The organism is Thermohalobaculum xanthum (assembly GCF_016623495.1).
In the GTDB taxonomy this organism is placed as follows: Bacteria; Pseudomonadota; Alphaproteobacteria; order Rhodobacterales; family Rhodobacteraceae; genus Thermohalobaculum; species Thermohalobaculum xanthum.
In genome coordinates, this window is record NZ_JAEHHL010000009.1 from 163,400 (window position 1) to 215,379 (window position 51,980).

Below are 51,980 nucleotides of genomic sequence, written 5' to 3' on the forward strand. Positions count from 1 at the left end.
TGCGCTGCTTGAGGTCGGGCCCGTTGACCCCGGCGGCCGTCACCTTGACCAGCACCTGGCCCGGCCCCGGCTCGGGTACGGGGCGGCGGGCGAGGCGCATCACCTCGGGCCCCCCGGGCTCGGCGAATTCAATCACGGCCATCTCGCTCATCACGGTCCTCCTTCCGGCTTTGTGCCAAAGGTTTAACGGCGCCGTTCCGGGTCGGCAATCGCCGGGTCGGCTGGCGCGCGCGCACGGGCCCTCGCGCATCCGCATTTGTTGCGGTGCGCAATGCGCTGCGATAGACGACGGGTTCACGCACCGTGCCCAGAGGGGGACGCACAATGACCGACAGCACCGACGCCAAGCTGCACGCCACCGCGCTGCCGGCCTATCTGCGCGAGCGCCACGCCTTCTGGCACGCGACCCGCTTTTCCGAGAACCGCGCCTGGTACCAGCGGCTCGCGCATACCGGCCAACACCCGCGCGCCATGGTGATCAGCTGCTGCGACAGCCGGGTGGATTCGGTGCAGATGTTCGGCGCCGAGCCCGGCGACCTTTTCGTGCTGCGCAACGTCGCGAGCCTGGTGCCGCCGCACAGCCCCGATCTGAGCTTCCACGGCACCTCGGCGGCGGTGGAATACGCCGTCTCGGTGCTCAAGGTCGCGCATCTGGTTGTGGTGGGGCACTCGAACTGCGGCGGCATCAGCGCCTGCCACGACATGTGCGCGGGCAGCGCGCCCCAACTGACCGACGGGTCGAGCTATATCGGCCGCTGGATCGACATCCTGCGGCCCGGTTTCGAGCGCGTCTCGGCCCGGATCAAGGAGCCCAAGGCCCGCGTCGCCGCGCTGGAGAAGGAAGGCGTGATCGTCTCGATCCGCAATCTCATCAGCTTCCCCTTCGTGGCCGAGGCGATGCGCGAGGGCGAGCTGACGCTGCATGGCTGCTGGATCGACATCGGCAGCGGCGAGCTTCACGTGCTCGACCACGCGACCGGCGAGTTCGTCTGACGCGGCGGGGCTGCCCGCGCACATTCCCTTGACATCGTTGCCGCGTGACGCTTCTTCACCGCGGACGATGGACGGAGGGACCGGATCGATATGGGCGACATACTTGCGCTTGCAGGAAGCAACCTCGTCTCGCCGATGGTGCTCTCGTTCGCGCTGGGCTTTGCCGCGGCGCTGGCGCGATCCGATCTGAGCTTCCCCGAGGCCGCGGCCAAGGCGCTGTCGCTCTATCTACTGTTCGCGATCGGTTTCAAGGGCGGGGCGAGCGTCGCCGATCACGGGCTCGACGCCACGCTGGTGCTGGCGATCGCGGCGGGTGCGGCGCTCTCGGCGGTCATTCCGCTGATTGCCTTCGCGCTCCTGCAGGCGATCTCGGGGCTCGACCGCGTGAACGCGGCGGCGGTCGCGGCGCATTACGGCTCGATCTCGATCGTGACTTTCGTCGCTGCGACCTCGGCGCTGACGACCGCGGGGGAGGGCTTCGAGGGCTATCTCGTCGCCGTCGCCGCGGTGATGGAAACGCCCGCCATCCTGGTCGCGCTCTGGCTCGCGCGCGCGGGCCGGGCCGGGGCGGCCGAGCCGGCCGGCGGAACCGAGCCCGGGCTCTGGCGCGAGATCGCGCTCAACGGCTCGATCGTGCTTCTCACCGGCGCGTTCCTGATCGGCTTGGCTACGGGCCCCTCGGGGCTGGCGGAGATCTCGAGCTTCATCATCGACCCGTTCAAGGGCGTGCTGTGCCTGTTCCTGCTGGACATGGGGCTGGTCGCCGGGCGCGGCATGCGCACGGGCGCGCGCCACCTCGCGGCGCCGGTGATCGGATTCGGGCTGTGCATGCCGCTGATCGGGGCCGCGCTGGGGCTGGCGGCGGGGACGGCGATCGGGCTTTCGACCGGCGGCATCGCGCTGATGGCGACGCTCGCGGCCTCGGCCTCCTACATCGCGGTGCCCGCGGCGATGCGCGTGGCGCTGCCCGAGGCAAACCCTTCGATCTACCTGACGCTCTCGCTCGGTGTGACTTTCCCGTTCAACCTGACCGTCGGCATCCCGCTCTACAGCGCCGCCGCCGCGCTCGTTTCCGGAGGCTGATGGCATGGAGCTGCATCCCAAGAAACGCCTCGAGGTGATCGTGGAGGCCCCGGCGCTTGCGCGCATCCTGCGCTTTCTCGACGAACGCGGGGTGAAGGGCTACACGATCCTGCCCGCCATCGCCGGTAGCGGCGCCTCGGGGCGCATCTGGTCGCGCGAGGGGCAGGTGGGCGATGCCGGCCGCATGGTCGCGATCGTCGCCATCATGGACGAGGCCCGGCTCGAACAGCTGTTCGACGACCTTTATGGCATCGTCTCACGCCAGATCGGCATCGTCTCGATCAGCGATTGCATGGTGGTGCGCAAGGACGCGTTCTAGCCGCCGCCTTCGTGGCGTTCGCCCGTAGAGATGCGCCGCAAGCGCCTCGGCGACGATCTGGGCCGGGCTCAGCCCGGTCAGCGCCGCCTCGAGCGCGAGCCGCGCGCCGAGCCCGGGCGGCAGCCCTTGCGGCAAGGCGGTGGAATCGCTGGTCATTGGATCGTCCTCCCCACCGGCATGAGGCGGGGAGGATGGTTAAGGAAGCCTTGCTCGGGGCAGGGCCGGCGGCCTCAGCCCTTCTTCAGGCAGCGACGGCCGACGAGCTCGGCGATCTGCACCGCGTTGAGGGCCGCACCCTTGCGCAGGTTGTCGGACACGCACCAGAAGCTCAGCCCGTTCTCGACCGTCGGATCGGTGCGCAGCCGCGAGATGTAGGTCGCGAACTCGCCCACGCATTCGACGGGCGTGACGTAGCCGCCGGGCTCGCGCTTGTCGACCAGCATGAGGCCGGGCGCCTCGCGCAGGATCTCGCGGGCCTCGTCCTCGTCCAACGGCTCCTCGAACTCGACGTTCACCGACTCGGAATGGCCGACGAAGACCGGCACGCGCACGCAGGTGGCGTGGACCCGGATCTTGGGGTCGATGATCTTCTTGGTCTCGACCACCATCTTCCATTCCTCCTTGGTCGAGCCGTCTTCCATGAAGACGTCGATATGGGGAATGACATTGAAGGCGATCTGCTTGGTGAACTTCGCGGGCTCGACCTCCTGGCCCGGGACGTAGAGGCCCTTGGTCTGGGTCCACAGCTCGTCCATCGCGTCCTTGCCCGCGCCGGAAACCGACTGGTAGGTCGACACCACCACGCGCTTGATCCGCGCCCGGTCGTGCAGGGGTTTGAGCGCCACCACCATCTGCGCGGTCGAGCAGTTGGGGTTCGCGATGATGTTGCGGTTCTTGAACATCTCGACCGAGTCCGGGTTGCACTCGGGCACGATCAGCGGGATGTCGGGCTCGTAGCGGTAGAGCGACGAGTTGTCGATCACCACGGCGCCGGCGCGCGCGGCCTTGGGCGCGTATTCCTTGGTCGGGCCCGAGCCGATCGCGAACAGCGCGATGTCGGTGCCGCCGAAGTCGAAGGTGTCGAGATCCTTGGTTTTCAGGGTCTTGTCGCCATAGCTCACTTCGGTGCCCAGCGATTTACGCGAGGCAAGCGCGACGACCTCGTCCGCCGGGAATTCCCGCTCGGCGAGGATGTTGAGCATTTCGCGGCCCACATTGCCCGTGGCGCCCGCGACGGCAACCCGATAACCCATCTCTCCGTTCCCTGTTAGACTGTCCCGCCAGCCGGGACCGGCGGGGTTTAGCGGAATGGGCCCCGCTTGGAAAGGGTCCAGAATGCCGCCGCGGGAGGGCAGCGATGCCGGAACTGCTGACCATCGGCTACGAGGGCGCCACCCAGGCCGAGGTGATCGCGAAACTCAAGTCCGCGCGGGTGGAGCTGCTGGTCGATGTCCGCGCCGTCGCCGCCTCGCGCCGGGCGGGCTTTTCCAAGACCATCCTCGCCGCGTCGCTGGCCGCCGAGGGGATCGACTACATCCACCTGCACGGCCTCGGCACGCCCAAGGCCGGGCGCGAGGCCGCACGCAAGGGCCGGATCGCCGAGATGCACCGGATCTTCGGCGCCCATCTCGAGACGCCCGAGGCGCAACTCGACATGGCGAAGGCCGAGGAGCTGGTCACCGCGCGGCGAGCGGCGCTCCTGTGCTTCGAGGCGGATGCCGCCGGCTGCCACCGCCGCGTGATCGCCGAGCGGCTGGCCCAGAGCGTCGGCGCGGTTGCGGTCGATCTCTGACCAAGGGTGGGCGTGTCAGGGCGCCAGCGCCTCGCCGGGGCGGCTGCGGTCCATGGTGCGCGCGATCAGCGCAACGGGCAGCAGGCCCACCACCACGATCGCCAGCGCTGCGGGGCCGGCTTGGTCGAGCTGCTCGAGCGACGCCGCGCCGTAGACCGTGGTCGCCAGCGTCTCGAAGTTGAAGGGGCGCAGGATCAGCGTCGCCGGCAACTCCTTCACGCCGTCGACGAAGATCAGGAGCGCCGCCGTCAGCACCGAGCCGCGGATCAGCGGCAGGTGCACCCGCTGCAACGTGCCGCCGCGGCTTTCGCCCAGGGTGCGGGCCGCGAGCTCCATCGAGGGCGTCACCCGGCCGAAGGCGGAATCGATGGCGCCATGGGCGATTGCGGCGAAGCGGACCACATAGGCGAACACCACCGCCGCGGCCGAGCCGGTCAGGATCAGCCCGGGATCGACGCCCAGCCGGGCCTCGATGAAGTCCGCCACCATGTTGTCGAGCGCGGCGAAGGGGATCAGCACGCCGACCGCAAGAACCGCCCCGGGCGCGGCGTAGCCCAGCGCCGTCGCCTGCGCCAGCCAGCGCGGCGCCGATCGGCGCGAGGCCCGGGCGCCATAGACCAGGAACACCCCGATCAGGCAGGAAACCGCCGCCGCCACCCCGGCCAGCACCGCCGTGTGCACCAGTGCGCGCCAGAAGGCGGGGCTCAGCCACTGGCCGAGCTGGTCGAGCGCATGCCAGGCCACGATCGCGGCCGGCAGCACGAAGCCTGCCATCACCGGCGCGAGGCACAGGCCAAAGGCGACCCAGCGCAGCACCGGCCCGGGGTCGGCGCGCCGGATCGGCCGGTAGCGGCGCGAGGTGTGGAAGAACTTGCGCCCGCGGCGCGAGATCTTCTCGATCGCCAGCAGCGCCAGCACGAAGACCAGCATCACGCAGGCGATCTGCGCCGCGCCCCCGGCGTTGAAGGTGTCGAGCCAGATCGAGAAGATGCCCCGCGTCAGGGTCGGCACCCCGAAATAGTCGACCGCGCCGAAATCGTTGAGTGTCTCCATCGCCACGATCGCGGTGCCGACGGCCACCGCCGGGCGGGCCAGCGGGAGGCCCACGCGGAAGAACACGCCCCAGGGCCCGCATCCGAGCGACCGGCCGACCTCGAGGACGCAGACCGACTGTTCGCGAAACGCCGCGCGCGTCAGCAGGTAGACGTAAGGATAGAGCGTGATCGTCAGGACAAAGGCCGCCGAGCCCAGCGAGCGGATCTCGGGAAACCAGTAGTCGCGCGCCGAGCTCCAGCCGAAGATCGCCCGCAGCCCGGTCTGCACCGGCCCGGCATATTCGAGCATGTCGACAAGCGCATAGGCGCCGATATAGGCCGGCATCGCCAGCGGCGCGAGCAGCGCCCATTCCAAGAGCCGGCGGCCGGGAAACTCGGTCATCACCACCAGCCATGCCGCGCCGGTGCCAACACAGGCCGCGCCGAGGCCGACCAGGCCCATCAGGATCAGCGTGTTCCACAGGTAGACCGGCACTGCGTTCTTCAGAAGATGCGGCCAGATGTTCTCGGTCGGGAACAGCGCGATCCAGCCGACGGCGGCGATCGGCATGAGCAGCAGCGCCGCGATCACGAGGCTGCCGACGGTCCAGCCATCCCGCCAGATCGGCCGCGCCTTCGCCTGCGTCTCGCTCGCCGTGCCGTTCATCCACCCGCCCTTCGCCGCGGATCGCAGTATCCGACCGCTTTGGTCAGATGCCGGCGCGGAATTACGACAGCGCCCCGCCGATGTCCAGCACGGCATCGCCATTGCGTCCGGTTGGCGAAGTGGTTACGCCCGCCGGATGGATCAGAGCATGTCCGCCGTCTTCCTGCTTTCGACCGCCGATCTGGCGGCGGTCTGCGTGTTTCTCGCGGTGGCGCTGGGCATGCGGTTCCTGATCGAGCATGCGCCGGCCTCGCACCCGTCGACCACGCAGCTGATGGCCAGGTACCGGCGGGCCTGGATGCACGAAATCCCGAAGCGCGAGCACCGGATCGTGGACGCGACGCTGATCTCGTCGTTGCGCAACGGGGCCGCGTTCTTCGCGTCGGGCTCGATGCTGGCGATTGGCGGCCTCTTCGCCGCGCTGGGCCAGGCCGAGCGGATCAAGTCGGTGGCGACCGACCTGGCCGAGGGGATCGACGACCGCACCGTGATCTGGGAAGTGAAGCTCCTGTTCCTGCTGGTCATCGTCGTCGGCGCCTTCCTGCGTTTCGTCTGGGCGCACCGCCTGTTCGGCTATTGCGCCGTGCTGATCGGCGCGATCCCGACCGAGGGCACCGAGGCCGAGACGCGCCTTGCCGCCGCGCGGGCGGCCGCGCTCAATGTCAGTGCGGCGCGCAGCTTCAACCGGGGCCTGCGCGGGACCTATTTCTCGCTGGCGGCGCTATCGTGGTTCATCGGCCCCGTTGCGCTGGGCGTGGCTTCCGTGCTGACCGCCGCGATCCTCTACCGGCGCGAGTTCATGTCGGAGTCGCGCGCAGCGCTGATGGCCAGCCCCGAGGACTGAGGGCACCGCGCCACCGGCGGCTCCGTTGACCATGCAGGGGCCGGGCGCTAGGAAGGCGCTCGATCAGCGCCCGTGCCTTCAGGAAAGTTCCCGACATGCCCGAGATTGCGAAGCCGCGATCCTTCCAGGAGATCCTCATGCGCCTCGCGGCCTACTGGGGCCGCCAGGGCTGCGCCATCCTGCAGCCCTATGATCTCGAGGTGGGCGCGGGCACCTTCCACCCCGCGACCACGCTTCGCGCGCTGGGTCCGCGGGCCTGGGCGGCGGCCTATGTTCAGCCGTCGCGCCGCCCCACCGATGGTCGCTATGGCGAGAACCCCAACCGGCTGCAGCACTATTACCAGTACCAGGTGCTGATCAAACCCTCGCCGCCGAACCTCCAGGACCTCTATCTCGGCAGCCTCGAGGCCATCGGCATCGACATGGGGCTGCATGACATCCGCTTCGTCGAGGACGACTGGGAGAGCCCGACGCTGGGCGCCTGGGGCCTGGGCTGGGAGGTCTGGTGCGACGGCATGGAGGTGAGCCAGTTCACCTATTTCCAGCAGGTCGGCGGGCATGATTGCAAGCCGGTCTCGGGCGAGCTGACCTACGGGCTCGAGCGCCTGGCGATGTATGTCCTGGGCATCGACCACGTGATGGACATGCCGTTCAACGACCCCGACGCGCCGATACCGTTGACCTATGGCGACGTGTTCCGCCAGACCGAGGAGGAATACAGCCGCCACAACTTCGACGCGGCCGAGGTGGCGATGCTGTTCCGCCATTTCGAGGACGCCGAGGCGGAATGCGCGCGCCTGCTCGACCCCGAGCTCAACCCGGCGGCCGATCCCAAGACCGGCAAGCGCATCGTCATGGCGCATCCCGCCTACGACCAGTGCATCAAGGCGAGCCACCTGTTCAACCTGCTCGACGCGCGCGGCGTGATCTCGCCGACCGAGCGGCAGGCCTATATCGGGCGCGTGCGCGCGCTGGCCAAGATGTGCGCCGACGCCTTCGTGCAAACCGAGGCCGGGGCGGGCGAGGCGGCCTGATGCGCATGTCGGGGCGATGGCTGGCGGGCGGGCTGGTGGTCTTCGCGGCGGCGTTCGCGGTCGCGCTCTACTACGCGCAGAACTATGCCTTCTACGACGAGATCGAGGCCGAGGCCGTCGAGATCGCGGGCACCAGCTACCCGGTGAGCGAGTTTCGCGGCATCGACGCTTCGACCTCGCCGCTCAAGCTGCGCGCCTGCTTCCGGATGGCGGCCGAGCCCGACGCCCCGGTCGCGCCCGCGCCCGTCCCGCTGGTCGCCCCCGGCTGGTTCGACTGCTTCGACGCCGAGGCCCTGGCCCGCGCCCTCGCCGCCGGCGAGGCCACGGCCTACATGGCGGCGGCCGAAGAGTTCGACGGCGCAGATCGCGTCGTCGCCCGCTTTGCCGACGGCCGCGCATACATGTGGCGGCAGCTGAACGAGAAATTCGCGGAGTGACGGTAATGGCCAAGACCCTGCTGGAACTTGCCGGGGCGGATCTGCGGCCCGCCCGCCTGTCTGAAGGCGTGCTGGTGCTGATCGACATCCAGAACGAATATTTCGACGGTCCCCTGCAGCTTGCCGGCGTCGAGGCCGCGGCGGAACGCGCGGCGGGCTTGCTGACCCGCGCCCGCGCGGCGGGTGCCCCCGTCGTCCATGTCCGTCACAGGGGCCGGGCGGGCGGCGCCTTCGACCCCAACGCCCCGCGCGGCCAGATCCATGATGCCGTTGCCCCCCTGCCGGGCGAGGCCGTGATCGACAAGGGGCTGCCGAACTCCTTTGCCGGCACCACGCTGGCCGATGTGCTGGCGGCGCATCCCGGCAAGCCGCTCATCGTCGCGGGCTTCATGACGCATATGTGCGTCTCGGCCACGGTGCGAGCGGCGCTCGATCTGGGGCGGTTCTCGACGGTGGCGATGGATGCGACCGGCACGCGCGACCTGCCCGATCCCATGGGCGGTGTGGTCGAGGCCGCCACCGTCCACCGCGCCGCGCTCGCGGCGCTGGCCGATCGTTTCGCCGTGGTCTGCGCGGCCGGCGACATCCCCGACTGAGCCCGCGCGATGCCGAGGAACGCCCGACGGAGTGCCGGCCGATGAGAAAGCAGATCTCCTTCCCCGATTTCTGCGCCTTCACGCGGGGTGTGATCGCCTTCTTCGCCGGGCAGAAGCCGCCCCGTCGCTGCGGGCCAGCGCCGCTGGCCTTCATCATCCTGCTGCTGGTATCTGCCTTCCCCGTTGACCTTGCGAATGCCTTCGTCATCCAGTTCTTCGTCTCGCTCTAGGATCCTGTCCCGATGGCCGATCTCCTGCTCGAACTCTTTTCCGAGGAAATCCCGGCGCGCATGCAGGCGCGCGCGGCCGAGGACCTGAAGAAGCTCGTGACCGACTGGATGGTCGAGAACGGCCTGACCTATGAGGCGGCCGCCGGCTTTGCCACGCCCCGCCGGCTGACGCTGTCGCTGACCGGCCTGCCCGAGGTCACGCCCGACACGGTCGAGGAGCGCAAGGGCCCGCGCACCGACGCGCCCGAGAAGGCGGTCGAGGGCTTCCTGCGGTCGACAGGGCTCACGCTCGACCAGCTCGAGCGCCGCGCCGACAAGAAGGGCGAGGTGTTCTTTGCCGTGATCCGCCGCCCCGGCCGGCCCGCCGCCGAGGTGATCGCCGAGGCGGTCGAGCACGCGGTGCGCAACTTCCCCTGGCCCAAGTCGATGCGCTGGGGCGCCGGCGCGCTGCGCTGGGTGCGCCCGCTGCACCGCATCCTGTGCGTGGTGTCGGACGAGGGGGGGACGAGCCTGGTCCCGGTCGAGATCGACGGGATCCGCGCCTCGGACGAGACCGAGGGCCACCGCTTCATGGCCCGCGGGCCCTTCCGCGTCGCGCATTTCGACGACTACGTGGCCAAGCTTTCGGCGCATCGCGTGGTGCTCGACCCCGAGGAGCGCGCCCATCGCATCTGGCACGACGCCACGCAGATGGCTTTCGCCGTCGGCATGGAGGTGGTCGAGGACAAGGGCCTGCTGGCCGAGGTTGCGGGGCTGGTCGAATGGCCCGTCGTGCTGATGGGCGAGATCGGCGCCGAGTTCCTCGACCTGCCGCCCGAGGTGCTCCAGACCTCGATGAAGGAGCACCAGAAGTTCTTCTCGGTGCGCAACCCCAAGACCGGCCGGATCGAGCGCTTTGTCACGGTCGCCAACATCGAGGCGCCCGACGGCGGCGAGGCGATCCTGAAAGGCAACCGCCGCGTGCTGGCGGCGCGCCTGTCGGACGCCAAGTTCTTCTGGGAGAACGACCTGCGGCGGGTGAAGGACAAGGGCATCGACGGCATCGCCGCGATGGCCGGGCCGCTCGCCTCGGTTGTCTTCCACCAGAAGCTCGGCACCCAGGCCGAGCGGGTCGCCCGCATCGCCGAGTTGGCGCGCGACATCGCCCCGGCAGTGGGCGCCGACCCCGATCTGGCCGAGCAGGCGGCACGGGTCGCCAAGGCCGACCTCGCCTCGGAAATGGTCTACGAGTTCCCCGAGCTTCAGGGCGTGATGGGCGGCTACTACGCCCGCGCCGCCGGCCTGCCGGACGCGGTCGCGAATGCCGCCGCGGCGCATTACCGCCCGCTCGGCCCCTCGGACGAGGTGCCGTCCGAGCCCGTCTCGATCGCCGTGGCGCTGGCCGACAAGATCGACATGCTGACCGGGTTCTGGGCGATCGACGAGAAGCCCACCGGCAGCAAGGATCCCTTCGCGCTGCGGCGCGCGGCGCTCGGCGTGATCCGCACCATCCTCGAGAACGGCCCGCGCGTGCATCTGAGCAACGCGATCGCGCGCGCGCAATGGGCGCTGAACGGCGGCGACAAGCCGGCGCACGAGCGGTTCGACCTGCAGCGCGCCGACCTGCTCGCCTTCCTCGCCGACCGCCTCAAGGTGGCGCTGCGCGACCAGGGCGTGCGGCACGACGTGATCCAGGCCTGCTTCGACCTCGGCGGGCAGGACGACCTCGTTCTCTTGGTCAACCGGGTGCGGGCGCTGCAGGATTTCCTTGCCACCGATGATGGCGCGAACCTGCTGACCGCCTGCAACCGCGCCTCGAACATCGTGCGCATCGAGGAGGAGAAGGACGGCGTCGAATACTCGATGCCGCCCGACCCGATGTTCGCCGAGGGTGCCGAGGAGGCCGCGCTGTTCGCGGCGCTCGACCAGGCCGAGCCCGCCATCGCCGAGGCGCTCAAGGCCGAGGACTTCACCGCCGCCATGGCGGCGATGGCCGGGCTGCGCCGCCCCGTCGACGACTTCTTCGACAAGGTCACGGTGAACGCGCCCAACCAGATCCTGCGCCGCAACCGGCTCTGCCTGCTCAACCGCATCCGCCACGCCATGCGCCAGGTCGCGGTCTGGGAGGCGATAGAGGGCTGATCCGTCCGCGCCAAATCCTTTTGCCGCAGGTGCAACGCGTCACTTGTGCGGCTGCGAAGGCGCGCTGTATGACGGACGCATGAAGGATCATGCGGCCGGGATCGGATGGATCGGGCTCGGCGCGGGAGCGCCCGCGCCAGCGGCGGCGCGCTTCGGGCAGAAGGCCGCGCTGCTGGCCGAGGCCGCGGGGCTTGGCCTGCCGGTCCCGCCTGGCTTCGTCCTTGCGCCCGACGTGCTTGCCGACCCTGCCGCGACGCGCGCGGCGCTCGATATCGGCCTCGCCCGGCTCGAGGCCGAGACCGGCTATTGCCTCGGCTGCGCCGAGAACCCGCTCCTGCTTGCCGTGCGCCCCTCGGTGGAGGGCGGCGGCGGCGGCGTGATCCCTGCCATCCTCGACATCGGCGTGACCGAGGCCGCGCTGCCCGCCATCGCCGCGCGGCGCGGCGAGCGGGTGGCGCGCGACCTGTTGCGGCGCCTGGTGCAGTCCTACGGGGCGACGGCGCTGGGCATCGAGGGCGAGGAGTTCGAGTTCGCCCTCTATGACGCCATGAAGCTTGCCGGGGTCGAGAGCGAGACCGAACTCGACCCGGCCGATCTCGCCGATCTCTGCCGCACATGCCTGCGGCTGATCGAGGAGGAGGCCGGCGTCTCCTTTCCGCAGGAGCCGCGTGCCCAGCTCGACGGCGCGGTCGCGGCGATCGTGAAGCTCTGGACCGGGGCGCGGGCCCGGACCCGCCGCGTTGCGCGGGGCCTGCCCGAGGACGCGCCGCTTGCGCTGATCGTGCAGGCGATGGCGCTCGGGATCGGCCCCGGCGTCTGCGGCGCGGGCGTAGCCCAGACCCGCGACGAGACCACGGGTGCGCGACGGCTGGCCGGGCGGTTCCTCGAACAGGCGCAGGGCGAGGAAGCCCTGATGGGCCTGCGCACGCCTGCCCTGCTGACCGTGGTCGAGCGCCTCGACCAGGGCCTGCGCGAGCCGGCGCTCGAGGAGCGCTGCCCCGCCGCGACCGAGGCGCTGCTCGAGGCCGCGCGCGCGCTCGAGCACGCGCTTGGCGACGCCTTCTCGTTCGAATTCACGCTGGACGACGGGGTGCTGCATTTGCTCGAGGTCAAGCCCGCGCGCCGCTCGCCCCGCGCGGCCGTGCGCATCGCCGTCGAACTGGCCGAGGCCGGCGCGATCACCCGCGACGAGGCGCTGCTGCGGATCGACCCCGCCGCCCTCGACCAGCACCTGCACCCGTCGATCGACCCCGATGCGGCGCGCGACCGGATCGGCAAGGGGCTGCCCGCCTCGCCCGGCGCCGCGTCCGGGGCGCTCGTCTTCTCGCCCGACGCGGCCGAGCTTGCGGCGGCGGCCGGTCGCCCGGCCATCCTCGCGCTGATCGAGACCAGCCCGGAGGACATCCGCGGCATGCATGCGGCGAAGGCCGTGCTGACCGTGCGCGGTGGCATGACCAGCCACGCCGCCGTGGTCGCCCGCGGTCTCGGCACGCCCTGCGTCGTCGGCGCCAAGGACCTCATCCTAGACCGTGCCGCCGGCGAGATCCGCGCCCGCGACGGGCGGGTCTTTCGCATCGGTGACGCCGTCACCGTCGACGGCTCGACCGGCGAGGTGCTGGCAGGTGCCGTGCCCACCGTGCCGCCCGAGATCACCGGCGCCTTCGCGCGCCTGATGGACTGGGCCGACGCGGCGCGGCGGATGGGGGTGCGCGCCAACGCGGACACCGCGCAGGACGCGCGGATCGCGCATGATTTCGGCGCGGCCGGGATCGGGCTTTGCCGCACCGAGCACATGTTCTTCAAGCGCGGCCGCATCGCCGCGATGCGCCGGATGATCCTGGCCGAGAACGAGGCCGACCGCCGCGACGCGCTCGCCGAGCTTTTGCCCATGCAGCGCGAGGATTTCATCGAGCTCTTCGCCCAGATGGCGGGCCACCCGGTGGTCATCCGCCTGCTCGACCCGCCGCTGCACGAGTTCCTTCCCCATGGCGAGGCCGACATCGAGGAGCTGGCCATTGCGCTCGGCCTGTCGCCGGCCAGCGTGCGGGCGCGCGTGCTCGAGCTATCCGAGTTCAACCCGATGCTGGGCAAGCGCGGCTGCCGCATCGGCATCGCCTATCCCGAGATCTACGAGACGCAGGCGCGCGCGATCTTCGAGGCCGCGCTCGAGGCTGGCGCGCGCGCGGGCAGCCCCGTGGTGCCCGAGATCATGCTGCCGCTGGTCTCGGCCGTGCGCGAGCTGGTCGTGCTCAAGGAGCATATCCACGCCGTGGCCGAGGCGGTGCGCGCCGAGCGCGGCGCGATGGTCGACTACCGCGTCGGCGTGATGATCGAGACGCCGCGTGCCTGCCTCAGGGCGGGTGAGATCGCGGACGCGGCCGCCTTCGTCAGCTTCGGCACCAACGACCTCACGCAGATGGTCTACGGGCTGAGTCGCGACGATGCCGGGCGCTTCATGCCTGATTACGTGGCGCGCGGGGTCTATGCGCATGACCCGTTCCACTCGCTCGACCTAGAGGGCGTGGGCGAGATGATGCGAATCGCCGCCGAGCGCGCCCGCGCGCACATGCCGGGCATCTCGGTGGGCCTGTGCGGCGAGCATGGCGCGGATCCGGCCTCGGTCGAGTTCTGCGAGCAGGCGGGCTTCGACTATGTCTCGTGCTCGCCCTTCCGCGTGCCGATCGCCCGGCTGGCGGCGGCGCAGGCGGCGATTCATGCGCGCCGCGCCGGGTCCGCGCGGGACGCATGAGCATGCTTGGCGACCTGGCCGCCCGGGGCAAGGCGGGGCTCGCCCGCGCGCTTGCCCGCATCGAGTCGCATGGCGGTGGCGCCGAGGTCGCGGACCTTCTGGACGAGGCTGCGGCCAGCCCGCGCGGCCATGTTCTGGGGCTCACCGGCCCGCCCGGCGTCGGCAAGTCGACCCTGACGGATGCACTGATCCGCGCCTACCGCGCGCGCGGTCTGACCGTGGGGGTGATCGCGGTCGATCCTTCCTCGCGCCTGTCGGGGGGCGCGCTCCTCGGCGACCGAACCCGTATGCGCCGCGATCCGGGCGATGACGGAGTCTTCGTGCGCTCGATGGCCGCGCGCGAGCGGCTGGGGGGGCTTGCCGACCTCACCTACCCGGCGATGGTCCTGATGCGCGCCCTGATGGACCGGGTGATCGTCGAGACGGTCGGCGTGGGCCAGTCCGAGACCGCGATCGCCGACATTGCCGACACGGTGGTCTGCTGCGCCCAGCCCGGATCGGGCGACGCGATCCAGTACATGAAGGCCGGCGTCATGGAGATCCCCGACATCGTCGTGGTGACCAAGGCCGACATGGGCGACGTGGCGCGCCGCACCGTTGCCGACCTGAAGGGTGCGCTGGGGCTGACGGCAGGCCGGGACGCCATGGGCCTGCAGGTGATCGCCGTCTCAGCCGCGCGCGAACAGGGGCTTGAGCCGCTGGTCGGGTTCATCGAGGAACGGGCGTCGGGGCAGGCGGGAGACATCGCGGCGCGGCGCCGGGCGCAGGACCAGCGCTGGCTCGAGCGGCACTTGGCCGAGCTCTACGGGCAGGCTGGCGTGGCGCGGCTGGCGGCCTGCGGCGCGCTGGCACCGGGTGCCCTGGGCGAATCGGGGGTCTTCCGCCGTGCCCGATCGCTGGGCGCGAGGCTTGACGCGGCACTCGATTCCGCCTTCCCGCCCGCGAAAAAGTGACGCTGCAGCGCAGCATCCCTCATTGATATCGCTTCACTTTTGCGCGTGCGCCGCGGCATTTCGCCGAGATGGGCTTCCCGTGCCGTTGGATTCTGCGCTAAGCACCCGCCTGCGTGCGACCTGACGCACGTGGCGACGGGCAATTCACTGCCCCGGCTCTGAAGAGGTTTCGCGGCTCCCACGGGCAAGGAGCCAAGTGCGGATCCGGAGGTACTCGCGACAGGCGGCGAGACCCCAGGAAACGAGGGACGACATGATCGGCAGCGATCAGCTTGAGGCCGCTCGGGCGGCCCTCTGCGGCGCTTGGCGCGCCGGTTGCGCCATGGTGCTGGCGGGAGCGATGTCCGGTGCGGCGCTCGCGGATGTGGGCCGCGACGAGATCGGCCTGCCGTTCGACCGGGGCACGCAGATCGCCATGCTGGTCGGCGGCGAGCAGACCGGCCTGAGGGCGTTCCTCGAGACCCCCGCTGCCGCGCGCCTGATGCCCGACGGGCAGGACGGCCCGGTCAACCGCATCGAGCGGCTCAACTCCCACGATGCCGCGACCGCAGCCCTGATCGAGGGCGCGCATGACCGCACGCTGACCGAACTTCTGATCGCCGACCCGGGCGGTACCATAGACCTCTCGGCGATGGACCGCGTCTCGGTCGAAACGAACGATCCGGAATGGCGCTGCCTGACCGAGGCGCTCTATTTCGAGGCGCGCGGCGAGAGCCCCATCGGCCAGATCGCGGTTGCCGAGGTGATCCTCAACCGCGTCGACAGCGCGCGCTATCCCGACAGCGTCTGCGGCGTGATCCGCCAGGGGACCAGCCGGGCCGGCAAGGGTTGCCAGTTCTCCTACAATTGCGATGGCAAGAAGGAAGTCATCGCGAACCGGCCCGTCTATGAAGCACTCGGCAAGATCGCCTGGGTCATGCTTCAGGGCCGCCCGCGCACGCTGACCGGCAAGGCCACCCACTACCACACCACCGCGGTGCGCCCGAAATGGGCCAAGCGGCTGGTGCGGACGGCACGCATCGGCGAGCACATCTTCTACCGGGGACCCGTCGAGGTCAGCCAGCGCTGAGCAGCTGCGCCGCCGCGAAATGTCTCGATTATCGCGCGCGGCGTCGCTTTGCCGTGGTAGCCGCGCCGCCAAAAGGTTAACGTGAGCGCTGGACGAGATGGCGCGGAGCGGCGCCGCCCGGACGGGCGAGATCGGAGAGACGCGATGGTTGAACGGGCCCTCCTGCCCCACCGGCTGGACATCGAGACCGAGCAGGCCGGACCGCAGGACAAGATCGCCGACCGGATCTTCCTGCTCGACTACACGCGCGAGATCGAGATCGGCGCCTATGCCGAGGAAGTCGGCGTCACCCAGAGGGTGCGCTTCGACGTCGTGCTCGAGGTGACCCGGAACACCGCCCATATCGATGACCGCGTCGGCCGGGTGATCAACTACGACGACCTCGTCGATGCGATCGAGACCATCGCCCGCGGACCGCGTATCACCTTGCTGGAAACCTTCGCCGAGCGGCTGGCGCAGGCGGTCCTGGTCGATCCCCGCGCGCGGCGCGTGCATGTCCGGATCGAGAAGCTCGACCGGCTGGCGAATGGCGCGCGCCTCGGCGTCGAGATCAGCCGCGTGCGCACGCCCGAGACCAACGAGAAGATCTGGGCGCTGGCGCCCGAGGTGAAGTAGGCCGCGAAGCAGGCTGCCCGGCCGCGCCGGTAACCATCAGGCCTCGTCCGGCGGCTCGATTTCCGAAAACACCCGATCCACGGCCACCGCCGCTGCCAACTGGAGTTCGGCAAGCCGGGCGGCGAGCATGGCGAAATCCTCGCACCCGCCGACGCGGGCGAGCACGCGCCGCAGCCCCTCGCCCGCGGCATCTGGGTCGAGCGGCTGCTCGAGCGCCACGCGCTCGACATGCTGGAGCCGGGTCTGCAAGGCCAGCGCGCTGCCCAGCGCCTCGGCTTCATCCTCGCCGATCCATCCGGCCACCGCCAGCGGCGCCAGCAGCGCGCGTGCCGGCTGGGCCACGCCCATGCCGTGGTAGAGGCAGCCGGTCTGTGCCAGGAACTCGATCTCCATCAGCCCGCCGGCGGCGTGCTTGAGCGACCACGGGCTCTGTCGCGCCGACGCGTGGGCGTCGGTCAGCTTGCTGCGCATCTCGACCGCCTCGCTCAGCACCGCGGGGTCGCCCTTGCGCCGCGCCAGCGCCTCGTCGATGACCGCCTCGGTCTCGGCGCCAAGGTCGCGCGGGCCCGTGACCACGCGCGCGCGCGTCAGCGCAAGATGCTCCCACACCCAGGCGTCTTCCAGCTGGTAGCGGCGGAAGGTGGCGAGCGAGACCGCGACCGGCCCCTGGCGGCCCGAGGGGCGCAGCCGCATGTCCACCTCGTAAAGGCGCCCCTGCGCCGTCGGCACCGTCAGCGCCGCTACCAGCGCCTGCGTCAGGCGCGGGTAATAGGTGGCGGGCGGGAGCGGGCGGGGGCCCTCCGATGTCTCGGCGTCACCGGGGTCGTAGACGGTGATGAGATCGAGATCCGAGCCCGCCGTCATCTCGCGCGTGCCCAGCTTGCCCATGCCGATCACCACCATGCCGCGCCCCGGCGGCGGCCCGTGCCGGGTCGCGAAGTCGGCGATCACGCGCGGCAGCAGCCGGTCGAGCGTGGCGCCTGCAATGGCCGAGAAGGCGGTGCCGGCCTCGACCTCGTCGGCGAGACCGCGCAGCACCTGCACGCCGGCGCGGAACACCTGCTCGCGCGCCCAGGCGCGCGCCGCGTCGAGCTGGCGCTCGTAGTCCGACTCGCGCCCCAGCCAGCGCTCGAGGTCGGTCGACAGCGCCACCTCGCTCTCGAGCGGCTCGAAGAATCCCCCGCCGATCAGGGCGTCGAGCGCCTGCGGCTCGCGCCCCAGATGCGCCGCGAGCCGCGGCGCCGCGGCGCAGATCTCGACGATCAGGTCGAGCAGGTGCGGGTTCGCGGTGAACAGCGAGAAGACCTGCACGCCGGCCGGCAGCCCGGTGAGGAAGTGATCGAACTCGGCGATCGCGTCATCGGGGCTGGCGGCCTCCGCGAGATACTCGACCAGCCGCGCCTCGAGCCCGGCGAACAGGCGCTGCGCCCGCTCGGTCCGCGTCGCGGCAAGGCGCCCGGACCGCCAGCGTTCGAGCGTGCGGCACGCGTCCTCGGGTCGGCGGAAACCCGCCCGCGCCAGCGCCTCGGCGTCGATCTCGACATGGCGCGGTTCCGCCCCGGTGCTCGCCGGCGCCGCGAAGAAGGCGCGCGTCGTCTCGTGCACGCGGGCGAGGCGCTCGGCGATGTCGCGCTCGAAGGCCGCGAGGTCCGACCAGCCGGCCAGCGCTGCCAGCCGTGCCCGCGCCGGCTCGGGGGCGGGGATGGTATGGGTCTGCGCGTCCTCGATCATCTGCAGGCGGTGCTCGAGCGTGCGGTGCGCGGTGTAGTCGGCGGCGAGCTCGGTCGCGGTCTCCTGCGGCACATGCCCCGCCTCGACCAGCCGCGACAGCGCGCCAAGGGTCGTGGGCTCGCGCAGCGCCGGCTCGCGCCCGCCCATGATCAGCTGGCGGGTCTGCGCAAAGAACTCGATCTCGCGGATGCCGCCCGGCCCCAGCTTGAGATCGTGGCCGGGGACCGATGACGGGGTGAAGCGCCCCTTCTTGTCGCGGATCTTGCGCAGCAGGTCCTCGACATCCTCGATCGCCGCGAAATCCAGATGACGGCGCCAGATGAAGGGCCCGAGGCGCTCGAGATAGGCCGCCCCCGCCATCCGGTCGCCTGCCACCGGCCGGGCCTTGATATGGGCGGCACGCTCCCAGGTGCGGCCGACCGATTCGTAGTAGCGCTCGGCCGCTTCGAGCGCGAGGCACACGGGCGTGGTCGAGGGCGAGGGCCGCAGCCGCAGGTCGGTGCGGAAGACATAGCCGTCGTCGGTCTGCTCCGAGAGCAGCTTCACCAGCCCGCGGGTCACATGGATGTAGCGCGCCTTGGCGTCGGCGAAATCGTCGGGTGCGATCTGGTCCTGGTCGAACAGGCAGATCAGGTCGATGTCGGACGAGTAGTTGAGCTCGCGCGCGCCGTGCTTGCCCATCGCCAGGATCACGTAGCCCGCCCCGTTGACGAGGCTGGCCTCGGTCATGCCCGGAAGCTTGCCGCGGGCGATCTCCTGCCCCAGGAGCCACTGCGCCGCGGTCTCGGTCAGCCCGTCGGCAAGATCGGTCAGCGCCCCGGTGACGGCTCCGAGGTCCCATGCGCCGCCAAGGTCTGCCAGCGCGATCATCAGCGCGGCCCGGCCCTTGGCGCGCCGCAGCGCGGTGGCGAGGCTGCGCTGGTCGGCGCCGTCGGCGGCGGCCTCGCGTGCCTCGGCCAGCAGCGCGGGAACCGCGATCTCGGGTGGAGCGGCGGCGGCCTCGGCCAGCCATTCCGCATGGCGCTCGGTCAGGCGGGCAAGATAGGGGCTCGACCCGGTGACGCCGCGGATCAGCTCTCCCATCACGCCGCGGGTCAGCGCGTCCGGCAGCCGCGCCGCCAGGTCCGTGGCTCGGTCGGGCTCGAAGGGAATGGGAGCGGTGCGCACGCGCGCGGCAAGCGAGGGTCTGTCCATGGCCTCAGCGTGGCGCGAGCGGCCCGCGCCGATCAAGGGACAAAGGGTCGCTCAACGCCCTTCGAACTTCGCGGGCCGTTTCTCGAGGAAGGCCATGACGCCCTCGGCGAAATCGCGCGTGCGCCCGGCCTCGCCCTGAAGCTCGGCCTCGAGCGCCAGCTGGTCGTCCAGCGTGTTCTGCGCCGAGCGGCGCAGCGCCTGCTTCATCAGGCGATAGGCGACCGTCGGGCCGCTGGCCAGGCGGGTCGCGATCTGGCGCACGCGGGCCTCCAGCAGGTCATCCTCGACCACTTCCCAGATCATGCCCCATTCGGCCGCGCGCTCGGCCTCGATCGGCTCGGCCAGCAGGCACAGGCCCATGGCGCGGGCGTGGCCCACCAGCCGCGGCAGCCAGAAGGTGCCGCCGGCATCGGGGATCAGGCCGATCCGGGCGAAGGCCTCGATGAAGCTGGCCGAGCGGGCGGCGATCACGAGATCGGCGGCCAGCGCGATGTTGGCGCCGGCCCCGGCCGCGACGCCGTTCACCGCGGCGATGGTCGGGACGGGGCAGTCGTATATCAGCCGCAGCAGCGGCTCGTATTCCTCGGCCAGCGTGCGTTCCAGGTCGATGCTCGCCGCGTTGCCGCCGTCGCTCAGGTCCTGCCCGGCGCAGAAGGCGTGCCCCGACCCGGTGAGCACCACCGCGCGTGCTTCGTGCCCGGCGCGGCCCAGCGCGTCCGTCAGTTCGAGCCGCATCGCGCGGTTGAGGCTGTTCATCTTGTCGGGCCGCCCGAGCGCAATGGTGGCAACCTCGTCGGCAAGCTCGTAGCGGATCGTCTGGTAGCTCATCGTGGCTCCTCGGCGGTGGGGGGATTCGGCGGCCAGACTAGCGGGCGCGCCGGGGCCGCGCCACGCCCAAGCGGCGCGCGGGCCGGGCTGTGGTCGCGCCGTCCCGCCCCATCTGCCGGCGCCGTGCAGGAGCCGCGCTCAGCCCTGCGCGGCGAAGGCGCCGATGACCGCCGCCACGATCAGTGCCGCCAGCACCGCCAGCGCGATCTTGATCCAGGAATAGGGCCGCTCGCCGCTCACGGCGCCGGTGCGCCCGTTGACCACGACGCGATAGGGGGTGTTGCGGTAGCGATAGGCTGCCAACCAGACCGGCAGCAGCACGTGCTTGAAGGTCGCGCGGTCGAACTCGGCCGACAGCCGCGTCAGGCGCTGCGCGTCACCGCCGATGCGGGCCAGAGCATCCTGCGCGAGCGCCGCCTCCATCGCCTTGCCCGCGGCGGCGAAGCCCTGCTCGAGTCCCATGCTCGGCGCCTCGGCGCGGAACCCGGCGATGAACTCGGGCGTGTAATCGCGCAGGCCCTCGAGGTCCCATCCGGGGAAGACCTCGGGCCCCGGGCTCAGCGCGCCCAGCGTGTCAGACGCGGGCACCAGCACGTCGTCGAAGACGCGCGCGATGTGCCCTTGCACCGGCGTCCAGCGGATCTTGCGCACCTTTCTCGGCTGCGTCGACGTGCCCTTCGCGCCGCGCACCGTGACCATCTGGGTGACGTAGTAGGCGTCGCCCCGAAAGCCCGCATACTCGGCCTCGGCCTCGGCGTCGAAGGTGTAATGCGGCAGGTAGACGCCCGACAGCGGCCGGCCTGCCTCGGCATAGCGCTTGAGCCCCGAGGGCGCGAACCAGTGGCCGGCGAGCCAGCTCTTCATCCGCGCCCGCGCCTCGGTCTCGGTGACCGCGAAGGGCAGCACGCCCTGTGGCCGGGGATGACGGTGGCGGTGCAGGTCCTGGCGCGACAAGGGCGTTGCGCAGAACGGACACTGATCGGCGATGGTGCCGGCATCGAGCCCCACCTCGGCGCCGCAGCCGGGGCAGCGGACGGTCTCGGTCTCCACGAACTCGGTGGTCTCGCCCTGGCGGGCCAGGGCCGGTGCGAGGTCGATCTCGCGCAGCAGGCCCTTGTCCCACGGCCCGTCCGTCGATTCCGGGATCTCGTTCTGCGTGCCGCAATAGGGGCAGACCAGCGCGCCCGCCCCGGGCGCATATTCCAGCCGCGCGCCGCAGTTCGAGCAGGGAAGTGCCCCGTCATTGCCGGGCATCGCTGCTGGCTCGGTCATCGTGATGTTCCCCGCTCGCTCCCGGGTTCCCTGCAGGCGCCGCGCTGCCGGACGCCGTCGGCGCTCAGCCCGCCGGCGGCGGTGGGGGCGGGGGCGGCGCGATGGTGAAGAGCTGGGCCAGCGCGGCCACGTCGCCGGCCGCGGTCCAGCCCTCCATCCCCGCCGACCACACCAGTGTCTGGCGCTGGAAGCGCCCCTCGGCGACCATGCGGCCCAGGTCGGCACGGCTGAAGGGACCGGTGGTCTGGCCGTTCTCAGCAATGTGCCAGACCGTCTCGGGCGCAGGCGGCGGGGGTGGTGGCGCGGCCGCGACCGGCGGCTGCTGCGGGATCGCGCCCCAGGGGCCGGCGGTCATCTGGCTGCCCATCGCCACGCCCATGCCGGCACCGATGGCCGCGCCCATTGCGCCGCCCTGCGCGGGGTTCTCGGCCGCCGCGCGCATCGCCTCGGCGGCCTGGAACTGCGCGTATTTCGTCAGGTCGCCGACCACGCCCATCGCCGTGCGCCGGTCCAGCGCCTGCTCGACCGCCTCGGGCAGCGAGACGTTCTCGACGAACAGCTCGGGCATCTCGATGCCGAAGCCCGCCAGCTCGGGCGCGATCCGCGCGCGAAGATACTCGGCCATCTGGTCGGTGCTCGCGGCCAGGTCCAGCACCGGGATGCCCGAGGAGGCGAGCGCGTTCGAGAAGCGCGCCACGATGACGTTGCGGATCTGGAACTGGACCTCGTCGGTCGTGACCTCGCCATCGGTGCCGACCACCTCGCGCAGGAAGACGCCGGGGTCCGACACCCGGATCGCGTAGGTGCCGAAGGCGCGCAGGCGCACCGGCCCGAATTCCGGGTCGCGCAGCATGATCGGGTTGCGCGTGCCCCATTTGAGGTTCTGGAAGCGCCGGGTCGAGACGAAATAGACCTCGGCCTTGAAGGGCGACTGGAACAGATGGTCCCAGTGCTGCAGCGTCGTCATCACCGGCATGTTGTTGGTCTCGAGCATGTAGAGACCCGGCCGGAACACGTCCGCCAGCTGCCCTTCATGCACGAAGACGGCGGCCTGGCCCTCGCGCACCGTCAGCTTGGCGCCGTACTTGATCGCGTTGCCATGGCGCTGGAAGCGCCAGACCATGGTGTCGCGCGTGTCGTCGGTCCAGTCGATGACATCGATGAACTCGCCCTTCAGCATGTCCCAGATCATCTGACGTCCTTTCTTCCTTCGGCCTCGTGCGGGGCCGGATTCCCGGTTCGTGCCGATCAGGCAAAACTCTGTTGCGGCGCGCGGGTATGTTTCGGCCCCGAGGGCGGCCCCATCTGTGGCGCGCACCGGCGAGACTGCCGGTTGAGCCTGAGGAGAGCAAGAAATGACTCGCATCCATGTGACCGTTCCGGCGCTGATGCTGGGCGCCCTGCTGGCCGTGGCCCCCGGCATCTCGGGTGCCTCTCCGATAGAGAGCCAAGGCCCGAAGCTGAAGAAGATGTGGGCCGATGCGCGCAATGGCGGCGACGAGTACACCTTCGGCAGCGCCCGCCAGCGCCTGTTCGGTGCGCGTGACTCGGCCAAGCTCCGCACGATTGCCCCGGACGCGTCGAAGCCCGCCGCGTCGGCCGGCACCGACAAGTGATCACGGGCGGTCGGACCCACACATTGGGCCGGCGCCCCGGCGCGCCGGTCCTGCCGGTTCGTGGCAATCGCCCGCAGAAGGGATCCATGGCGTCAACGGGCTGCGCTGTCCGGCCGCCGTTGCCGAGGGATCGCCGCTTCGTCCCGCGTCACTCGACGGTTCCGGCGACCGAGGTTTGCTGCATCACATCGGTCGCCAGCCGGCCCGCGATCGGCGCGATCTGCGCCGTGGTCATGCCGGGCTCGAGGCGCGGGTCATAGAGCATCCGCAACAGGATCTCGTCGTGTCGGGTGAGCAGGGCGAATTCCTGGTCGTCGTTGAAGATCGACGGGCGGATGTGCGGGTCGTCGTTCGGAAGGCCCATGGTCTGGCTCAGCTCTTCCTCGACGCAGGCTTCGGCCAGGCGCGACGGCAGCCCGGCGCGGATCAGCACGACGGCAAAGGCGATGCGGTCCGGGCCCTCGGCCGCGCCGTCGCCGGTCGCGGTGAAGGTGGCGACGCAGGGCGTGCCCGGGGCGCGGCCAAAACGGTCGACGAAGCCCATCAGCCACTGGCCCGACGGCCATTTCGACGGCGCCGCCGTCAGCGCCGGGTAATCCTCGGGCCGCAGGAACAGGACATAGAGGTTGGCGGGACCGTCGCCGGCAGGCGCGATATCGTGGCCGGTGAGCCGCGCGAGCCGCTCGAAGGTGCGCTCGACCCGGGGCCCGTCGCGCACCGACGTCGTGCTGTCATCGGCGACCAGCCAGCGGATCGGCGCCTCCCAGCGGCGCAGGACGCCCGAGGGCAGGCTGCGCTCGCCGTGCTGGGTTCCGACCGGGTTCGGCTCGGCGCCAAGGGCGACGGTGAGGAAGTTCCGCGTGACGTCGCGCGAGTCGAAGGGCGCGTCGGGGGGCGAACGGTCCAGCCGCAGCCCGCCCGATTCCTCGCGCTGCAACGCATAGCCGGCCCAGGCCGATCCGTCCTGGTAGGGCGCGCAGGCGGCCAGCGCCCCCGCCAGAACTCCCGTCAGCGCCAACGCGGTGGCGGCGCGCGCCTGGCGGTGCAGGCTGCGCCCCGTCGACCGCGTTGGGCAGGCCGTCACCCCGGCTCTCCGGGCCGCATCTCCTCGACGATGGTGCGAACGACGGGCATCGCCTCCTCCTCGCTCATGCCCGGTGTCAGGCGCTCGTCGTAGAGGATGCGCAGCAGCCACTCGTCATGCTCGGTGAGCAGGGCGAACTCCTCGTCGTCGTTGAAGATCGAGGGGCGCACCTCGGGATGGTCGTTGCCCAGTCCCAGGGCCTGCGCAATCTCCTCGTGCAGGCACGAGCGGCGCAGGAGCCCGGTGACCTCGGACCCGATCACCACCATGCCGAACACGATCACGTCCTCGTCCATCACCGAGAACAGGTTCGAGGCCATGCAGACCACCCGCCCCGACGCGCGCCAGGTGTCGAACCCGTCGGCCAGCGCCGGGTAGAGCTGGCGCAGTGCCGCCGAGAAGGCGGGCCGCTCGGCCGGCTCGGTGATCAGGATCATCAGGTTGACGTCGCGCTCGACCTCGTGGGTCACGAGCCCGGTGAGATCGGACACATGGTTGAGGAAGCGCTCGATCTCGGCGTGGTCCTGCGGCGTGGCGCCCCGGCCGTAAAGCCCCCAGCGGATCGGTCCCTCCCAGCGTTGCACCGGGTTCGGGGCCGAGTTCTCCTCGCTTCCCGCCGACTCGATATCGACCTCGTGGCGCAGGGCGATGCGGCTGAAGTTGCGCACGAGATCGGCATTGGTGAAGGGCGCATCCTCCGGCGCGGTATCCGTGCGCAGGTCGCCGATCGCGGTCAGCGCGTTCTCGTATTCGCGGTAGTCGGAGACGGTGGGCTGGCCGGCGCAGGCCGAAAGCGCGAGGCCAAGCGCCCCGCCGAGCAGCGCGCGCAGGCGCCATCCGGCCAGCATTGCGGCCGCCGGCGCCCGGTGGTGGCGCGTTGCAGCCGGATCGGGTATGCGGGGATGAGGCATCAGTCAGAGTTCCGTCACTAGGCCCCCGAGTATGCGCGATGTGCGGAAGATTTGCGACCGGTTTGATTGCGGAACAGCCCGAGACGGCGGGCTGGCTCGGGCTTGACGCCGGCGCGCCGGGAACCTGGCCCGGGCCGCGCTGGAACATCGCACCCACCGACATGATCCCGATCGTGCGCGCCGATGCCGGCGGGCGGTGCCGCGTCGCGCCGGCCCGCTGGGGGCTGATCCCGCGCTGGTGGCGCAAGCCCTTGTCCGAGATGCGCGCTTCGACCTTCAACGCGCGGGCCGAGGAAGCGGCCGGCAAGCCGATGTTCCGCGATGCCTGGCGGCACGGGCGCTGCCTCGTCCCGGCGATCGGCTACTATGAATGGACCGGGCCGCGGGGCGACAAGACGCCCTGGTTCATCAGCCTCAGCACCAACGCGCCGGGGTTCTGTATGGCCGGCCTCTGGGCCGAGCCCACGATCGACGGCACACCGCTGCTCACCGCCACGGTGCTGACCACGGCGGCGGGCGGCGCGACGCGCGAGCTGCATCCGCGCAGCCCGGTCGTGCTGATGGAGGACGAATGGGAAGCCTGGCTTCGCGGCGATGCCGACGCGGCGGCGCTGATGCATCCCGCGCCGGACGACCGGGTGCGCATCTCCGGGGTCTCGCGCGAGGTCAATCGCGTCGGCATCGAGGGCCCGCAGCTGATCGAGCCCGCGGGCCTCGGCCTGTGAGCCCGCGGACCGGCCGGCCGGAGCGCCTCATCACTCCCGCCGGCCTCTGCCCGTCCCTCGAATTTCAGCCGGGTCGCGCCGCCGGGGGGCCAGAGAGCGCGACCCGGCTGGCGATCAACCCGCGATCGCGAAGATCGTGTATCGGGGATCGTCGCCAAACCGGTTCTCGCCCGCCTCGCCCCTGCGGCTCAGCAGGATGGCCAGCGCCACGGCGCCGATGGCGGGGACGAGAACGAGGAATGCCAGCACGCCCGAGCGGCCGGTGTCATGCAGCCGCCGCACCGTCACCGCGGCGAGCGGCACGATAAGCCCGAGCGCGAGCGCCTGCGCCGCCGGCACGATGGCCGGCATCTCGGCCGCGGCGACGGCCAGACCCAGCAGCGCGAGGACGCTGAAGCCCGCGAACCACCAGAACTCGTGCCGGCCGGCGCGCCCTGCGAAGACCGCGTAGTGCGACAGGCACGAGGCCACCGCGTCCCAGAACCGCATCGTCCGCTCCCAGTATCCATTCCCGGGAGCGACCCTGCCGCAGCAATGGTTGAGAAACGGAAGGCTGCCTTCATTTTACCCGCTATTACAGCCTTTCACATTTTTCACTAAAAAGCAGTCACTTAAGCGAAATCCGCTATTCGAGGGTTTACAGCGATATTCCCTCATGCGCATATTTTTAGGCGTAGTCTTTGGTGGAGACGCCCGATATGCCGAGAAAGGTTTACGACCAAATTCACGCCCGCCAGGTGGACACGCTGCCGGTCGGAAAGCACGCCGATGGGCGGGGTCTTTACCTGCACGTCGCGAGCGAGAAAGCGCGCTCATGGGTGTGGCGCGGGACCGTGCAGGGGCGGCGTCGCGAAATCTCGATTGGCCCGGCGGACGTGGTTTCGCTCAAGTCGGCGCGCATGACGGCAGAGGACTGGCGGCGCATCGCCCTTGACGGCGGCGACCCGATGAAGACGCGCGACGAGGCCCGCCGGTCGGCGATGACATTCGAGGAAGCGGCGCGGCTCGTCTGGGCTGAACAAGTCGAGGGGCAGAAGTCGGCGCGCTATTCCCAGACGTGGATCACGTCGCTGGAGCGCGATGCCTTCCCCGTCATCGGGCGCATCCCCGTCAACGCCATCCGGCAAGGCGATTTCCTTCGCGTTCTCGCCCCGATCTGGACTGAGCGCCACGCGACCGCAAAGCACATCAAGCAGCGTCTCGCGACCATCATGGATTGGGCGCGCGCAGCGGGTCACTTCGAGGGCGTCAACCCGGCGGATGGCATCGAACGGGGGCTTGCAAAGGTCGCGCACCGGGCGACGCATCACCGGGCCGTCCCGTGGGCCGATGTCCCGCAGGTATTCGCGAAGCTGGGCGAGGCGGAAGGCGTAGCGCCGCTGGCCGTTCAATTCCTCATCCTCACCGCAGCCCGGTCGGGCGAAGTGCGCGGCATGACGTGGGCCGAGGTGGATATGGATGCGGGCGTCTGGACGATTCCCCCCGAGCGCATGAAGACGCGCCGCGAGCATCGCGTCCCGCTAAGCGCCGAGGCGCTCGCAATCCTGCAACGGGTCCGCCCCCTGTCCGATGGGCTTTGCTTCCCGAGCCGGATTGCAGGCAAGCCGATGGGCGACGCCACGCTGTCCGCGCTACTCAAGACGCTGGACATTCCCGGCGTTCCGCATGGCTTCAGAAGCAGCTTCAGGGATTGGGCCGAGGAAAGAGGCAGGGTGCGGCGCGAGATTGCCGAGATGTGCCTTGCCCACGTGGTCGGCAATGCCGTCGAGCGGGCTTATAGGCGCACCGACGTGCTTGAAGAACGGCGCGAGGCGCTAGCCCGTTGGGGCCGGTTTGTCCGCCCCGCGTCGGCTGACGTGGTGGCAATCGCATGAGCCGGAAAAAGAACCGAAAGCCCGATAATTCTACGGCGGTAAATGAGGACGGATGGCCCCTAGAGCCCGATAACTCTACGGCCGTAGATGAGGACGGATGGCCCCTAGCGGCCGCGACCCTTTCCGTGGAAGCAGCTAATTTCCGCTTCATCCGTGACCGCATGAGACGCTATCGGAGGGGCTGGAAGGCCGGACACGCTGTCGCGGTGACTGACGCGGTCAGGTTCTGTGACAGGCACAAGGTGCCGCATCCCGATTGGCTGAAAGCTGCCGTCCGGTCCCTTGCCGACCCGCCGCAGAAACGCAAGCGCGGCCAGCCGCCCGCCGATGAGGCGGATTTAATACGATGGGATGTTGTCGTTATGTTGCGCTTGGGGCGAGGTGAGGACCGCAAAGTCTACAAATGGGACGAGGTGTTTGAGGCGGCGTCGAAATACTTGGAGGGCACCCCGCATTGGGGCACCGCCGACACCATCAGCGCATCATACAAACGTGTCATCAAGCGGGACCGGCTAACCCCCGGACGTTATTACACAAAAGATCTCTAAGGCGATTTCGGGGTAAGTTATTACGCTATTTTCTCTCCCGTGAAAGCACACGGGGCGACCGTCATTTTCGGCCCTACACAACGGCGCACGGTGCGCCCGGTAGGAGGCAGAAAATGCAGGCAGACCTAACGATCCATGAATTTGCCGAGCGTCTTGGCGTGAGCCATATGACGATCCGTCGCCGCATCTGGGCGGGCGAGATCAAGTCATACCGGCTTGGGCCGAGTATCGTCCGCATCCCTTACACCGAACTCGACCGCATCCGGGGCGGCGAGGCTGCGTGACTGCGAAGAAATGGGCCACCCTTGGCGGGGGCGGCCCAGATGTGGGGTACTCGGCTGTAAACCGCACAAACCCTAGTCAAAATCGCCACGTTTCGCAAGTTGTCGCGTTCTTGGTGCGGATTGATCCCGCGCACATCTCAGCCAGCCTTTTTGCGTGGGGGTGGCTGCGATGAAGGATTGCAAAGCGACTATCGAAACGCTGATCGCTGCCGCTGGCGAGCCGGGCCACAGCTCGCCCGGACAGATTGCCGAGGGGCTGGCCGAAGTCCTGCGTGCGAAGTGGAGCCGCCCGGCGCGGCTCACGGTGGCCGGTGGCGCAACGCTTTCGCTCGACTATTGCGACCGTGAGATGTTGGCCGACGCCGCGCTCGACGTCCCGAGCTGGGGCGACGCAATCGAGGCCCGCCGCAAGGCATGGCTCGCCCGCTGGAAAGCCGAGCGGGAGGGCAACAGATGATGCCGCACCGCAGGATGCCAATCGACGAATTGGATTGGCGGCTTCGCGACGCGTTGAGCAGGCATCGGCTCACCGGCTGGCCGCTCAAGTTCGCCGTCTCGTTCGTGTCGCTATGCAAGCGGGGGCGCTCGCCGTCCTCGAAGCAGATCAAGATCGCCCGCGAGATCGTCGCGGACCTTCGCGCCGGGACCGCCGGGCCGCTGGTCGAGGATATCGAGCCCCTGCTTGATGACGAGGCAGGGCCATGAGCGCGGGCGATGTGTTCTGGTTCCGTTATGACCCGCGCGACACGGCGCAGGCTACGGGCCGCATGACGCTGGCACAGAAGGGCGCGCACCACGCTTTGCTAGAGATCGCGTGGTCGCGGCCATCGTGTTCAATCCCCGCTGACGACGACTGGATGCGCCGCAGGCTTGGCATCACGGCAGATGAATTCGCACGTGATGTGCGGCCTGTCCTGGACACGCTTTGGACCTTGGAAGGCGATCCGCCAAACGCCGATTGGGTCAGTGATTGGCTTCGCGGTTGTCGTCAGGAAGCGGCCCAACGGTCGCACGCCGCGAGAACGTCCGCGATGGCGCGTCACTACCCCGACAAGATCCACCCTTTGAAACCAAAGGAAAAACCGTGATGCGTTCGCATTGCTATAACAGCACAGCACAGCACAGCACAGTTTGCTTAGAGGATAAGGAAGAAGCTTCGCGTCGCGAAAAGCGCGAGGGCGACGCATGAGCATTTATCAGGCTCGCCCGATAAAACGGCATCGCGCGACGAGCGACGAGATGGACCACCGCGCGGCGTTCCTTGTGGGCTACGCGGCCAAGCATAGGCCCGTCACGGTTCGGCAGTTGTTCTACGCCGCAACCGTCTACGGCATTCCCGGAATCGAAAAGACCGAAGCGGGATATGCCAAGGTGCAGGCACATGTGCTCGCGCTGCGCCGCGACGGGTTGATGCCCTACAGCATGATTGCCGACGAGACCCGGTTGATGCGCAAGCCACGGACGCATGATGGATGGATGGATGCCCTGCGCGACACGGCGCGGCTCTATCGCAAGTCGCTGTGGGCTGACTCAAGCGAGCGGGTGGAAATCTGGATCGAAAAAGGTGCGCTCGCGGGCGTGATCTTACCGGTCACCGACGAGTTTGATGTCCCCTTGATGCCGACGCACGGCTACACGTCCGAAACCTTCGCGCACAACGCTGTCGAGGATATGCGAGGCACCGGCAAGACCCTTGTCGTTTACAGTTTGTATGACTTCGACCGAAGCGGCCAGGACGCCGAGGCGTCGCTGCGCGAGAAGGTGGAGCGGTTCGGCGCGGAGTATGGCGTCCCGGTTCGGTTTCGCCCGCTCGCGCTCACTGTCCAGCAAGTTGTTGACATGGGTCTTCCGACGCGCCCGGCAAAGCGCACGACGAAGGCCGACCAGCGTTGGCCATACCCCTTCGCGGCAGAACTTGACGCGATCCCGCCCGACCGCATCCGCCAGATCGTTCGCGAGGCGATAGAGCAGCACTTGCCCGCCGACGAACTGGCGCACCTCAAGGCAGTTGAGCGTGCCGAGCGCGAGACGCTGGAACAGTTTCTCTACGGTGACGCATGAACGCCCCCGCAAAGCCCCTCACGCCCGCCGAGATGGAAGCCCGCGCGCTTGAGGCAGCCGCGCGTGCGGCGGATTGGGACGAGTATCCGAGCCAGCGTGCAAAGGCGCTCTGGGCGTCCGTTTTGCTCGCGGCCATCGAAGACGCGCTCGCCCCATCCGCCGCAATGAAGCCGGCGCAACATGTGTCGCTGGGATGGTTCGGCACGTCCAGCTTCCGGCACGTCTGCGCGCTATGCGAGCTCGACCACGAGGCCGTTATGGACCGGCTCCGCCCTCACCTTGAGCAAGCAAAGGCCCGGCGATGAGCAGGGCGAGCGATGCGAAGCGGCAACGCTGGCAAAGAGCCAGACAACGCGCGGGCAAGTCGGCGCTCGTCGTCTATGTGTCCGACGAGTTTATCTCTGCACTAATAGAGGGCGGGCAGATTTCAAAGAAAGAAGCCGAGGATAAGCACCTTTTGGCGGATAGGTTGGGAAATATTATCGAGGCCATGTTGATTTAGTCACGGCGTGACTGTCAGAGGGCGCAGTGTTCTCGTAAAATATTCGGGAACAAAGGCAAGGAGCCCATTCATGGCAGGAAATCTAAATATCGCGTTCCCAGAGGACGATGCGGCGTTCGCGGCTTTACGCGAGCAACAGCAACAGGCGCACGACGAGATCGCGAGAAACTCGGAGATCGTCCAGAAATACAAAGCGCACATTAACGCGGTTTCTTCTGTCTTCGCGCCACGGCGTCCTGATCCGACAACCGAGGAAACGGAACGCGCACGGGAAGCCTCGCGCAATGTGAGGGCCGCCCGCGTGAAGTTGCGCGACCTCGAACTTCCGTTGAGGGAAGCGAGATCGAAGGCGGCAAGGCAGATCGCGGATCAGGCTCGGCCCGAATATCTGGCGAGGCTCGGCGCCTATGCCGCCGCCTACCTGAAAAGCCATGAGGCCGAGCTCGTCGCGTTGGAGGAGATCTTCGCGCTTCGGGGCGAGTTGGAGGCAAGGGCGGTTCCGCTGGGCACCTTCCCGATCGTGCCGTTCGAGCGGAAATTCGAGAACGTCTCATGGCGGCGTCAGGTGGTGCGCGAGGACGCGCTGGAACTTGTCCGACTTGGCGCGCTGAAACCGGCGGATGTTCCGTCCGCGTTGCGCAAATATTGGGGGCTAGCATGACGAAAATCAGAATGGGCGCCGCCAATGGCGAGCGCGTCGAAACGGGCAGCCGCAAGCGCCGCCGCCCCCACAAAGCCGGCGACGTGACGTTTACCAGGCTCGCGAACGGCAACATCAAGGTGACCGGCGATGCGTGTCCCTACGACATCGCCGAGGCAATCCGCCGCTGGAAAGCCAAGAAGGCCGAAAAGCGCGCTCCGATTGGCGCGGACGGGGCAGCGGCGCGGCGTGCCCGGATGCGGCGGAAGCTGGTGAGAACATGAGAGATGGGCGGGCGCGTCTGTTCGCGAGCGAGCCCGCCTCACTTCCCCGGCCTGTCACCCCTTCACCGGCAGGCCGGGGCCTTTTTGAAAGAGGCAGGGACATGAGCCAAAACGAGCCGCTCGGGAGAGCCCAAGAAAAAATCACCGGTGCTGGCCGACAGGTCCGCACCCTCACGCCCGAGGACGTGCGCGCCCTGCTTCGCGGGGTGGATCTCGACTACCTGGACGCCGACGAAGTCAAAGCCCGGCGCGACGCCCGACGCGAGAGGATGCGCCGGTGATCCGTATCATGCTCGGCTCGACAGGCAGCACGCCCAGCGCATCGGCAGAAGGGCGCACCGCCGCATCGCGCGCGGCACCAATCTGCAAGCTTGCCCGCGACCTCGTGGCCATCGGGTATTCGCCCGACACGCTCGCCGAGGTTTGGCGCAATCAGTGCCTCGTCTTCGCTGCCCAGCCGCTTGGCAAGTGGGCAAAGCTGACCGTGGAAGAAACGACCAACGCGAGCGCACGTTTCCGCGTGTGGCGCGACCGTGCGGAATACTTCGCGGGGAAAGGCGAGAGGGACCGGCAGGCATCTGACCCCGCCGAAGATGAAGATGCCGCCTGAGCGCCGGATACCCCCAACGCTGCGGGCAAATGACGGGGGAGGGGTGGGTCCGATTTCTAAGGGCTTAGGGCTGCCATCCGGCTCCCCCAAGGAACGCTAATTTAACTAAGGATCTGAAATGCAGTTGAAGCCGCCCAAGCACCTGTCGAAGGAAGCTGCGTCCTGGTGGCGCTCGCTCATTGCGGAATACGAGATCAGCGACGTTGCGGGCCTGACGCTGGTGACGACGGCCGCCGAGTGTCTGGATCGAATGCGGGCCGCACAAGACGCAATCCGCAAGCATGGCGAGGTGATCGAGGATCGCTATGGGAGCGTGAAGACGAACCCGGCTTGCTCGCTCGAAAAGGATTCCCGCAACGGGCTTCTCGCGGCGCTCAAGGCGCTCAACCTTGATCTTGAGCCAGTAAAGCCGCGCGGGCGGCCTGTAGCTGTCCCAGCATGGAGGGGGTGACATGCCGACAGTGAGACGCCGCACCGCACGCAATCGGCAGCTATCCGCCACGCCCGAGGCGTTGGTTCACTGGCGAGACTACTTTGACGGCGGCTGTTTCCTTTTGGCTGGCGCCGAGCGTGATCTGGGCCTTGAGCGCGCCACGCCCGACGAGATCGACGCGGCGGCAAAAGCTGTCTGGCACGCTCACGGGGCCGAATATCTCGCGGCAATCGAGGGCATTCCGGGCGGGCAGTCGCTGGCATTCACCGCCGACTATGCCTTGCGGGCTTATGGGAGGCCTTAGGGCCGACAAAACTCAAAGTTCCAAACTGGAGCAATGAGAACCCGCGCGCGAGGGGCCGACTAATGAAAATGTCATCGTCTGCGACACCTTCTGCACCCACCCGCGCGCGAGGCCGGTAACCAAGTCGACAATTTGGCGAGTTGATTGGCCACGCTCCTGCGCAGTGTCTTACTCGTTCACAGGCCCATGTTGGCGCGGGCCTTGATCTGGATCGAGTGGGACTTCGCCCCTTTGACCTGATGGAGACTGTGTGGACAGAATCACCACTGTTTCCCGAAAGACTCACTGGTGATTCTGCATTCGAGCTTCCGGCATCTGCCGTTGCACTTATTGCACATAGAGCACATATTTCACTTAAATTGAACCTGACAGATGGGGAGCACCATGCCGACGCTGGAGGCAAGCGGATTTGGAGACCGCCTTCCGACTCAGATCGAACAAGATGATGCAAAGCGCTTTCTAAATATTTTAGAAAAAAGTAGGCGGCCTAGTGGTGCGTATACATTTTTCTTTCGCGAAATAGGATCTCATGATGCTCCTGCGGAGGTACATTTGGATAAATCTCTCGCTGAGGTTTTAAGGCAGCTTCTCGCGATTATTGCGCATGGCCAAGCCGTTCAGATCACTCCGATCCGCGCGGAGCTTTCTACGTTGCAGGCGGCAAAGGCGCTTGGTGTTAGTCGACCGTATCTGATCAAGCTTCTTGAGCGCGGTGAAATTCCTTTTCGAAACGTCGGTCGTCATAGGAGAATAAAAGCTGAGGATGTCTTCGATTACAAGAGAGGGCAGGACGCTGTAAGATCCAAGGTACTTGCTGAGATGCTCCGGGACGATGGGCTTTGATAAACGACTATACAGTAGTTCTTGATGCCGATGTGCTCGTGGGATCTTTTCGGCGTCATCTACTGTTGAACCTAGCGAGGGGCGGCTTATTCCGTCCCGTGTGGTCTGAGACGATCTTGCAGGAGGTCGTTGCGACGTTGGAACGGGACAACGGCGATGGCCAAAGGGTTAGGCGGCAACTGGAGCAGATGTTCCCCGGCGCTGCGGCAGATGAGAGCTACATCCACCTTGTTCGGAAAATTCAGCTAGCCGACGAGAATGATCGTCACATCGTCGCTGCCGCCTTAGCGGAGAACGCTGATGCGATCTGCACCTTGAACGCCCGAGATTTCGGATGGAGCGCGGTTGAGGTTGTGAGTCCTGATAAGCTCATCGCCGATACATGCGACATTGCGATGCCTCAGGCCGTGAACGCTTTAGCTGAAATGCGCAGGCAAATGACAAGCGTCCATGATGGGGAAGGGTTTGTCGATCGTATGAAGAGCCAAGGGCTTATCGAGACAGAAAGGTTATTCCGACCGCTGGTCGATCGCCTTTAGTCATGTCCGTCGAGACTGAGACGCCATGAGGCAAATCTGGGGGAGGCCCTTGCTCCGACCAAAGCGATCAGCCTTCACACTTGGCGATGTCGCGGGAGATGATTGACGCTCGCGCGGCGCGGCATTGCTCGCGATTTGGGAGGCCGGATCTTCGCGGCCTGCCAGAGAACGCGCTCGCATTGCCCGGTTGCTGCCGATGACAGCTTCAAAGCCCAAGCCGATTCCGCCGCTTGAGCAGGCGTTGCGCGATGTCCGCGAAATCTTGGAGCGCGCCCGGCGCGGCGATCCGAGAGAGGTAGAGCGAGCAATCGAGCGGATTAACCGGGCGCTCGACCCAGAGGAATAAGCCTCGCCGCAGCACCGCCCAACGCCTCCCGTCAACATAGCCCGCACCACAAGAAAGCCCCCAGCCGAGGCCGGGGGCAGGGCGCGCTGTGGACTGAGAAAACAGCGCGAGAGGAACTGCGGGAAGTTTACGCGAGGCTTTTAATCGCTGGCAATAATCTTGCGGGCTTCTTCGAGCGGCGCAGCGTGTTCCCCGTGCGCCTCCAAGGCGCCGCTATCGTGTCGGCATAGCCCGCGCGCGCCCGCGAGGATCTGGCGCAAAAGCGCGCCGTCAGCGTCGTCCCTCTGATTATCGAACTCATAGGCGTCGGGGTCGTCGAAGCGCCCACCGGCGCGACAGTAGCCGAAGGCGTCGAAGGCGCAGAGGATCTGGCCCACCAACCCCTCGGGCGTGGTCGCGGTGACGCTGGCAAGCCGGACCATGGCGGCGTGCTGGACTTCATGCAGGGTGACGGGCATGTCCTTGCCGCTCTTGGCGTGCTGGGCTTCCCACTCGTTCGTTGCCCGCGCGGCTTCGAGCCAGGCGCGGAAGGCGGCGATGGTTGGATCGGATTGACCGGCGAGCGTTTTGGCATGGTTTGTCATTCGGGAACTCCCTAATGTGAACGTGTGATAATCTTTGATACGGAATGTCTAAAAATCAATGCAAAAAGTATCAATTGGGCAGGTGCGGGCGGCGCGCGGGCTTTTGGGCTGGTCGCAGGCGGACCTAGCCAAGCGCGCGGGCGTGAGCCTTCCGACCATCAAGCGGTTGGAGGCGGCGGGCGGCGATCTGGGCGGGCGCTACGCAACGGCGGTCGCGATTGTCGAGGCGCTGGAAGCAGGTGGGGTTTCATTCATCCCCGAGAACGGCGGCGGATTGGGGGTTAGATTGGTGGAGCCGAAGAAGCCAAAATCTAAATAATTATGCAATTTCAGATACATAAAGACTTAAAAAGGTTGAGAAACGGTAAACCCGAAGCACCCGGCCCGGAGGGCCGACCCAAGGGAGCCGCGCCCGCCGGCGCGGCCCGGCCTCGGTCGGAGCCTCAGCCTGCCGTGCCGCCCGTCCCCGCCGTCTCCGTGCCGCCGCGCGATTTCGCGGCCGCGAGCGTCGCCTTCAGCTCGGCTTCCATGCGCTTGAGCTCCTCCTCGGCGGCGGCGCGCTTGGCCTTGCCCTCGTCGGCGATCTTCAGGCTCTCCTCGATGGTGTCGATCAGGCGCTGGTTGGCTTCCTTGACGGCCTCGATGTCGAAGACGCCGCGCTCCATCTGGGTGCGGACCTCGCGGTTCGCGGCCTGCAGGTTCTCGGCGTTCTTGGTCAGAAGCTCGTTGGTCAGGTCGGTCGCCTCCTTGACCACCCCGGCCGCCTCGCGCGAGCGCACGATGGTGACCGCCTGGGCAAGCTGCGTGCGCCACAGCGGCACGGTGTTCACCAGCGTCGAGTTGATCTTGTTCACCAGGCTCTTGTCGTTCTCCTGCACCAGCCGGATCGAGGGCAGCGACTGCATCGTCACCTGGCGGGTGAGCTTCATGTCGTGGATGCGCCGCTCCAGCTCGTCGCGCGCCGCGCGCATGTCGCGCAGCTCCTGCGCGCGGATCACCGCCTCGTTCTCGGGCGCGGCGGCCACGGCCGCGTCCATCGCCGGGATCGTCTCGGTGTCGAGCTCGTCCACCTTGGCCTCGCCCGCGGCGATGTAAAGCGCGAGCTCGTCATAGAAGTCGAGCGTGTTCTCGTAGAGCTTGTCGAGGAACTTGATGTCCTTGAGCAGCACCGTCTCGTGCTCGAGCAGCTTCTCGGTCACCGTGTCGATCTGCCCGCGGACGGTCTCGTAGCGGGCGACGAACTCGGCCACCGGGCGGGTGCGGCCCAGCAGCCAGTCCCACCAGCTCTGCTTGCGGTTGGGGTCGATCTCGGCCGGGTCGAAGCCGCGCAGGGTGGTCACCATCTGGCGCAGGCTCGACCCCGCGGGGCCGGTGTCCTTGTTGCGCACGCCCTCGAGCATCCGGTCCGAGATCTCGGTCAGGCGGATCTGCGCGCCCGAGCCGAACTTGATGATCGACTGGGTGTCCGACATGTCGAGCTCGCCCATGCGCCTGTCGATCTCGGCGCGCAGCGCCGGCTCGGCGCGGGCCGCGGGGATGATCTCGGCCTTCGGCTCGGCCAGGGTGACGGCGCTCAGCGCCTCGGCCTCGGCGGCGACGGCGGTGCGGTCGATCTCGGTCATGTCGATGAGGCTCCGTGCAAAGGTTTCGGGGGAATGCTCAGCGTTGTTCCTGTTCGAGCCGCTCGCGCAGCACCTCAATCTCGACTTCGAGATCGGTGCGCTCGTTCTCGAGCAGCATCTTCCGGCCCCGCTCGAAGCTGGTCTCGAGGTCGCCCAGAAGCGCCAGGTAGTCGCGGCGCAGGGCGGGGTCGGCCAGGGTCTCGTGCGTCTCGGCGTATTTGCGCGTCGCCTCGTGCGCGCCGGTCAGGTAGACGGACAGGTAGCGCCGCGCGCGCGGCAGGTCGCGCGGGTCGCCCTCGACCTGCCGCAGCAGGCCGCGCACCGCGCTCATCAGGGTGTCGAGGCGGGTCTCGATCTCGCGGTCGCGGATGGTGTGGCCCAGCCGGGTGATCTCGGCCAGACGGGCCTCGGCCTTGTCCAGCGCCTCGGCGACGCGCCCCGCCTCGGAATCGGCGATGTCGATGCCCTTGTTCTTCAGCGGATCGATGCCGAAGGCCATCAGGTGCGACGCCGTCGCCAGCGCGCCCATGCCCAGCGCGCTCGGCAGGCCCTGGCCCCAGCCCGCGTAGCTTGCGAGGGCGACGCCCAGGCCCGCGGCGGCGGCGGCGATGATCTTGCGCGGGACCGCCGGGCGCCGCGCGACGCTGCGCGCCTCGAAGGCGGCCTCAGCCTTCTGCCCCTCGCGCAGCATCCAGGCCCCGCCCAGCAGCAGCGCCAGCGCTGCAAGGTCGGCCACGGCGGCCACAACATTGCCCAACGCGATGTCGCTGAAGGCGGCGAACAGGAGCGGCAACGGCAGCACGAAGAGAAGCATGCCGCGCACGTCGATCGACGCCGCGCGCCGGCCGCGGAAGCGGTCGCCGCCCCACGGGCGCGGCGCGTCTTGGCCGACCGGCGGCGCGCCGGGCCCGGCCTCGCGCGTTCCCGGGCTGTGCGCGCCGCCGTAGCGCCGCGCGCTCATCCGCCAGATCCCGCGGGCGAGGATCCCACCGGGGCGTTGAGAGAGTTCATCGTGTCGATCCACGGGTTCACATAGGCGTGGCACGAGGTGACGCCGATCGTCACCGCAAGAACCGCGAAGGCCAGCCAGCCCGCCCAGCTTCTCGACATCCGCGTCCTCCTGCGCCCAGGCGCGCTGCTGCGACCCGCAATAGATAGCAATCGCGGCCCTCCCGCGCCAGTCGAAGGGGTTGCAACGCGCGCCGTCGAGGCTAGCGTCATGCGGTGCGGGCAGATCGGAGGCGCGATGTGACGGTCGGGTTCGACATGATTGGGCCGGGGATCTCCGGGGCGTTGCGGGCCCTGGCGGTTGCACTCGGTCTTGCCGCCTGCGCGCCCCTGGGCGCGCCGCCGGGGCCCGTCGGGCCGGATGCGCTGACCGGGCGCATTTGGGACGTGGCCGCGGGGCGCGAGATCGCACCCGATATCCTCGCCGCGCGCCTTCGTGGCGCGGACCTCGTGATCCTGGGCGAGGTGCACGACAATCCCACCCATCACGCGCGGCAGGCCTGGGCGGTCGAGGCCATCGATCCCGCCGGCCTTGCCTTCGAGATGGTGCCCGAGGCCTCCGAGGAAGGCATCGCGGTCTTCCGCGCCCAGGGCGCGGCGCCGGGCGAGATCGGCCCGGCGATCGGTTGGGACCGGCTCGGCTGGCCCGACTGGCCGCTCTATGCCCAGATCTTCGAGGCCGCGCCCGATGCCTATGTCGCGGGCGGCGGGGTAGCGCGCGCCGACCTGCGGCTCGCATCGGCCGAAGGGGCGGCGGCGGCCTATGGCGCGGGCGCTGCCTCGGCCGGGCTCGAGGCCCCCTTGCCCGCGGCGCAGCAGGCCGAGGCCGAGGCCGAGATGGTGGCCGCGCATTGCAACCAGCTGCCGCCCGAATACGCCGCCGCGATGGTCGAATCACAGCGCCTGCGGGACGCGCGCTTCGCCGCCGCGCTCTTGCGCGCCTATCGGCAGGGCGAGGGCCGCGGCGCTGCGGTGCTGATCACCGGCAACGGCCATGCGCGCACCGACCGCGGCGTGCCGGTCTATCTTGCTGCCCGCGCGCCCGGGCTCGACGTGATCTCGGTCGGCCAGGTCGAGGTGGCCGAGGGCGCCGCGCCTCCGGCGCCGGGCGACCCGTCATTCCCCTTCGACTACGTCTGGTTCTCGGAACCGGCCGCGCGGACGGACCCCTGCGCGGGGTTCACGATGCGCTGAGGCGCTCAGCCCACGCGCTTTCGCACCCAGAACAGGATCTCGGCGCCCGTGCCGTCGCGCTGGTGCAGCAGGTCATGTCCCTGCTCGCGGCAGAAATGGGGAACGTCGACGCGGGCCGCCGGGTCGTCGGCCAGGATCCGCAGCACCGCGCCCGGTTCCAGCGGGCCCAGCCGCTTGCGCGCCTTGAGCACCGGCAAGGGGCACAGCAGGCCGCGCGCATCCAGCTCGGCGTCGAAGGCCGGTTCCGCGCCCGCATCGGTATCGCTCATCTATCGCTCCGCCATCCCGCCGGGAAGCCGCGGCTGGCCGCGCGCCGGCCACATGGTGAAATGGGTAGCCCGCTGCCGCATGCGCGGCAAGCCTGCCGCGGGGCTTCTTGCGCGCACCGCGCCCCTGACCTAGCTTGCCCGCAACCCAGCACCGCCAGGCACGATCGCGAGGATCGCCGAAGGATGATGAAAGCACGTCGCCATGGCCAGTCCGGCGCCCGGCCGTGGGTTGCGGCCCTCGCCGCCGGGGCCGCGCTCTGCGCCGCGGGGCGCGCGCCGGCGCAGGACCTGGGCGACGCGGTCGCGCCCTATGTCGTGGTCAACGGGCGCGAGATCCCCGAAAGCCTGACGGGTGCGCCCGGCGACCCCGCGCGCGGGCTCACCCTCTTCCTCGACGCGACCCGGACCGGCTGCACCGCCTGCCATGTCGCCAGGGCCGCGAGCAGCGTGCCGGCGGGCGGCTACGGCACCGGTGGCTCGGCCCCGCGCACCCCCGACGGGCGCGATCCGGCGCCGCTCGACGGCGTGGCCGCGCGGCTCTCGCCCGGCGAGATCCGGCTCTGGATCGTCGACCCGGCCGCGGTCGATCCGTCGAGCGCGATGCCCGCCTATTACCTGCCCGGCCAGCGCAAGGGTGTCGACGACCCGCTCTATAACGGCCCGCGCCTCACCGCGGCGCAGATCGAGGATCTCGTCGCCTGGCTCGCCACGCTCGATGCTGCGCCCTGACGGTGGCGCCTAGACGGTGGTGCCCTGACGGTGGCGCTTGGGGCGCGCGCGCCTGACGGGAACGTGAGGCGGCATAGCGTCGCTTTCCTTTGCGCCGCGGCCTGCGCCAGATTACATCGCGGGCGGGGCGCGCGCGCGCGTGGCTCCGGGCATCTGCGGGTGGAAAGCGGCGGGATCCATGGAGATCGGACTCTTCACGGCCTTCATCGGGGGACTGATCAGCTTCCTCAGCCCCTGCGTGCTGCCCCTGGCGCCGCCCTACCTGGCCTATCTCGGCGGCACGACCCTCGACCAGATCTCGGGCGAGAGCGGCGAGACCGACGCGGCGCTCAGGCGCCGGGTGTTTCTCGCGGCGCTGTGCTTCGTGCTTGGCCTCGGCACGGTCTTCGTGCTGCTCGGCATGGGCGCATCGGCCGTGGGGCAGGCGCTCCTGAGCTACAAGACCGAACTGGCCCGGGTCTCTGGCGCGCTGATCATCGTCCTCGGCGCGCATTTCCTCGGGCTGATCCGCATCCCGTTCCTCAACCGCGAGGCGCGCTTCGGCGGGCCGGCCGAGGCCGGGAGCCTTGGCGCGAGCTACCTGATCGGCATCGCCTTCGCCTTCGGCTGGACGCCGTGCATCGGCCCGATCCTCGCCGCCATCCTCACTCTTGCCGCGCAGCAGGACACGCTGGGCGCGGGCACCGCGCTCCTGGCGGTCTATGCCGCCGGCCTCGGGGTGCCGTTCCTGGTCGCGGCGCTCTTCGTCGGTCCCTTCCTGCGTTGGGCCAAGGGCGTGCGCCGCCACATGGGGCTGATCGAGAAGGCCATGGGCGCGCTCTTGGTGGTCGTCGGCCTGATGATCATGACCGGCGAGTTCGAGCGCATCGCCTACTGGCTGCTGGAGACCTTCCCCATCCTCGCGACCTTCGGCTGAGCCGGGGATCCGCCCCGCGCGCCCACCCCGGACGCCTGCCCCGCGTGCCTTCCCCGCGGTCGCGACCGAGCTGCCAGCGAGTCTCCGCCGCGCATCCGCAATTATCGGTCACGTGCTTTGGTTTTGGTGAAAGGAACTTGCGTCCGCACCGGGCTCATGGTTCGGTTGGTGACCCAGCCGGCCGGAAGAGCCGAGATTGGCCCTTCGCCATGGCGGGTTCGAAGGGAGGACGCCAATGTTTGGATTATTCGGCAAGAAGGAGGAGCCCGCCGGCCCCTCCTACGCTCATGTCAAGATTCATCCGTCAGTCGACGGCGGCGTGAGGAAGGGCTCGTCTGATTTCAAGGGCGGCACGCTGCGCTGTCATTGTTCGAGCAACCCCGTCGAGGTTCAGATCACCGGGAACGTGGCGCATAACCACATCTGCGGCTGCTCGAAATGCTGGAAACCCAAGGGCACGATCTTCAGCCAGATCGCGGTCTGCGCAAAGGATAACGTCAAGGTCACCAAGAACGCCGACAAGCTGACGATCGTCGACCCCTCGGCGGCAATCCAGCGCCATGCCTGCAAGGATTGCGGTGTGCACATGTTCGGCCGCATCGAGAACGACGGGCATCCGTTCTACGGGCTCGATTTCGTGCACACCGAGCTGTCGAACGAGTCGGGCTGGAACGGCGCCGAGTTCGCCGCCTTCGTCTCGTCGGTCATCGAGCAGGGCACGAAGCCCGAGGCGATGGAAGGCATTCGCGGCCGCCTGCGCGAGCTGGGACTCGAGCCGTATGACTGCCTCTCGCCACCGTTGATGGACGCGATCGCGACCCACATCGCCAAGAGCCGAGGGCTGCTCTGACGCAAGGCACCGAACGGGGTCGAGCAGGCGTCCCGCCGTTCCGCGGCGGGGCGCACCTTGTGGCGCTCAGCCGCGCCCGCCCAGCGCGCGCAGCACGTGCAGGCGGATGGCCGAGGCAAGCGTGGTCTGCGGGCCGCGCGCCACGTCGATGCGACTTGCCAGCGCGTTGACCGACACGCCCTCCGACGCCGCGATCCGGCGGAACTCCTGCCAGAACGGCTCCTCCAGGCTCACCGAGGTGCGGTGCCCCGAGAGGGTCAGTGACCGCTTGACCGGCGGCGGGTAGGGGCCGTCCGTCACCCGTTCGGTTCCCCGCCCGGCTCCGCGTCTGACGTCCCGTCATCGTCGAGCGGCTCGAGCCGATGGCCGTCGAGCGCGCGCCGCGCCTTGTCCTCGCGGGCGCGCGCCAGGTCCGTCGCAGGTTTCGGGATGCCATGCTCGGCCGCGTTGCGGTCGGCCTCGGCCTTTTGCTCGGCCCGTGCCTTCGCCTTGCGCCGCTGGCGCAGATTGATCACCTTCCCGGTCATCCGCGGCCCATCCGCCTTGCCCGTTCATGCCCGCTGGCGATGATGCGCCAGAACCGGCGCCCGCGAAAGCCCGTGGCCGGGCGCGCGCGGCGTGCGCGCGCGCCTCCTTGCGTCACTTCGGCCCCAGCATGTCCTCGGGCTTGACCACGCGGTCGAAGGTCTCGGCGTCGCACAGGCCCAGCTTGATGGCCTCGTCCTTGAGCGTGGTGCCGTTCTTGTGGGCGGTCTTGGCGACGGTGGCCGCATTGTCGTAACCGATCACCGGCGCCAGCGCCGTGACCAGCATCAGGCTCTCCCACATCAGTTTCGAGATGCGGGTCTCGTCGGCCTTGATGCCGTCGACGCAGTTGTCGGTGAAGGCCGAGGCGGCATCGCCCAGCAGCTGCATCGACTGCAGCAGGTTGTAGATCATCATCGGCTTGTAGACGTTGAGCTCGAAATGGCCCTGGCTGCCGGCGAAGCCGATCGCCGCGTCGTTGCCCATGACATGGGCGCAGACCTGGGTCAGCGCCTCGCACTGGGTGGGATTGACCTTGCCCGGCATGATCGACGAGCCGGGCTCGTTCTCCGGCAGGATCAACTCGCCCAGGCCGCAGCGCGGGCCCGAGCCGAGCAGGCGGATGTCGTTGGCGATCTTGAAGAGGCTCGCGGCCACAGTCTTGCAAGCGCCCGACATCTCGACGATGGCGTCATGGGCGGCCAGCGCCTCGAACTTGTTGGGTGCGGTGACGAAGGGCAGGCCGGTGATCGCGGCGATCCGCTCGGCCACCTTCTCGGCGAAGCCGGGCTTCGAGTTCAGCCCCGTGCCGACCGCCGTGCCGCCCTGCGCCAACGGGTAGATGTTGCCCAGCGAGGCCTCGATCCGACGGATGCCCTGCTCGACCTGGAAGGCATAGCCGCCGAACTCCTGGCCCAGTGTCAGGGGGGTCGCGTCCTGCGTGTGCGTGCGCCCGATCTTGATGATATGCGCGAAGGCCTTGGCCTTGGCGTCCAGCGCCGCGTGCAGCTTGCGCAGCCCCGGCAGCAGGACGTCATGCGCGGTGCGCGCCGCGGCGATGTGCATCGCGGTCGGGAAGGTGTCGTTCGACGACTGCGAGCGGTTGACGTGGTCGTTGGGATGGACCGGCGACTTCGAGCCCCTGGCGCCACCCAGGATCTCGATGGCGCGGTTCGAGATCACCTCGTTCGCGTTCATGTTCGACTGGGTGCCCGAACCGGTCTGCCAGACCACCAGCGGGAAGTGGTCGTCCAGCTTGCCGGCCACGACCTCGCTCGCCGCCTCGACGATCGCCTCGCCCAGCTTCTGGTCGAGATTGCCCAGCGCCATGTTGGCCTCGGCCGATGCCTGCTTGATGACGCCCAGCGCGCGGACCAGGGCGATGGGCTGCTTTTCCCAGCCGATCGGGAAGTTCTGGATCGAGCGCTGCGTCTGCGCCCCCCAGTAGCGGTCTGCCGGAACCTCGATGGGTCCGAAGCTGTCGGTCTCGGTGCGCGTGGCCATGTCTTGCCCCCTCGTTCGATCAGGCACTTCCAGAACTGGCGCGGGTATAGCGCCCCCGCCACGAGGTTGGAAAGCGCCGCCGCGCCGCAGGGCTTCAGGAAATCGTGCGGGGGCTCAGCGCTTGCGGAAACGGTCGAGGCGCACGACCTCGCCCGAGGACGGGTGTCCGCCGGTTCCGTCGGGGCCGCCGTCATCATCCTCGTCGGGCTCCTCGCGCCGCCCGGCCTCGGCGCTCTCGGCAGGCGGCTTGGCAGCTGCCTCCTCGTCCTCGTCGTGGTCGTCGAACTTGAGGCCGAACTTCACCGACGGGTCGACGAAGGTCTTCACCGCGTCGAGGGGAATGACCAGCGTTTCGGGGCGGTCCGAGAAGTTGAGCGTCACCCGGAACCGGTCGCCCGTCACCGCGAGATCCTCGAACCAGTCCTGCAGGACGATCGTCATCTCGCGCGGGTAGTTCTCGTGCAGGTATGTGGGGATGTCGACGCCCGGATGGGTCGTGTCGAACGAGATGTAGAAATGATGCTCGCCGGTCAGCCCGTGCTTGGCGACATGCCCGAGCACGTCGGCCACAACGCCGCGCATCGCCCGCTCCATGAAACGCCCGTAATTTATTCCGCGCTTACCGGCCATCTCTCCCGGACATCCCCCAAGGCTGCTCAGGCAGAACCATAAACGATTCTTCGCGCGTGGGTAGAGGGAGGCCGCGAGAATTGTCCCGATGCGACACAGCGACCACGCGGCCCGGCCGGGAGGGATTAGCGATGGTGGGGAGAGTGCAGGCTTCTGTTGCCAGGTGCCTGCGAACCCCGCCTGCCGCGGCTAAGCGTCAGGACTTAGATTTCGATGGCATGCGCTGCATTACGCAGCGAGGGCCACCGGAGCACGGTTGTCATTGGCAACTGTACTTTTCGGACCGATAACGGTGGTACCTCACCGAGCGAAAGCTAACGCCTTTACACGTCCGTCGATCCTGTTTCGGCCCCGTCGCCCCCCAATGAGGGGATTTTGGTGGAGCCGCCGGGTACCGCCCCCGGGTCCGGTCCGTTTATTTCGCGCGCGTTTATCGCCATAGATCCCTTGCGGGAACAGCCAAGAGATAGGCGATCCCGGTCGGCTTTGAAAGGGGGCAGATGCCGGGCCGCGCCGGCCGGCATGGCGCCACCCATTGCGCCCGACCCGCGCGACCCACTGCGCATCTGCGTCATCGATTGCCGCAAACCCGGCCGACAATCGCACCGCCGCCGGTCAGTGTCGCGCCACGGCGAGACCGGAGGAAAGCCATGCCATCGACCGCAGTCCTGGCGCGCGAGAGCGCCCCGAGCCACAAGGTTCTCGACGGGCGCGCGCTCGCCCAGCGCATCCGCGCCGAGGTTGCCGCCGATGTCGCCGCGCTCACCGCCTCCGGCTGGCCGGTCCGTCTGGTCTCGATCTCGGCCGGCGACACCGAGGCCGCGCGGCTCTATGTCCGGAACCAGAGCCGGGCCGCGGCCTCGGTCGGCATGGATTTCGAGGCGCGCGACTACCCCGGGGACATCGGCTCGGAGGAGCTGACCGGGATCATCCAGGGGCTCAACACCGACCCCCGCGTCACCGGCATCATCATCCAGCGCCCGACGCCCGCGCATCTGCCCGAGCGCCGCCTGCAGCGCAGCGTCCATCCCCTGAAGGACGTCGAGGGGATGCATCCCGCCAATATCGGAAACATCGTCTACAACGACCTCAAGATGGGTCCCTGCACCGCCGTCGCCGCGGTCGAGATGCTGCGCGAGACGCGGATGAGCCTCAAGGGGCTCGAGGTCACGGTGATCGGGCACTCGGCGATCGTAGGCAAGCCGATCGCCTTCCTCCTGATGGCCGAGGGCGCGACCGTGACCGTCTGCCACCACATGACGCGCAACCTCGCGATGCATTCGCGCTCGGCCGACGCGGTCTTCGTCGCGGTCGGCAAGCCGGGGCTCGTGATCGGCGACATGCTCAAGCCGGGGGCTGCGCTGATCGACATCGGCATCAACCAGGTCGACGGCCCGGACGGGCCGCGCGTCGTCGGCGATGCCGATTTCGACGGCTGCCACGAGGTCGCGGGCTGGATCACCCCCGTTCCGGGTGGGGTCGGGCCGGTGACGGTGGCGATGCTCCTGCGCAATGCCGTCACGGCGGCCAAGCTGCAGCGCGATCACTACGCCGCGACCTTCGGCGAGACCGCGCCGGGCTGAGCGGGGCTCACTCGCCCGCCCGTTCCGAGACGATCATCGGCTGCTCGATCTCGCGCAGCAGCTTGCGCAGGATCGCCTCGGGGTAGTCGTCGAACCCTTCGGCCACCTCGACGAAGGCGCCGGGCCCGGCGATCACCCTGGTCATGTATTCCTCGAGCGGGTCGGGGTCCGCGCCGCGGATCACCAGCGCGTTGATCGTGTATCCCGCGGAAGCCGCCGAATGCGAGGCCGCCTCGGGCGCGCGGCCCTCGTTCGATGTGCCGTCGCCCGAGATGTCGATCACGCGCCGACCGCAGGCGTCGGGGGCCTCGCCGCCGATGGCATGGGCATGCGCGACCGCCTCGCCGATGGCGGTCGAGAAGTTGCGCCACGCCCGGCCGGTGGTGCGGATCGCGGCGGCGAACTCCTGCGCCGAGGCGGCGTCGGTCAGCCTGTGCCAGCCGATCATCTGGCTCTGACGCGAGACGCCCGACCATTGCGTCAGGGTCACCAGAACGCCGCCCTCGACCGCGGCGATCGCCGCGCCCACCGATTCGCTGGCGAAGGCATCCGCCAGCCCGCCCATCTGGATCGCGAACTCGTTCTCGTCGACCGAGCCCGAGACATCGACGGCGAGGATCAGCTGGAGCCCGCAGGCCATGGCCGCGCCGGGCGCGAGCCCCAGCCCCGCCGCGGCGGCGAGCGCAAGGATCCCGCGGCCGCGGCGCGCCCGGGTCATCTCGCCCGCCGGTCCGGGGCCCGGGGTGCGGCGGCGGTCAGCGCGGATCCTCCGCCGTCCCGCTTCGCATCGTCCTCGGTTTCCCAATCCCCGCCAACGCCGCCCGGAGCCTCGTTCCGGCCGATCACGAACTCGGCGTTGATCTCGCGCAGCAGCTTGTCGATCATCACCCGGCGGTAATCCTCGAAGTCGCGCGCGATGGCGACGAAGGCACCGGGGCCCTGCATCACGTGCTCGCGGTAATAGATGCCCGGGTGCGGATAGGCGCCCAGGATCACCAGCCCGTTGATGGTGATGCCGTCCAGCACGCCGCGCGCGCGAAAGTATTCCGGGCCCACGCCGTCGTTGTTCTCGCCGTCGCCCGAGATGTCGATCACCCGGCGGTCGCAGATCGGCGCCTTCTCGAACAGCTTTGCGCCGTATTCGACCGCCTTGCCGATCGCCGTCGGGAAATCCGAATAGACCCGCTGGTGCGAGCGCAGCCGGCTCGCGAAGGCGCGCACCGCCTCGGGGCTGTCGAGCCGGGTCCAGCCGGCGACGACGTCCTGCTGGCTGTAGCCCGACCACTCGTAGGCGATCGCGGCGACATGCGCGCCGGGCGGGCTGAGGATCGCCTCGATCACTTCGGGCCGCTCCAGCGCATGGGCCAGCCCGTCGAACTGCAGCCGGTATTCCTGGTCGTTCACGCTCGACGAGATGTCGAGCGCGAGCACCAGCGCCAGCTTGCACGCCGCCGCCACCGGCACGGGCAAAGCCGCGCCCAGCAGCGCGGCGAGCCCGGCCATCAGCGGCGCGCGGCGCCTCACGGCGTCACCAGCTGCCGGTGTTCGGCATCGATGCCCAGGGCTCGGCCGCGGGCAGCGGGTCGCCGATCTGCAGCAGCTCGACCGAGACCCCGTCGGGCGTCTTGACGAAGGCCATGCGCCCGTCGCGCGGCGGGCGGTTGATGACGATCCCGCCATCCATCATCTTCTGGCAGGTCTCGTAGATGTTCTCGACGCCATAGGCGAGGTGCCCGAAGGCACGGCCATGGCCGTATTCCTCGTCCGAGCCCCAGTTGTGGGTGAGCTCGATCGGCGCGTCGTGCTGGCCCGGAGGCGCAAGGAACACCAGGGTGAACTTGCCGGCCTCGTTGTCGTAGCGCCGCGTCTCCTCGAGCCCCAGATAGGTCTTGAACCAGTCCGCGGTCTTTTCGACGTCGTGCACGCGGATCATGGTATGGAGATATTTTGTCTTCATGTCGTGGTGTCCCTCGCGGTATATACAATATCTAGACAGCGCGACTCGCGCCGCGCCACGGGCTCAGGGGGAAACATATGTCTTTGACCGCGGAACAACAGGCCGAGATTGCCCGCAGCCGCTCAGAAACGCGAGAGACGCGCCGCGTGGTCGCCGAAGGCCTCGAGGCGCGGCTCTACGAGGCGGTGCCCGTGCTCGATCACGGCTTCGTCCGGGTGATCGACTACATGGGCGACGACGCGGCGATCGTGCAGGCGGCGCGGGTCAGCTATGGCCAGGGCACCAAGGCCGCGCGCGACGACGCGGGCCTGATCCGCTACCTGATGCGGCACTGGCACTCGACCCCCTTCGAGATGTGCGAGATCAAGCTCCACGTGAAGCTGCCGGTCTTCGTCGCGCGCCAGTGGATCCGCCACCGCACCGCCAATGTGAACGAGTATTCGGCGCGCTACTCGATCCTCGACCGCGAGTTCTACATTCCCGCGCCCGAGAACCTCGCCGCCCAGTCGACGGTGAACAACCAGGGCCGTGGCGCGGTGCTGGAAGGGGCCGAGGCCGCCGAGGTGCTCCGGATCCTCAAGGAGGATTCGACCCGCGCCTATGACCACTACGAGGCGATGCTGGCCCAGGATGACCAGCAGGGGCTCGCGCGCGAGCTCGCGCGGATGAACCTGCCGGCCAACATCTACACCCAGTGGTACTGGAAGATCGACCTGCACAACCTGATGCACTTCCTGCGCCTGCGCGCCGACGCCCACGCGCAATACGAGATCCGCGTCTATGCCGAGGCGATCTGCGAGCTGGTCAAGGCCTGGGTTCCGGCCGCCTATGCCGCATTCGAGGACTACCGGCTGGGCGCGGTGCAGTTCTCGGGGCCGGGGATGGCCTGCCTCAGGCGGATGCTGGCGGGCGAGACGGTGACGCAGGAAACCTCGGGCATGTCCAAGGGCGAATGGCGCGAGTTCGAGGCGGCGTTGAAGGGCTGACGCGATGGCGGCGATCACGCTCTACGGCCTCAAGGCCTGCGACACCTGCCGCAAGGCGCTGAAGGCGCTCGACGGGCGCGACGTCGCCTTCGTCGATGTCCGCGCCGACGGCGTGCCGCCCGAAACCCTCGCCGGCTGGATCGCGAAGCTGGGGCCCGATGCCCTCGTCAACCGACGCAGCACCACCTGGCGCGGCCTGCCCGAGGCCGAGCGGGCCCAGGCCGAAACCGCCCAAGGGGCAGCGGCGCTGCTGGCCCGCCATCCTGCCCTGATGAAACGCCCGGTGACCGTGGCGGGCGGGGCGCTGCATGTCGGATGGGACAGCGGGGTCCGCGCGGCCCTCGGGTTATGAGCGCGGGGCGAGGAGGACCGGCCATGCCCGACAGACCCTTCCTTGCCGCCGACGACGCCTTGCGCCGCGCCCTTGGTGACATCTCGGGCCTCGACGCCATCGACATGGGCGCGGGGTCGGGGCGGATGACCCGCGCATTGTGCGGCATGGGCGCGCGCGCCCTCGGGGTCGAGCCGAACCCGGCGGCGGTGGCCGCGGCCCGCGCAGCCGGGGGCGATTTCCTCGAGGCCGCGGCCGAGTCGACCGGTCTGCCGGACGACTGCGCCGATCTCGTGGTGTTCTCGCTCAGCCTGCACCACGCCCGCGACATCCCCACCGCGCTGACCGAGGCCTGCCGCCTCCTGCGCCCGGGCGGGCGGGTCGTGGTGAACGAGCCCGTCGCCCCCGATCCGATCTGGCCGGTCGCCCGCTTCATCGACGACGAAAGCGCGGTCTATGCCGAGGTCGTCGCGGCCGTGGCCGCGCTCGCCGCCTCGGGGCGCGTGCTGCGCGAGGCCGCGCTCGATTTCTCGTCGAAGTATCATGTCGCGACGCCTGACGAGATGCTGGCCGACATGACGGCCGTCGATCCGCGCCGGCGGCTCGACCCCGCCGATCGCCCGGCCTTCGAGGCGGCCTTCGCCGAGGCGCTCGAAACCGACGAGCGCGGCCCCTACCTGCCGTACTGGGAGCGGATCGAGGTCCTGCGCTACGCCGCGTGACGCGGGCGCGCCGTGTCGGCCCGGCCCTTTGCAGGCGCGCGCGCGATCACTATTGAGAGTATTCGGGCCGGACGGCGGAAGAAGGGAAGCCTATGCGCAACGCGGCAATGGTGCTGGGGATCATCGGCGGGACGATCGGGATCGTCGTGGGATTCTTCGGCTATGGGTTCGTCGTCGCCGACGCCTTCTTCTCGGGGCTGTCCGAGAGCCAGCCGATCAACGAGCACCACGACCGGATCAAGGTGATCAGCCTGATGGCGCCGATCCTCGGCATCGCGGGGGGCGCGATGGCGCCGGGACGCCCGGCCATCGCCACGGCGCTGATGGCGGCCTCGGCGGTCGGGATGTACTGGGGCTTTGGTTTCACCGTCTTCACCATGTTCCCGATCGCGATGTGCGGGGCGGCCGCGGTTCTGACGCTTGGCGCAGCCTTCGGCCGGCGCGGCGGCGAGGCCGGGGCCGGGCCGGCCGGACGGTCCTGACGCGCGCCGGCCCCGCGATATGGGCGCGGATTCGCTCGTGCCCTTCGGCTATTGTATTACATTCAAATACTTAAGCTCATTTTCACGCGTGAAAGCCGCGCCCGGAGGTCGTGTCACTCCCCCGTCAGCGCCGCCAGCACCCGGCGGCAGGCCCGCCCGGTCGCGCCGTCAAGGTCCTTCGACGGCGACCAGGCGCTGACCGAGATCATGCAGATCTCGGTCCCGGCGACGAAGTCCTCGAGCGCGGCGACAAGCTGCGCCGTGGTTGGCCCGCCCCGCACCGGGTAGTTGAAGGCCGGCGCCTCGCGCGCGTCCAGCACGTCGAGGTCGATATGCACCAGCACCGGCCCGTCGAGCGCCAGCGTCCCGAGCGCCTCGATCCCGATATGCGCGAGACCCGAGTCCGCGACCGCCTCGGCCTCGAGCGGGTCGAGATCGCGGGCATCGACCAGGATCACCCGCTCCTCGGGCAGGGGGGCGAGCTCGACGCTCTCGCACATCCATTGCGGGCCGCGCCCCACGATCATTGCCAGCGGCATGCCGCCCAGGAACTGCGAGGGCGAGGTCTCGGGCGTGTTGAAATCGCCATGGGCATCGATCCAGACAAGCCAGGGCTCGATCCCCGCCGCGCGCACGCCCGCAAGCGCCGGAACCGCCGCGCAGCAGTCGCCCGCCAGGCTCACGGGCCGGTCGCCGCGGCGCAGCGCGCTTTCGGCAAAACGTGCGATCGGCAGGTGAAGCCGCGCCATGCCCTCGGCCTCGCGGTCGGGGATCGAGTGCGGCCCGTTCAGTTCGGACTCGACGGGGGCGTAATCGACCAGCCTCGGCTCGGGCTGCTCGAAGTATTGCGGGGTGATGATCCAGGCGTTCGGCATGGCGCGCACGCTTGCACGCGTCCCCACCCTCGCACAAGAGGCCGTGTCG

The 51,980-nt window shown here is 69.0% G+C and carries 66 protein-coding genes, 1 other RNA gene and 1 pseudogene (1 of these 68 cut by a window edge); 43 read left to right on the plus strand and 25 right to left on the minus strand.

Going from position 1 to position 51,980, the window contains the following annotated elements:
• Positions 1-142 carry the 5' portion of an NAD(P)H-quinone oxidoreductase gene (locus tag H0I76_RS15510; RefSeq protein WP_407704278.1) on the minus strand. The gene continues 827 nt to the left of window position 1, outside the view, so 142 of the gene's 969 nt are visible here — the first part of the coding sequence; its start codon is at positions 140-142; its stop codon lies beyond the left edge, outside the window.
• 182 nt (positions 143-324) lie between these two features.
• Between H0I76_RS15510 and H0I76_RS15515 the strand changes: the two genes are divergently transcribed.
• The 3 genes from H0I76_RS15515 (at position 325) to H0I76_RS15525 (ending at position 2,395) form a co-directional block, all read left to right on the plus strand.
• Positions 325-993: a carbonic anhydrase gene (locus tag H0I76_RS15515; RefSeq protein WP_200611664.1), complete on the plus strand. Its 669-nt coding sequence runs from the start codon at positions 325-327 to the stop codon at positions 991-993.
• Between the two features lie 90 nt (positions 994-1,083).
• Positions 1,084-2,076, plus strand: a complete 993-nt coding sequence (locus H0I76_RS15520; RefSeq protein ID WP_200611666.1) for a sodium-dependent bicarbonate transport family permease — start codon at positions 1,084-1,086, stop codon at positions 2,074-2,076.
• A gap of 4 nt (positions 2,077-2,080) precedes the next feature.
• Positions 2,081-2,395, plus strand: coding sequence for a DUF190 domain-containing protein (locus H0I76_RS15525; protein WP_200611668.1), 315 nt, complete (start codon positions 2,081-2,083; stop codon positions 2,393-2,395).
• Here the strand turns inward: H0I76_RS15525 and H0I76_RS15530 are convergent.
• Positions 2,333-2,551, minus strand: a complete 219-nt coding sequence (locus H0I76_RS15530) for a hypothetical protein (RefSeq protein WP_200611670.1) — start codon at positions 2,549-2,551, stop codon at positions 2,333-2,335. The genes H0I76_RS15525 and H0I76_RS15530 overlap by 63 nt on opposite strands.
• Positions 2,552-2,625: 74 nt before the next feature.
• A complete protein-coding gene (locus H0I76_RS15535; RefSeq protein WP_200611681.1) occupies positions 2,626-3,648 on the minus strand; it encodes an aspartate-semialdehyde dehydrogenase in 1,023 nt (340 codons plus the stop codon).
• Positions 3,649-3,752: 104 nt separating this feature from the next.
• On the opposite strand from H0I76_RS15535, the gene H0I76_RS15540 reads away from it, so the two are divergent.
• Positions 3,753-4,187 (plus strand): DUF488 domain-containing protein, encoded by a 435-nt coding sequence (locus tag H0I76_RS15540; protein WP_200611684.1) that lies wholly within the window; start codon positions 3,753-3,755, stop codon positions 4,185-4,187.
• Between the two features lie 15 nt (positions 4,188-4,202).
• Here the strand turns inward: H0I76_RS15540 and H0I76_RS15545 are convergent, their stop codons facing one another.
• Complete coding sequence (locus H0I76_RS15545; protein ID WP_200611687.1) at positions 4,203-5,888, minus strand: ABC transporter permease; 1,686 nt, start codon at positions 5,886-5,888, stop codon at positions 4,203-4,205.
• Positions 5,889-6,036: 148 nt separating this feature from the next.
• On the opposite strand from H0I76_RS15545, the gene H0I76_RS15550 reads away from it, so the two are divergent.
• The 10 genes from H0I76_RS15550 to H0I76_RS15595 all read left to right on the plus strand — a co-directional run bounded on the left by H0I76_RS15550 (position 6,037) and on the right by H0I76_RS15595 (position 16,536).
• Positions 6,037-6,732: a DUF599 domain-containing protein gene (locus H0I76_RS15550; protein WP_200611690.1), complete on the plus strand. Its 696-nt coding sequence runs from the start codon at positions 6,037-6,039 to the stop codon at positions 6,730-6,732.
• Between the two features lie 95 nt (positions 6,733-6,827).
• Entirely contained in the window at positions 6,828-7,766 is a 939-nt protein-coding gene (locus tag H0I76_RS15555; RefSeq protein WP_200611693.1) for a glycine--tRNA ligase subunit alpha, read from the plus strand.
• A complete protein-coding gene (locus H0I76_RS15560; RefSeq protein WP_200611696.1) occupies positions 7,766-8,203 on the plus strand; it encodes a DUF6446 family protein in 438 nt (145 codons plus the stop codon). Before H0I76_RS15555 ends, H0I76_RS15560 begins: the two co-directional genes overlap by 1 nt.
• Positions 8,204-8,208: 5 nt before the next feature.
• On the plus strand, positions 8,209-8,799 hold the full coding sequence (locus tag H0I76_RS15565; RefSeq protein ID WP_200611699.1) for a cysteine hydrolase family protein: 591 nt from the start codon (positions 8,209-8,211) through the stop codon (positions 8,797-8,799).
• 41 nt (positions 8,800-8,840) lie between these two features.
• Positions 8,841-9,029 (plus strand): hypothetical protein, encoded by a 189-nt coding sequence (locus tag H0I76_RS15570; RefSeq protein ID WP_200611936.1) that lies wholly within the window; start codon positions 8,841-8,843, stop codon positions 9,027-9,029.
• A gap of 12 nt (positions 9,030-9,041) precedes the next feature.
• Positions 9,042-11,150 carry a glycine--tRNA ligase subunit beta gene (glyS, locus tag H0I76_RS15575; RefSeq protein ID WP_200611701.1) on the plus strand — a complete coding sequence of 703 codons (2,109 nt, stop codon included), beginning with the start codon at positions 9,042-9,044 and terminating at the stop codon, positions 11,148-11,150.
• A 79-nt stretch (positions 11,151-11,229) separates the two neighbouring features.
• Entirely contained in the window at positions 11,230-13,899 is a 2,670-nt protein-coding gene (gene ppdK / locus H0I76_RS15580; RefSeq protein ID WP_200611703.1) for a pyruvate, phosphate dikinase, read from the plus strand.
• 2 nt (positions 13,900-13,901) lie between these two features.
• Positions 13,902-14,852 carry an ArgK/MeaB family GTPase gene (locus H0I76_RS15585; protein ID WP_234455356.1) on the plus strand — a complete coding sequence of 317 codons (951 nt, stop codon included), beginning with the start codon at positions 13,902-13,904 and terminating at the stop codon, positions 14,850-14,852.
• A 253-nt stretch (positions 14,853-15,105) separates the two neighbouring features.
• Complete coding sequence (locus H0I76_RS15590) at positions 15,106-15,921, plus strand: cell wall hydrolase (RefSeq protein WP_234455357.1); 816 nt, start codon at positions 15,106-15,108, stop codon at positions 15,919-15,921.
• 144 nt (positions 15,922-16,065) lie between these two features.
• On the plus strand, positions 16,066-16,536 hold the full coding sequence (locus H0I76_RS15595; protein ID WP_200611707.1) for a dihydroneopterin aldolase: 471 nt from the start codon (positions 16,066-16,068) through the stop codon (positions 16,534-16,536).
• 36 nt (positions 16,537-16,572) lie between these two features.
• On the opposite strand, the gene H0I76_RS15600 is transcribed toward H0I76_RS15595, so the two are convergent.
• From H0I76_RS15600 to H0I76_RS15615, 4 genes are all read right to left on the minus strand, one after another.
• Positions 16,573-19,461: a bifunctional [glutamine synthetase] adenylyltransferase/[glutamine synthetase]-adenylyl-L-tyrosine phosphorylase gene (locus H0I76_RS15600; protein WP_200611719.1), complete on the minus strand. Its 2,889-nt coding sequence runs from the start codon at positions 19,459-19,461 to the stop codon at positions 16,573-16,575.
• Between the two features lie 51 nt (positions 19,462-19,512).
• Positions 19,513-20,289: an enoyl-CoA hydratase-related protein gene (locus H0I76_RS15605; protein WP_200611722.1), complete on the minus strand. Its 777-nt coding sequence runs from the start codon at positions 20,287-20,289 to the stop codon at positions 19,513-19,515.
• Positions 20,290-20,427: 138 nt separating this feature from the next.
• A complete protein-coding gene (locus H0I76_RS15610) occupies positions 20,428-21,561 on the minus strand; it encodes a zinc ribbon domain-containing protein (protein ID WP_234455358.1) in 1,134 nt (377 codons plus the stop codon).
• A 64-nt stretch (positions 21,562-21,625) separates the two neighbouring features.
• Positions 21,626-22,753 (minus strand): SPFH domain-containing protein, encoded by a 1,128-nt coding sequence (locus tag H0I76_RS15615; protein ID WP_200611724.1) that lies wholly within the window; start codon positions 22,751-22,753, stop codon positions 21,626-21,628.
• Positions 22,754-22,916: 163 nt separating this feature from the next.
• Here H0I76_RS15615 and H0I76_RS15620 point away from each other — a divergent pair, with 163 nt between their 5' ends.
• Positions 22,917-23,177 carry a hypothetical protein gene (locus H0I76_RS15620; RefSeq protein ID WP_200611726.1) on the plus strand — a complete coding sequence of 87 codons (261 nt, stop codon included), beginning with the start codon at positions 22,917-22,919 and terminating at the stop codon, positions 23,175-23,177.
• A gap of 148 nt (positions 23,178-23,325) precedes the next feature.
• On the opposite strand, the gene H0I76_RS15625 is transcribed toward H0I76_RS15620, so the two are convergent.
• Positions 23,326-24,261 carry a DUF2927 domain-containing protein gene (locus H0I76_RS15625; protein WP_200611728.1) on the minus strand — a complete coding sequence of 312 codons (936 nt, stop codon included), beginning with the start codon at positions 24,259-24,261 and terminating at the stop codon, positions 23,326-23,328.
• Positions 24,258-25,109, minus strand: coding sequence for a DUF2927 domain-containing protein (locus H0I76_RS15630; protein ID WP_200611730.1), 852 nt, complete (start codon positions 25,107-25,109; stop codon positions 24,258-24,260). Before H0I76_RS15630 ends, H0I76_RS15625 begins: the two co-directional genes overlap by 4 nt.
• 101 nt (positions 25,110-25,210) lie before the next feature.
• Between H0I76_RS15630 and H0I76_RS15635 the strand changes: the two genes are divergently transcribed.
• Entirely contained in the window at positions 25,211-25,897 is a 687-nt protein-coding gene (locus H0I76_RS15635; protein ID WP_200611732.1) for an SOS response-associated peptidase, read from the plus strand.
• 114 nt (positions 25,898-26,011) lie between these two features.
• Here H0I76_RS15635 and H0I76_RS15640 read toward each other — a convergent pair whose 3' ends face one another.
• Positions 26,012-26,386, minus strand: a complete 375-nt coding sequence (locus H0I76_RS15640) for a DUF805 domain-containing protein (protein WP_200611734.1) — start codon at positions 26,384-26,386, stop codon at positions 26,012-26,014.
• 209 nt (positions 26,387-26,595) lie between these two features.
• On the opposite strand from H0I76_RS15640, the gene H0I76_RS15645 reads away from it, so the two are divergent.
• The 17 genes from H0I76_RS15645 (at position 26,596) to H0I76_RS15725 (ending at position 34,819) form a co-directional block, all read left to right on the plus strand.
• Positions 26,596-27,771 carry a tyrosine-type recombinase/integrase gene (locus H0I76_RS15645; protein ID WP_200611751.1) on the plus strand — a complete coding sequence of 392 codons (1,176 nt, stop codon included), beginning with the start codon at positions 26,596-26,598 and terminating at the stop codon, positions 27,769-27,771.
• A 206-nt stretch (positions 27,772-27,977) separates the two neighbouring features.
• Positions 27,978-28,319, plus strand: a complete 342-nt coding sequence (locus H0I76_RS15650; RefSeq protein WP_200611754.1) for a hypothetical protein — start codon at positions 27,978-27,980, stop codon at positions 28,317-28,319.
• A 113-nt stretch (positions 28,320-28,432) separates the two neighbouring features.
• Positions 28,433-28,603: an excisionase family DNA-binding protein gene (locus H0I76_RS15655; protein WP_200611756.1), complete on the plus strand. Its 171-nt coding sequence runs from the start codon at positions 28,433-28,435 to the stop codon at positions 28,601-28,603.
• 169 nt (positions 28,604-28,772) lie between these two features.
• Positions 28,773-29,060, plus strand: a complete 288-nt coding sequence (locus H0I76_RS15660; protein ID WP_200611758.1) for a hypothetical protein — start codon at positions 28,773-28,775, stop codon at positions 29,058-29,060.
• On the plus strand, positions 29,057-29,308 hold the full coding sequence (locus H0I76_RS15665) for a hypothetical protein (protein ID WP_200611760.1): 252 nt from the start codon (positions 29,057-29,059) through the stop codon (positions 29,306-29,308). The genes H0I76_RS15660 and H0I76_RS15665 overlap by 4 nt, the downstream gene beginning before the upstream one ends.
• Positions 29,305-29,691, plus strand: coding sequence for a DUF1376 domain-containing protein (locus H0I76_RS15670; protein ID WP_200611762.1), 387 nt, complete (start codon positions 29,305-29,307; stop codon positions 29,689-29,691). Before H0I76_RS15665 ends, H0I76_RS15670 begins: the two co-directional genes overlap by 4 nt.
• Positions 29,692-29,788: 97 nt before the next feature.
• Entirely contained in the window at positions 29,789-30,664 is an 876-nt protein-coding gene (locus H0I76_RS15675) for a hypothetical protein (RefSeq protein ID WP_234455359.1), read from the plus strand.
• Positions 30,661-30,969 (plus strand): hypothetical protein, encoded by a 309-nt coding sequence (locus tag H0I76_RS15680; protein WP_200611765.1) that lies wholly within the window; start codon positions 30,661-30,663, stop codon positions 30,967-30,969. The genes H0I76_RS15675 and H0I76_RS15680 overlap by 4 nt, the downstream gene beginning before the upstream one ends.
• Positions 30,966-31,166, plus strand: a complete 201-nt coding sequence (locus tag H0I76_RS15685) for a hypothetical protein (RefSeq protein ID WP_200611767.1) — start codon at positions 30,966-30,968, stop codon at positions 31,164-31,166. The genes H0I76_RS15680 and H0I76_RS15685 overlap by 4 nt, the downstream gene beginning before the upstream one ends.
• 70 nt (positions 31,167-31,236) lie before the next feature.
• Complete coding sequence (locus tag H0I76_RS15690) at positions 31,237-31,827, plus strand: hypothetical protein (protein ID WP_200611769.1); 591 nt, start codon at positions 31,237-31,239, stop codon at positions 31,825-31,827.
• An 11-nt stretch (positions 31,828-31,838) separates the two neighbouring features.
• Positions 31,839-32,090, plus strand: coding sequence for a hypothetical protein (locus H0I76_RS15695; RefSeq protein WP_200611771.1), 252 nt, complete (start codon positions 31,839-31,841; stop codon positions 32,088-32,090).
• 101 nt (positions 32,091-32,191) lie between these two features.
• Positions 32,192-32,371, plus strand: a complete 180-nt coding sequence (locus tag H0I76_RS15700) for a hypothetical protein (RefSeq protein WP_200611774.1) — start codon at positions 32,192-32,194, stop codon at positions 32,369-32,371.
• A complete protein-coding gene (locus H0I76_RS15705) occupies positions 32,368-32,700 on the plus strand; it encodes a hypothetical protein (protein WP_200611776.1) in 333 nt (110 codons plus the stop codon). The genes H0I76_RS15700 and H0I76_RS15705 overlap by 4 nt, the downstream gene beginning before the upstream one ends.
• Positions 32,701-32,818: 118 nt before the next feature.
• Positions 32,819-33,151: a P27 family phage terminase small subunit gene (locus tag H0I76_RS15710; RefSeq protein WP_200611778.1), complete on the plus strand. Its 333-nt coding sequence runs from the start codon at positions 32,819-32,821 to the stop codon at positions 33,149-33,151.
• Between the two features lies 1 nt (position 33,152).
• On the plus strand, positions 33,153-33,437 hold the full coding sequence (locus H0I76_RS15715) for a hypothetical protein (RefSeq protein WP_200611780.1): 285 nt from the start codon (positions 33,153-33,155) through the stop codon (positions 33,435-33,437).
• Between the two features lie 384 nt (positions 33,438-33,821).
• A complete protein-coding gene (locus H0I76_RS15720) occupies positions 33,822-34,280 on the plus strand; it encodes an excisionase family DNA-binding protein (RefSeq protein ID WP_200611782.1) in 459 nt (152 codons plus the stop codon).
• Positions 34,277-34,819 (plus strand): PIN domain-containing protein, encoded by a 543-nt coding sequence (locus tag H0I76_RS15725; protein WP_200611784.1) that lies wholly within the window; start codon positions 34,277-34,279, stop codon positions 34,817-34,819. Before H0I76_RS15720 ends, H0I76_RS15725 begins: the two co-directional genes overlap by 4 nt.
• A gap of 486 nt (positions 34,820-35,305) precedes the next feature.
• Here the strand turns inward: H0I76_RS15725 and H0I76_RS15730 are convergent, their stop codons facing one another.
• Entirely contained in the window at positions 35,306-35,749 is a 444-nt protein-coding gene (locus tag H0I76_RS15730) for a hypothetical protein (RefSeq protein ID WP_200611786.1), read from the minus strand.
• 58 nt (positions 35,750-35,807) lie between these two features.
• Between H0I76_RS15730 and H0I76_RS15735 the strand changes: the two genes are divergently transcribed.
• Positions 35,808-36,068, plus strand: coding sequence for a helix-turn-helix domain-containing protein (locus H0I76_RS15735; RefSeq protein WP_200611790.1), 261 nt, complete (start codon positions 35,808-35,810; stop codon positions 36,066-36,068).
• A gap of 124 nt (positions 36,069-36,192) precedes the next feature.
• On the opposite strand, the gene H0I76_RS15740 is transcribed toward H0I76_RS15735, so the two are convergent.
• From H0I76_RS15740 to H0I76_RS15750, 3 genes are read right to left on the minus strand one after another with little or no spacing between them, the layout of a single operon-like run.
• Complete coding sequence (locus H0I76_RS15740) at positions 36,193-37,371, minus strand: toxic anion resistance protein (RefSeq protein ID WP_200611793.1); 1,179 nt, start codon at positions 37,369-37,371, stop codon at positions 36,193-36,195.
• 37 nt (positions 37,372-37,408) lie between these two features.
• On the minus strand, positions 37,409-38,332 hold the full coding sequence (locus H0I76_RS15745) for a 5-bromo-4-chloroindolyl phosphate hydrolysis family protein (RefSeq protein WP_200611795.1): 924 nt from the start codon (positions 38,330-38,332) through the stop codon (positions 37,409-37,411).
• Entirely contained in the window at positions 38,329-38,481 is a 153-nt protein-coding gene (locus tag H0I76_RS15750; protein ID WP_200611798.1) for a hypothetical protein, read from the minus strand. Before H0I76_RS15750 ends, H0I76_RS15745 begins: the two co-directional genes overlap by 4 nt.
• 138 nt (positions 38,482-38,619) lie before the next feature.
• On the opposite strand from H0I76_RS15750, the gene H0I76_RS15755 reads away from it, so the two are divergent.
• Positions 38,620-39,573 carry a ChaN family lipoprotein gene (locus tag H0I76_RS15755; protein WP_200611800.1) on the plus strand — a complete coding sequence of 318 codons (954 nt, stop codon included), beginning with the start codon at positions 38,620-38,622 and terminating at the stop codon, positions 39,571-39,573.
• Between the two features lie 5 nt (positions 39,574-39,578).
• Here the strand turns inward: H0I76_RS15755 and H0I76_RS15760 are convergent, their stop codons facing one another.
• Positions 39,579-39,842 (minus strand): sulfurtransferase TusA family protein, encoded by a 264-nt coding sequence (locus H0I76_RS15760; RefSeq protein WP_200611803.1) that lies wholly within the window; start codon positions 39,840-39,842, stop codon positions 39,579-39,581.
• Positions 39,843-40,025: 183 nt separating this feature from the next.
• Here H0I76_RS15760 and H0I76_RS15765 point away from each other — a divergent pair, with 183 nt between their 5' ends.
• The 3 genes from H0I76_RS15765 to gfa all read left to right on the plus strand — a co-directional run bounded on the left by H0I76_RS15765 (position 40,026) and on the right by gfa (position 42,337).
• Positions 40,026-40,571: a c-type cytochrome gene (locus H0I76_RS15765; protein ID WP_200611806.1), complete on the plus strand. Its 546-nt coding sequence runs from the start codon at positions 40,026-40,028 to the stop codon at positions 40,569-40,571.
• A 178-nt stretch (positions 40,572-40,749) separates the two neighbouring features.
• A complete protein-coding gene (locus H0I76_RS15770; RefSeq protein ID WP_200611808.1) occupies positions 40,750-41,487 on the plus strand; it encodes a cytochrome c biogenesis CcdA family protein in 738 nt (245 codons plus the stop codon).
• Between the two features lie 235 nt (positions 41,488-41,722).
• Entirely contained in the window at positions 41,723-42,337 is a 615-nt protein-coding gene (gfa, locus tag H0I76_RS15775) for an S-(hydroxymethyl)glutathione synthase (protein WP_200611810.1), read from the plus strand.
• A gap of 66 nt (positions 42,338-42,403) precedes the next feature.
• Here gfa and H0I76_RS15780 read toward each other — a convergent pair whose 3' ends face one another.
• The 5 genes from H0I76_RS15780 to ssrA form a co-directional block, all read right to left on the minus strand.
• Entirely contained in the window at positions 42,404-42,637 is a 234-nt protein-coding gene (locus H0I76_RS15780; RefSeq protein WP_200611812.1) for a ribbon-helix-helix domain-containing protein, read from the minus strand.
• On the minus strand, positions 42,634-42,864 hold the full coding sequence (locus H0I76_RS15785) for a DUF4169 family protein (RefSeq protein WP_200611814.1): 231 nt from the start codon (positions 42,862-42,864) through the stop codon (positions 42,634-42,636). Before H0I76_RS15785 ends, H0I76_RS15780 begins: the two co-directional genes overlap by 4 nt.
• Before the next feature lie 112 nt (positions 42,865-42,976).
• Positions 42,977-44,365, minus strand: coding sequence for a class II fumarate hydratase (gene fumC, locus H0I76_RS15790; RefSeq protein ID WP_200611816.1), 1,389 nt, complete (start codon positions 44,363-44,365; stop codon positions 42,977-42,979).
• A gap of 114 nt (positions 44,366-44,479) precedes the next feature.
• A complete protein-coding gene (locus H0I76_RS15795) occupies positions 44,480-44,995 on the minus strand; it encodes an SspB family protein (RefSeq protein ID WP_200611818.1) in 516 nt (171 codons plus the stop codon).
• A gap of 142 nt (positions 44,996-45,137) precedes the next feature.
• Positions 45,138-45,491, minus strand: a transfer-messenger RNA (tmRNA) gene (gene ssrA, locus H0I76_RS15800).
• A gap of 154 nt (positions 45,492-45,645) precedes the next feature.
• Between ssrA and H0I76_RS15805 the strand changes: the two genes are divergently transcribed.
• Positions 45,646-46,578: a bifunctional 5,10-methylenetetrahydrofolate dehydrogenase/5,10-methenyltetrahydrofolate cyclohydrolase gene (locus H0I76_RS15805; RefSeq protein WP_200611821.1), complete on the plus strand. Its 933-nt coding sequence runs from the start codon at positions 45,646-45,648 to the stop codon at positions 46,576-46,578.
• A gap of 7 nt (positions 46,579-46,585) precedes the next feature.
• Here the strand turns inward: H0I76_RS15805 and H0I76_RS15810 are convergent, their stop codons facing one another.
• From H0I76_RS15810 to H0I76_RS15820, 3 genes are read right to left on the minus strand one after another with little or no spacing between them, the layout of a single operon-like run.
• Positions 46,586-47,296, minus strand: a complete 711-nt coding sequence (locus tag H0I76_RS15810) for a DUF1194 domain-containing protein (protein ID WP_200611824.1) — start codon at positions 47,294-47,296, stop codon at positions 46,586-46,588.
• On the minus strand, positions 47,293-48,102 hold the full coding sequence (locus H0I76_RS15815; protein ID WP_325166467.1) for a DUF1194 domain-containing protein: 810 nt from the start codon (positions 48,100-48,102) through the stop codon (positions 47,293-47,295). The genes H0I76_RS15810 and H0I76_RS15815 overlap by 4 nt, the downstream gene beginning before the upstream one ends.
• Before the next feature lie 4 nt (positions 48,103-48,106).
• Entirely contained in the window at positions 48,107-48,535 is a 429-nt protein-coding gene (locus tag H0I76_RS15820) for a VOC family protein (protein ID WP_200611838.1), read from the minus strand.
• Between the two features lie 77 nt (positions 48,536-48,612).
• On the opposite strand from H0I76_RS15820, the gene thyX reads away from it, so the two are divergent.
• The 4 genes from thyX (at position 48,613) to H0I76_RS15840 (ending at position 51,056) form a co-directional block, all read left to right on the plus strand.
• Positions 48,613-49,521 (plus strand): FAD-dependent thymidylate synthase, encoded by a 909-nt coding sequence (thyX, locus tag H0I76_RS15825; protein WP_200611840.1) that lies wholly within the window; start codon positions 48,613-48,615, stop codon positions 49,519-49,521.
• A gap of 13 nt (positions 49,522-49,534) precedes the next feature.
• Positions 49,535-49,873, plus strand: a complete 339-nt coding sequence (locus H0I76_RS15830) for an ArsC/Spx/MgsR family protein (RefSeq protein WP_200611933.1) — start codon at positions 49,535-49,537, stop codon at positions 49,871-49,873.
• 23 nt (positions 49,874-49,896) lie between these two features.
• A complete protein-coding gene (locus H0I76_RS15835; RefSeq protein ID WP_200611842.1) occupies positions 49,897-50,574 on the plus strand; it encodes a class I SAM-dependent methyltransferase in 678 nt (225 codons plus the stop codon).
• Between the two features lie 92 nt (positions 50,575-50,666).
• Positions 50,667-51,056, plus strand: coding sequence for a hypothetical protein (locus tag H0I76_RS15840; RefSeq protein WP_200611845.1), 390 nt, complete (start codon positions 50,667-50,669; stop codon positions 51,054-51,056).
• Between the two features lie 113 nt (positions 51,057-51,169).
• Here the strand turns inward: H0I76_RS15840 and H0I76_RS15845 are convergent.
• Positions 51,170-51,967 (minus strand): annotated as a pseudogene (locus H0I76_RS15845) (arginase family protein); the annotation flags it as partial.
• Positions 51,968-51,980 lie beyond the last annotated feature (13 nt).

What these genes read in the sequence shown, in the direction of transcription:
- H0I76_RS15805 (WP_200611821.1), top strand. Translation starts at nt 45,646, where the DNA reads ATGCCATCGACCGCAGTCCTGGCGCGCGAGAGCGCCCCGAGCCACAAG.
- H0I76_RS15740 (WP_200611793.1), bottom strand. Translation starts at nt 37,371, where the DNA reads ATGACCGAGATCGACCGCACCGCCGTCGCCGCCGAGGCCGAGGCGCTG.
- H0I76_RS15720 (WP_200611782.1), top strand. Translation starts at nt 33,822, where the DNA reads ATGCCGACGCTGGAGGCAAGCGGATTTGGAGACCGCCTTCCGACTCAG.
- gfa (WP_200611810.1), top strand. Translation starts at nt 41,723, where the DNA reads ATGTTTGGATTATTCGGCAAGAAGGAGGAGCCCGCCGGCCCCTCCTAC.
- H0I76_RS15640 (WP_200611734.1), bottom strand. Translation starts at nt 26,386, where the DNA reads ATGCGGTTCTGGGACGCGGTGGCCTCGTGCCTGTCGCACTACGCGGTC.
- H0I76_RS15665 (WP_200611760.1), top strand. Translation starts at nt 29,057, where the DNA reads ATGATGCCGCACCGCAGGATGCCAATCGACGAATTGGATTGGCGGCTT.
- H0I76_RS15560 (WP_200611696.1), top strand. Translation starts at nt 7,766, where the DNA reads ATGCGCATGTCGGGGCGATGGCTGGCGGGCGGGCTGGTGGTCTTCGCG.
- H0I76_RS15610 (WP_234455358.1), bottom strand. Translation starts at nt 21,561, where the DNA reads ATGACCGAGCCAGCAGCGATGCCCGGCAATGACGGGGCACTTCCCTGC.
- H0I76_RS15520 (WP_200611666.1), top strand. Translation starts at nt 1,084, where the DNA reads ATGGGCGACATACTTGCGCTTGCAGGAAGCAACCTCGTCTCGCCGATG.
- H0I76_RS15540 (WP_200611684.1), top strand. Translation starts at nt 3,753, where the DNA reads ATGCCGGAACTGCTGACCATCGGCTACGAGGGCGCCACCCAGGCCGAG.
- H0I76_RS15680 (WP_200611765.1), top strand. Translation starts at nt 30,661, where the DNA reads ATGAACGCCCCCGCAAAGCCCCTCACGCCCGCCGAGATGGAAGCCCGC.
- H0I76_RS15525 (WP_200611668.1), top strand. Translation starts at nt 2,081, where the DNA reads ATGGAGCTGCATCCCAAGAAACGCCTCGAGGTGATCGTGGAGGCCCCG.
- H0I76_RS15585 (WP_234455356.1), top strand. Translation starts at nt 13,902, where the DNA reads ATGCTTGGCGACCTGGCCGCCCGGGGCAAGGCGGGGCTCGCCCGCGCG.
- H0I76_RS15530 (WP_200611670.1), bottom strand. Translation starts at nt 2,551, where the DNA reads ATGACCAGCGATTCCACCGCCTTGCCGCAAGGGCTGCCGCCCGGGCTC.
- H0I76_RS15810 (WP_200611824.1), bottom strand. Translation starts at nt 47,296, where the DNA reads ATGACCCGGGCGCGCCGCGGCCGCGGGATCCTTGCGCTCGCCGCCGCG.
- H0I76_RS15545 (WP_200611687.1), bottom strand. Translation starts at nt 5,888, where the DNA reads ATGAACGGCACGGCGAGCGAGACGCAGGCGAAGGCGCGGCCGATCTGG.
- H0I76_RS15515 (WP_200611664.1), top strand. Translation starts at nt 325, where the DNA reads ATGACCGACAGCACCGACGCCAAGCTGCACGCCACCGCGCTGCCGGCC.
- H0I76_RS15600 (WP_200611719.1), bottom strand. Translation starts at nt 19,461, where the DNA reads ATGGACAGACCCTCGCTTGCCGCGCGCGTGCGCACCGCTCCCATTCCC.
- H0I76_RS15660 (WP_200611758.1), top strand. Translation starts at nt 28,773, where the DNA reads ATGAAGGATTGCAAAGCGACTATCGAAACGCTGATCGCTGCCGCTGGC.
- thyX (WP_200611840.1), top strand. Translation starts at nt 48,613, where the DNA reads ATGTCTTTGACCGCGGAACAACAGGCCGAGATTGCCCGCAGCCGCTCA.
- H0I76_RS15565 (WP_200611699.1), top strand. Translation starts at nt 8,209, where the DNA reads ATGGCCAAGACCCTGCTGGAACTTGCCGGGGCGGATCTGCGGCCCGCC.
- H0I76_RS15770 (WP_200611808.1), top strand. Translation starts at nt 40,750, where the DNA reads ATGGAGATCGGACTCTTCACGGCCTTCATCGGGGGACTGATCAGCTTC.
- H0I76_RS15645 (WP_200611751.1), top strand. Translation starts at nt 26,596, where the DNA reads ATGCCGAGAAAGGTTTACGACCAAATTCACGCCCGCCAGGTGGACACG.
- H0I76_RS15685 (WP_200611767.1), top strand. Translation starts at nt 30,966, where the DNA reads ATGAGCAGGGCGAGCGATGCGAAGCGGCAACGCTGGCAAAGAGCCAGA.
- H0I76_RS15630 (WP_200611730.1), bottom strand. Translation starts at nt 25,109, where the DNA reads ATGCTGGCCGGATGGCGCCTGCGCGCGCTGCTCGGCGGGGCGCTTGGC.
- H0I76_RS15700 (WP_200611774.1), top strand. Translation starts at nt 32,192, where the DNA reads ATGAGCCAAAACGAGCCGCTCGGGAGAGCCCAAGAAAAAATCACCGGT.
- H0I76_RS15695 (WP_200611771.1), top strand. Translation starts at nt 31,839, where the DNA reads ATGGGCGCCGCCAATGGCGAGCGCGTCGAAACGGGCAGCCGCAAGCGC.
- ppdK (WP_200611703.1), top strand. Translation starts at nt 11,230, where the DNA reads ATGAAGGATCATGCGGCCGGGATCGGATGGATCGGGCTCGGCGCGGGA.
- H0I76_RS15655 (WP_200611756.1), top strand. Translation starts at nt 28,433, where the DNA reads ATGCAGGCAGACCTAACGATCCATGAATTTGCCGAGCGTCTTGGCGTG.
- H0I76_RS15735 (WP_200611790.1), top strand. Translation starts at nt 35,808, where the DNA reads ATGCAAAAAGTATCAATTGGGCAGGTGCGGGCGGCGCGCGGGCTTTTG.
- H0I76_RS15605 (WP_200611722.1), bottom strand. Translation starts at nt 20,289, where the DNA reads ATGAGCTACCAGACGATCCGCTACGAGCTTGCCGACGAGGTTGCCACC.
- H0I76_RS15620 (WP_200611726.1), top strand. Translation starts at nt 22,917, where the DNA reads ATGACTCGCATCCATGTGACCGTTCCGGCGCTGATGCTGGGCGCCCTG.
- glyS (WP_200611701.1), top strand. Translation starts at nt 9,042, where the DNA reads ATGGCCGATCTCCTGCTCGAACTCTTTTCCGAGGAAATCCCGGCGCGC.
- H0I76_RS15590 (WP_234455357.1), top strand. Translation starts at nt 15,106, where the DNA reads ATGATCGGCAGCGATCAGCTTGAGGCCGCTCGGGCGGCCCTCTGCGGC.
- H0I76_RS15550 (WP_200611690.1), top strand. Translation starts at nt 6,037, where the DNA reads ATGTCCGCCGTCTTCCTGCTTTCGACCGCCGATCTGGCGGCGGTCTGC.
- H0I76_RS15765 (WP_200611806.1), top strand. Translation starts at nt 40,026, where the DNA reads ATGATGAAAGCACGTCGCCATGGCCAGTCCGGCGCCCGGCCGTGGGTT.
- H0I76_RS15595 (WP_200611707.1), top strand. Translation starts at nt 16,066, where the DNA reads ATGGTTGAACGGGCCCTCCTGCCCCACCGGCTGGACATCGAGACCGAG.
- H0I76_RS15730 (WP_200611786.1), bottom strand. Translation starts at nt 35,749, where the DNA reads ATGACAAACCATGCCAAAACGCTCGCCGGTCAATCCGATCCAACCATC.
- H0I76_RS15835 (WP_200611842.1), top strand. Translation starts at nt 49,897, where the DNA reads ATGCCCGACAGACCCTTCCTTGCCGCCGACGACGCCTTGCGCCGCGCC.
- H0I76_RS15710 (WP_200611778.1), top strand. Translation starts at nt 32,819, where the DNA reads ATGCAGTTGAAGCCGCCCAAGCACCTGTCGAAGGAAGCTGCGTCCTGG.
- H0I76_RS15675 (WP_234455359.1), top strand. Translation starts at nt 29,789, where the DNA reads ATGAGCATTTATCAGGCTCGCCCGATAAAACGGCATCGCGCGACGAGC.
- H0I76_RS15670 (WP_200611762.1), top strand. Translation starts at nt 29,305, where the DNA reads ATGAGCGCGGGCGATGTGTTCTGGTTCCGTTATGACCCGCGCGACACG.
- H0I76_RS15535 (WP_200611681.1), bottom strand. Translation starts at nt 3,648, where the DNA reads ATGGGTTATCGGGTTGCCGTCGCGGGCGCCACGGGCAATGTGGGCCGC.
- H0I76_RS15745 (WP_200611795.1), bottom strand. Translation starts at nt 38,332, where the DNA reads ATGAGCGCGCGGCGCTACGGCGGCGCGCACAGCCCGGGAACGCGCGAG.
- H0I76_RS15820 (WP_200611838.1), bottom strand. Translation starts at nt 48,535, where the DNA reads ATGAAGACAAAATATCTCCATACCATGATCCGCGTGCACGACGTCGAA.
- H0I76_RS15570 (WP_200611936.1), top strand. Translation starts at nt 8,841, where the DNA reads ATGAGAAAGCAGATCTCCTTCCCCGATTTCTGCGCCTTCACGCGGGGT.
- H0I76_RS15785 (WP_200611814.1), bottom strand. Translation starts at nt 42,864, where the DNA reads ATGACCGGGAAGGTGATCAATCTGCGCCAGCGGCGCAAGGCGAAGGCA.
- H0I76_RS15840 (WP_200611845.1), top strand. Translation starts at nt 50,667, where the DNA reads ATGCGCAACGCGGCAATGGTGCTGGGGATCATCGGCGGGACGATCGGG.
- H0I76_RS15615 (WP_200611724.1), bottom strand. Translation starts at nt 22,753, where the DNA reads ATGATCTGGGACATGCTGAAGGGCGAGTTCATCGATGTCATCGACTGG.
- H0I76_RS15715 (WP_200611780.1), top strand. Translation starts at nt 33,153, where the DNA reads ATGCCGACAGTGAGACGCCGCACCGCACGCAATCGGCAGCTATCCGCC.
- H0I76_RS15555 (WP_200611693.1), top strand. Translation starts at nt 6,828, where the DNA reads ATGCCCGAGATTGCGAAGCCGCGATCCTTCCAGGAGATCCTCATGCGC.
- H0I76_RS15690 (WP_200611769.1), top strand. Translation starts at nt 31,237, where the DNA reads ATGGCAGGAAATCTAAATATCGCGTTCCCAGAGGACGATGCGGCGTTC.
- H0I76_RS15750 (WP_200611798.1), bottom strand. Translation starts at nt 38,481, where the DNA reads ATGTCGAGAAGCTGGGCGGGCTGGCTGGCCTTCGCGGTTCTTGCGGTG.
- H0I76_RS15760 (WP_200611803.1), bottom strand. Translation starts at nt 39,842, where the DNA reads ATGAGCGATACCGATGCGGGCGCGGAACCGGCCTTCGACGCCGAGCTG.
- fumC (WP_200611816.1), bottom strand. Translation starts at nt 44,365, where the DNA reads ATGGCCACGCGCACCGAGACCGACAGCTTCGGACCCATCGAGGTTCCG.
- H0I76_RS15795 (WP_200611818.1), bottom strand. Translation starts at nt 44,995, where the DNA reads ATGGCCGGTAAGCGCGGAATAAATTACGGGCGTTTCATGGAGCGGGCG.
- H0I76_RS15635 (WP_200611732.1), top strand. Translation starts at nt 25,211, where the DNA reads ATGTGCGGAAGATTTGCGACCGGTTTGATTGCGGAACAGCCCGAGACG.